This is a genomic window from Trichocoleus sp. FACHB-262 (assembly GCF_014696035.1).
Lineage (GTDB): Bacteria > Cyanobacteriota > Cyanobacteriia > FACHB-46 > FACHB-46 > Trichocoleus.
In genome coordinates, this window is record NZ_JACJPK010000108.1 from 57,672 (window position 1) to 112,651 (window position 54,980).

61 protein-coding genes and 1 tRNA gene (2 of these 62 cut by a window edge) are annotated in these 54,980 nt (G+C 49.8%); 32 read left to right on the top strand and 30 right to left on the bottom strand.

The genetic code is table 11. The features are described from left to right. Positions 1–1,173, top strand: partial view of a methyl-accepting chemotaxis protein gene (locus tag H6F68_RS25845; protein ID WP_190436556.1) — the 3' portion only. 243 nt of this gene lie to the left of the window's left edge; the window shows 1,173 of its 1,416 coding nt (coding positions 244–1,416); the start codon falls outside the window, past its left edge; it ends in the stop codon at positions 1,171–1,173. 134 nt (positions 1,174–1,307) lie between these two features. Here H6F68_RS25845 and H6F68_RS25850 read toward each other — a convergent pair whose 3' ends face one another. Together H6F68_RS25850 and H6F68_RS25855 are read right to left on the bottom strand one after the other, a co-directional pair. Then, entirely contained in the window at positions 1,308–3,350 is a 2,043-nt protein-coding gene (locus tag H6F68_RS25850) for a M48 family metalloprotease (protein WP_190563498.1), read from the bottom strand. Positions 3,351–3,556: 206 nt separating this feature from the next. After that, on the bottom strand, positions 3,557–4,576 hold the full coding sequence (locus H6F68_RS25855) for a histone deacetylase (protein WP_190563500.1): 1,020 nt from the start codon (positions 4,574–4,576) through the stop codon (positions 3,557–3,559). Positions 4,577–4,694: 118 nt separating this feature from the next. On the opposite strand from H6F68_RS25855, the gene H6F68_RS25860 reads away from it, so the two are divergent. Both H6F68_RS25860 and folB read left to right on the top strand, forming a co-directional pair. Further along, entirely contained in the window at positions 4,695–5,999 is a 1,305-nt protein-coding gene (locus tag H6F68_RS25860; protein ID WP_190563502.1) for a glutamate-5-semialdehyde dehydrogenase, read from the top strand. 23 nt (positions 6,000–6,022) lie between these two features. Then, complete coding sequence (gene folB / locus H6F68_RS25865) at positions 6,023–6,469, top strand: dihydroneopterin aldolase (RefSeq protein WP_399315195.1); 447 nt, start codon at positions 6,023–6,025, stop codon at positions 6,467–6,469. A gap of 213 nt (positions 6,470–6,682) precedes the next feature. On the opposite strand, the gene H6F68_RS25870 is transcribed toward folB, so the two are convergent. After that, positions 6,683–7,546 (bottom strand): prohibitin family protein, encoded by an 864-nt coding sequence (locus H6F68_RS25870; protein WP_242016938.1) that lies wholly within the window; start codon positions 7,544–7,546, stop codon positions 6,683–6,685. Positions 7,547–7,951: 405 nt separating this feature from the next. On the opposite strand from H6F68_RS25870, the gene H6F68_RS25875 reads away from it, so the two are divergent. Next, on the top strand, positions 7,952–8,359 hold the full coding sequence (locus H6F68_RS25875; RefSeq protein ID WP_190436570.1) for a DUF2294 domain-containing protein: 408 nt from the start codon (positions 7,952–7,954) through the stop codon (positions 8,357–8,359). On the opposite strand, the gene H6F68_RS25880 is transcribed toward H6F68_RS25875, so the two are convergent. Further along, positions 8,334–8,720 (bottom strand): response regulator, encoded by a 387-nt coding sequence (locus H6F68_RS25880; RefSeq protein WP_313930246.1) that lies wholly within the window; start codon positions 8,718–8,720, stop codon positions 8,334–8,336. The genes H6F68_RS25875 and H6F68_RS25880 overlap by 26 nt on opposite strands. A 690-nt stretch (positions 8,721–9,410) precedes the next feature. Further along, positions 9,411–9,845, bottom strand: coding sequence for a response regulator (locus tag H6F68_RS25885; protein WP_190563504.1), 435 nt, complete (start codon positions 9,843–9,845; stop codon positions 9,411–9,413). Between the two features lie 368 nt (positions 9,846–10,213). Between H6F68_RS25885 and H6F68_RS25890 the strand changes: the two genes are divergently transcribed. Together H6F68_RS25890 and H6F68_RS25895 are read left to right on the top strand one after the other, a co-directional pair. Continuing rightward, positions 10,214–10,534: a hypothetical protein gene (locus tag H6F68_RS25890; RefSeq protein WP_190563506.1), complete on the top strand. Its 321-nt coding sequence runs from the start codon at positions 10,214–10,216 to the stop codon at positions 10,532–10,534. Positions 10,535–10,592: 58 nt separating this feature from the next. After that, positions 10,593–10,952 carry a hypothetical protein gene (locus tag H6F68_RS25895; RefSeq protein WP_190551610.1) on the top strand — a complete coding sequence of 120 codons (360 nt, stop codon included), beginning with the start codon at positions 10,593–10,595 and terminating at the stop codon, positions 10,950–10,952. Positions 10,953–10,978: 26 nt separating this feature from the next. Here the strand turns inward: H6F68_RS25895 and H6F68_RS25900 are convergent, their stop codons facing one another. The 7 genes from H6F68_RS25900 to H6F68_RS25930 all read right to left on the bottom strand — a co-directional run bounded on the left by H6F68_RS25900 (position 10,979) and on the right by H6F68_RS25930 (position 13,912). Further along, positions 10,979–11,425: a hypothetical protein gene (locus H6F68_RS25900; protein ID WP_190563508.1), complete on the bottom strand. Its 447-nt coding sequence runs from the start codon at positions 11,423–11,425 to the stop codon at positions 10,979–10,981. Positions 11,426–11,508: 83 nt separating this feature from the next. After that, positions 11,509–12,219, bottom strand: coding sequence for a DUF4230 domain-containing protein (locus tag H6F68_RS25905; RefSeq protein ID WP_190563510.1), 711 nt, complete (start codon positions 12,217–12,219; stop codon positions 11,509–11,511). Between the two features lie 49 nt (positions 12,220–12,268). Continuing rightward, on the bottom strand, positions 12,269–12,652 hold the full coding sequence (locus H6F68_RS25910) for a hypothetical protein (RefSeq protein WP_190563512.1): 384 nt from the start codon (positions 12,650–12,652) through the stop codon (positions 12,269–12,271). Positions 12,653–12,664: 12 nt separating this feature from the next. After that, positions 12,665–12,859: a hypothetical protein gene (locus tag H6F68_RS25915; RefSeq protein ID WP_190563514.1), complete on the bottom strand. Its 195-nt coding sequence runs from the start codon at positions 12,857–12,859 to the stop codon at positions 12,665–12,667. Between the two features lie 49 nt (positions 12,860–12,908). Continuing rightward, a complete protein-coding gene (locus tag H6F68_RS25920; RefSeq protein WP_206755441.1) occupies positions 12,909–13,226 on the bottom strand; it encodes a hypothetical protein in 318 nt (105 codons plus the stop codon). Between the two features lie 191 nt (positions 13,227–13,417). After that, on the bottom strand, positions 13,418–13,636 hold the full coding sequence (locus tag H6F68_RS25925; RefSeq protein WP_190563516.1) for a hypothetical protein: 219 nt from the start codon (positions 13,634–13,636) through the stop codon (positions 13,418–13,420). A gap of 123 nt (positions 13,637–13,759) precedes the next feature. After that, the gene (locus H6F68_RS25930; RefSeq protein ID WP_190563518.1) at positions 13,760–13,912 is read right to left on the bottom strand and encodes a hypothetical protein; all 153 of its coding nucleotides are present in this window, start codon (positions 13,910–13,912) and stop codon (positions 13,760–13,762) included. Between H6F68_RS25930 and H6F68_RS25935 the strand changes: the two genes are divergently transcribed. The 5 genes from H6F68_RS25935 (at position 13,906) to H6F68_RS25955 (ending at position 20,686) form a co-directional block, all read left to right on the top strand. Further along, positions 13,906–14,952 (top strand): threo-3-hydroxy-L-aspartate ammonia-lyase, encoded by a 1,047-nt coding sequence (locus H6F68_RS25935; protein WP_190563520.1) that lies wholly within the window; start codon positions 13,906–13,908, stop codon positions 14,950–14,952. The genes H6F68_RS25930 and H6F68_RS25935 overlap by 7 nt on opposite strands. A gap of 435 nt (positions 14,953–15,387) precedes the next feature. After that, on the top strand, positions 15,388–15,720 hold the full coding sequence (locus H6F68_RS25940) for a hypothetical protein (RefSeq protein ID WP_190436596.1): 333 nt from the start codon (positions 15,388–15,390) through the stop codon (positions 15,718–15,720). Between the two features lie 110 nt (positions 15,721–15,830). Further along, positions 15,831–16,388 carry a hypothetical protein gene (locus H6F68_RS25945; protein WP_190436598.1) on the top strand — a complete coding sequence of 186 codons (558 nt, stop codon included), beginning with the start codon at positions 15,831–15,833 and terminating at the stop codon, positions 16,386–16,388. Between the two features lie 51 nt (positions 16,389–16,439). Next, the gene (locus H6F68_RS25950) at positions 16,440–18,515 is read left to right on the top strand and encodes a dynamin family protein (protein ID WP_190563522.1); all 2,076 of its coding nucleotides are present in this window, start codon (positions 16,440–16,442) and stop codon (positions 18,513–18,515) included. Between the two features lie 98 nt (positions 18,516–18,613). Further along, positions 18,614–20,686: a dynamin family protein gene (locus H6F68_RS25955; protein WP_190563524.1), complete on the top strand. Its 2,073-nt coding sequence runs from the start codon at positions 18,614–18,616 to the stop codon at positions 20,684–20,686. 29 nt (positions 20,687–20,715) lie between these two features. Here the strand turns inward: H6F68_RS25955 and H6F68_RS25960 are convergent, their stop codons facing one another. Next, entirely contained in the window at positions 20,716–21,411 is a 696-nt protein-coding gene (locus H6F68_RS25960; protein WP_190436608.1) for a manganese catalase family protein, read from the bottom strand. A 371-nt stretch (positions 21,412–21,782) separates the two neighbouring features. On the opposite strand from H6F68_RS25960, the gene H6F68_RS25965 reads away from it, so the two are divergent. Both H6F68_RS25965 and H6F68_RS25970 read left to right on the top strand, forming a co-directional pair. Beyond that, entirely contained in the window at positions 21,783–23,459 is a 1,677-nt protein-coding gene (locus tag H6F68_RS25965; RefSeq protein ID WP_190563526.1) for a dynamin family protein, read from the top strand. Positions 23,460–23,572: 113 nt separating this feature from the next. Beyond that, complete coding sequence (locus H6F68_RS25970) at positions 23,573–23,854, top strand: hypothetical protein (RefSeq protein WP_190563528.1); 282 nt, start codon at positions 23,573–23,575, stop codon at positions 23,852–23,854. Positions 23,855–23,861: 7 nt separating this feature from the next. Here H6F68_RS25970 and H6F68_RS25975 read toward each other — a convergent pair whose 3' ends face one another. Further along, entirely contained in the window at positions 23,862–24,344 is a 483-nt protein-coding gene (locus H6F68_RS25975; RefSeq protein ID WP_190563530.1) for a VOC family protein, read from the bottom strand. Positions 24,345–24,426: 82 nt separating this feature from the next. Here H6F68_RS25975 and H6F68_RS25980 point away from each other — a divergent pair, with 82 nt between their 5' ends. Together H6F68_RS25980 and H6F68_RS25985 are read left to right on the top strand one after the other, a co-directional pair. Next, positions 24,427–24,927, top strand: coding sequence for a DUF4385 domain-containing protein (locus H6F68_RS25980; RefSeq protein ID WP_190563532.1), 501 nt, complete (start codon positions 24,427–24,429; stop codon positions 24,925–24,927). 76 nt (positions 24,928–25,003) lie between these two features. Then, a complete protein-coding gene (locus tag H6F68_RS25985) occupies positions 25,004–25,348 on the top strand; it encodes a hypothetical protein (protein ID WP_190563534.1) in 345 nt (114 codons plus the stop codon). Between the two features lie 6 nt (positions 25,349–25,354). Here the strand turns inward: H6F68_RS25985 and H6F68_RS25990 are convergent, their stop codons facing one another. From H6F68_RS25990 to H6F68_RS29500, 3 genes are all read right to left on the bottom strand, one after another. After that, positions 25,355–27,691 (bottom strand): glycoside hydrolase family 31 protein, encoded by a 2,337-nt coding sequence (locus tag H6F68_RS25990; RefSeq protein ID WP_190563536.1) that lies wholly within the window; start codon positions 27,689–27,691, stop codon positions 25,355–25,357. Between the two features lie 216 nt (positions 27,692–27,907). Beyond that, a complete protein-coding gene (locus tag H6F68_RS25995; protein ID WP_190563539.1) occupies positions 27,908–28,690 on the bottom strand; it encodes an SDR family NAD(P)-dependent oxidoreductase in 783 nt (260 codons plus the stop codon). A 58-nt stretch (positions 28,691–28,748) separates the two neighbouring features. Continuing rightward, complete coding sequence (locus H6F68_RS29500; RefSeq protein ID WP_277876165.1) at positions 28,749–28,874, bottom strand: hypothetical protein; 126 nt, start codon at positions 28,872–28,874, stop codon at positions 28,749–28,751. A gap of 191 nt (positions 28,875–29,065) precedes the next feature. Between H6F68_RS29500 and H6F68_RS26005 the strand changes: the two genes are divergently transcribed. Beyond that, a complete protein-coding gene (locus tag H6F68_RS26005; protein ID WP_190436639.1) occupies positions 29,066–29,566 on the top strand; it encodes an orange carotenoid protein N-terminal domain-containing protein in 501 nt (166 codons plus the stop codon). A gap of 278 nt (positions 29,567–29,844) precedes the next feature. Beyond that, on the top strand, positions 29,845–30,399 hold the full coding sequence (locus H6F68_RS26010; protein ID WP_190563541.1) for a response regulator: 555 nt from the start codon (positions 29,845–29,847) through the stop codon (positions 30,397–30,399). A 26-nt stretch (positions 30,400–30,425) separates the two neighbouring features. Here H6F68_RS26010 and H6F68_RS26015 read toward each other — a convergent pair whose 3' ends face one another. Beyond that, on the bottom strand, positions 30,426–30,563 hold the full coding sequence (locus tag H6F68_RS26015) for a hypothetical protein (protein WP_190563543.1): 138 nt from the start codon (positions 30,561–30,563) through the stop codon (positions 30,426–30,428). 75 nt (positions 30,564–30,638) lie between these two features. On the opposite strand from H6F68_RS26015, the gene hemC reads away from it, so the two are divergent. Both hemC and glgA read left to right on the top strand, forming a co-directional pair. Beyond that, positions 30,639–31,604: a hydroxymethylbilane synthase gene (gene hemC / locus H6F68_RS26020; protein WP_190436649.1), complete on the top strand. Its 966-nt coding sequence runs from the start codon at positions 30,639–30,641 to the stop codon at positions 31,602–31,604. A gap of 202 nt (positions 31,605–31,806) precedes the next feature. Next, entirely contained in the window at positions 31,807–33,225 is a 1,419-nt protein-coding gene (glgA, locus tag H6F68_RS26025; protein ID WP_190563546.1) for a glycogen synthase GlgA, read from the top strand. Here the strand turns inward: glgA and H6F68_RS26030 are convergent, their stop codons facing one another. The 3 genes from H6F68_RS26030 to H6F68_RS26040 form a co-directional block, all read right to left on the bottom strand. Continuing rightward, complete coding sequence (locus H6F68_RS26030; RefSeq protein WP_199300357.1) at positions 33,226–33,792, bottom strand: thermonuclease family protein; 567 nt, start codon at positions 33,790–33,792, stop codon at positions 33,226–33,228. A gap of 43 nt (positions 33,793–33,835) precedes the next feature. Then, positions 33,836–34,204, bottom strand: coding sequence for a 2Fe-2S iron-sulfur cluster-binding protein (locus H6F68_RS26035; RefSeq protein WP_190563547.1), 369 nt, complete (start codon positions 34,202–34,204; stop codon positions 33,836–33,838). Positions 34,205–34,348: 144 nt separating this feature from the next. Beyond that, on the bottom strand, positions 34,349–34,975 hold the full coding sequence (locus tag H6F68_RS26040; RefSeq protein ID WP_190563549.1) for a LuxR C-terminal-related transcriptional regulator: 627 nt from the start codon (positions 34,973–34,975) through the stop codon (positions 34,349–34,351). Between the two features lie 396 nt (positions 34,976–35,371). Between H6F68_RS26040 and H6F68_RS26045 the strand changes: the two genes are divergently transcribed. Further along, positions 35,372–35,456: transfer RNA gene (locus tag H6F68_RS26045), tRNA-Ser, on the top strand. A gap of 130 nt (positions 35,457–35,586) precedes the next feature. Next, positions 35,587–36,237, top strand: coding sequence for a pentapeptide repeat-containing protein (locus H6F68_RS26050; protein WP_190563551.1), 651 nt, complete (start codon positions 35,587–35,589; stop codon positions 36,235–36,237). A gap of 20 nt (positions 36,238–36,257) precedes the next feature. Here the strand turns inward: H6F68_RS26050 and H6F68_RS26055 are convergent, their stop codons facing one another. The 6 genes from H6F68_RS26055 to H6F68_RS26080 form a co-directional block, all read right to left on the bottom strand. Beyond that, positions 36,258–36,812 carry a DUF421 domain-containing protein gene (locus H6F68_RS26055; protein ID WP_190563852.1) on the bottom strand — a complete coding sequence of 185 codons (555 nt, stop codon included), beginning with the start codon at positions 36,810–36,812 and terminating at the stop codon, positions 36,258–36,260. Continuing rightward, positions 36,790–37,611 (bottom strand): alpha/beta fold hydrolase, encoded by an 822-nt coding sequence (locus tag H6F68_RS26060; protein WP_190563553.1) that lies wholly within the window; start codon positions 37,609–37,611, stop codon positions 36,790–36,792. Before H6F68_RS26060 ends, H6F68_RS26055 begins: the two co-directional genes overlap by 23 nt. Before the next feature lie 34 nt (positions 37,612–37,645). Further along, a complete protein-coding gene (locus H6F68_RS26065) occupies positions 37,646–39,313 on the bottom strand; it encodes an ATP-dependent DNA helicase RecQ (protein ID WP_190563555.1) in 1,668 nt (555 codons plus the stop codon). 24 nt (positions 39,314–39,337) lie between these two features. Beyond that, positions 39,338–40,342, bottom strand: a complete 1,005-nt coding sequence (locus tag H6F68_RS26070) for an SDR family oxidoreductase (protein WP_190563557.1) — start codon at positions 40,340–40,342, stop codon at positions 39,338–39,340. A 189-nt stretch (positions 40,343–40,531) separates the two neighbouring features. Beyond that, positions 40,532–41,566, bottom strand: a complete 1,035-nt coding sequence (locus H6F68_RS26075; RefSeq protein ID WP_190563559.1) for an SDR family oxidoreductase — start codon at positions 41,564–41,566, stop codon at positions 40,532–40,534. 135 nt (positions 41,567–41,701) lie between these two features. Beyond that, positions 41,702–42,226, bottom strand: coding sequence for a DUF6335 family protein (locus H6F68_RS26080; protein ID WP_199300359.1), 525 nt, complete (start codon positions 42,224–42,226; stop codon positions 41,702–41,704). A gap of 257 nt (positions 42,227–42,483) precedes the next feature. Between H6F68_RS26080 and H6F68_RS26085 the strand changes: the two genes are divergently transcribed. Beyond that, positions 42,484–43,287, top strand: coding sequence for a class I SAM-dependent methyltransferase (locus H6F68_RS26085; RefSeq protein WP_190563561.1), 804 nt, complete (start codon positions 42,484–42,486; stop codon positions 43,285–43,287). Between the two features lie 100 nt (positions 43,288–43,387). On the opposite strand, the gene H6F68_RS26090 is transcribed toward H6F68_RS26085, so the two are convergent. Next, on the bottom strand, positions 43,388–43,873 hold the full coding sequence (locus tag H6F68_RS26090; protein WP_190563563.1) for a hypothetical protein: 486 nt from the start codon (positions 43,871–43,873) through the stop codon (positions 43,388–43,390). A 146-nt stretch (positions 43,874–44,019) separates the two neighbouring features. Further along, positions 44,020–44,532, bottom strand: a complete 513-nt coding sequence (locus H6F68_RS26095; RefSeq protein ID WP_190563565.1) for a hypothetical protein — start codon at positions 44,530–44,532, stop codon at positions 44,020–44,022. 475 nt (positions 44,533–45,007) lie between these two features. On the opposite strand from H6F68_RS26095, the gene H6F68_RS26100 reads away from it, so the two are divergent. The 8 genes from H6F68_RS26100 to H6F68_RS26135 all read left to right on the top strand — a co-directional run bounded on the left by H6F68_RS26100 (position 45,008) and on the right by H6F68_RS26135 (position 51,105). Next, on the top strand, positions 45,008–45,253 hold the full coding sequence (locus H6F68_RS26100; RefSeq protein ID WP_190551542.1) for a hypothetical protein: 246 nt from the start codon (positions 45,008–45,010) through the stop codon (positions 45,251–45,253). 180 nt (positions 45,254–45,433) lie between these two features. Beyond that, entirely contained in the window at positions 45,434–46,549 is a 1,116-nt protein-coding gene (locus H6F68_RS26105; RefSeq protein ID WP_190563567.1) for a DJ-1/PfpI/YhbO family deglycase/protease, read from the top strand. Positions 46,550–46,603: 54 nt separating this feature from the next. Beyond that, positions 46,604–47,287 carry a phosphoribosyltransferase gene (locus H6F68_RS26110; RefSeq protein ID WP_190563569.1) on the top strand — a complete coding sequence of 228 codons (684 nt, stop codon included), beginning with the start codon at positions 46,604–46,606 and terminating at the stop codon, positions 47,285–47,287. Positions 47,288–47,325: 38 nt separating this feature from the next. Beyond that, complete coding sequence (locus H6F68_RS26115; RefSeq protein WP_190563571.1) at positions 47,326–48,060, top strand: SRPBCC family protein; 735 nt, start codon at positions 47,326–47,328, stop codon at positions 48,058–48,060. A gap of 17 nt (positions 48,061–48,077) precedes the next feature. Next, complete coding sequence (locus tag H6F68_RS26120) at positions 48,078–49,247, top strand: zinc-dependent alcohol dehydrogenase (RefSeq protein ID WP_190563573.1); 1,170 nt, start codon at positions 48,078–48,080, stop codon at positions 49,245–49,247. A gap of 130 nt (positions 49,248–49,377) precedes the next feature. Next, positions 49,378–50,547 (top strand): zinc-dependent alcohol dehydrogenase, encoded by a 1,170-nt coding sequence (locus H6F68_RS26125; RefSeq protein WP_190563575.1) that lies wholly within the window; start codon positions 49,378–49,380, stop codon positions 50,545–50,547. Positions 50,548–50,556: 9 nt separating this feature from the next. Further along, on the top strand, positions 50,557–50,739 hold the full coding sequence (locus H6F68_RS26130; protein WP_190563577.1) for a hypothetical protein: 183 nt from the start codon (positions 50,557–50,559) through the stop codon (positions 50,737–50,739). A 24-nt stretch (positions 50,740–50,763) separates the two neighbouring features. Continuing rightward, a complete protein-coding gene (locus H6F68_RS26135; protein ID WP_190563579.1) occupies positions 50,764–51,105 on the top strand; it encodes a cupin domain-containing protein in 342 nt (113 codons plus the stop codon). Between the two features lies 1 nt (position 51,106). Here the strand turns inward: H6F68_RS26135 and H6F68_RS26140 are convergent, their stop codons facing one another. Continuing rightward, complete coding sequence (locus H6F68_RS26140) at positions 51,107–53,584, bottom strand: ATP-binding protein (RefSeq protein WP_190563581.1); 2,478 nt, start codon at positions 53,582–53,584, stop codon at positions 51,107–51,109. A 559-nt stretch (positions 53,585–54,143) separates the two neighbouring features. Between H6F68_RS26140 and H6F68_RS26145 the strand changes: the two genes are divergently transcribed. Both H6F68_RS26145 and H6F68_RS26150 read left to right on the top strand, forming a co-directional pair. After that, positions 54,144–54,425: a hypothetical protein gene (locus tag H6F68_RS26145; protein ID WP_190436709.1), complete on the top strand. Its 282-nt coding sequence runs from the start codon at positions 54,144–54,146 to the stop codon at positions 54,423–54,425. A gap of 181 nt (positions 54,426–54,606) precedes the next feature. After that, positions 54,607–54,980: the 5' portion of a hypothetical protein gene (locus H6F68_RS26150; RefSeq protein WP_190436712.1), read on the top strand. The gene runs 268 nt beyond the window's last position; the window shows 374 of its 642 coding nt (coding positions 1–374); the start codon lies at positions 54,607–54,609; its stop codon lies beyond the right edge, outside the window.

Consider the following 54,980-nt stretch of genomic DNA (forward strand, 5'->3'; position numbering starts at 1 on the left):
AAAGCCTATGAAGCCAGTGTTCAAGACTATGAGGAAAGAATAGCTACTTTAGAAAAAGTAATTGCTGTTTCGGGTGAGGAACAGGTTGAGCGTCTGCAAAGATTAAAGGTTTTAGGCAAAGAGATTTCAAAGATTAATAGAAGTCTGATTAGTCTGGTAGAGGCTGGCAAAGTTAAGGAAGCTGGTCAAGAGATGGTGAATGGTCGCATCTTAGGGTTAATTGACGAGGCTGGAGGCATACTAAACGCCCTAACTGAGCATGAAGATGAGTTGCAAGCCGAAAGAGTGAAAGCATCGGAGGAAGCCATGCGATCACTCATTGTGATGGCTGTGGTAGGTGCGATCGCAGCGAGTTTGCTGGCAATCGTGATGGGACTATTCATTTCATCCCGCATCACTCAAACGATTAATCAGATTGTCTCAGTGGTAGCTAGCTCCTCCACAGAAATTGCCGCAGCGGTAGAACAGCAAGAAAAAACAGTTTCTCAACAAGCGGTTTCTGTAAACCAAACCACAGCAGCAATGGATCAACTGAGCGTCGCTTCTCAGCAATCCGCCGAGCAGGCAGAGTCAGCCGCTACAGGAGCACGTCAAGTATTGGCTTTGGTCAATGGTCAGCAAGATAAGCAAGCCCGCAACAACGGCGACAGCCTGAGAGCGAAAGTGGGTCAAATTGCCGAACAGATTTTATATCTGAGTGAGCAAACCAACCAAATTGGCACAATTTCTACCTTGGTGAGTGATCTGGCGAATCAGACCAACATGCTAGCGCTGAATGCTGCTGTCGAAGCTTCACGTGCCGGAGACCAAGGAAAAGGATTTGCTGTAATTGCGACAGAAATCCGCAAACTTGCCGACCAAAGCCGCAAGTCAGCCGATCGCATTGGTACTCTTGTGACTGATATTCAAAACGCTACCAACTCTACAGTAATGGTGACGGATGAAGGCACAAAAACCGTTGAAAGCATTGTGGCTGCAGTCAATAATATTTCCTTGAGTAACCAACAGATTTTTTTGACTTCTAAGCAACAGGCGATCGCGATTCAGCAAGTAGTGGATGCCATGACTGCGATCAACCAAGGAGCTAGCCAAACCGCAAGTGGCATCGGACAAACGAGAGTGAGCACGCGGCAGTTGAGTGAAGCAACTCTGACGCTCAAAGCAGTGGTGTGATCGAGAGCGCTGCTTTGAGCAGTAAAAAGCAGGTAGCAAAAAGGGCGCAAGCGACGCGCCCCTCTATCAAGATTAATAATCAACAGAAATTTCAACAGAAACAGGAAACAGAAAAGGAGCGATCGCGCCACCCTTTAGAACACGACTGGCACGACAATGGCAGCAATAATGGCTCCAGCCCCCAAAATGCACTGCCAGAAACGATGGTAGCTATCAACCGTTTTGCCACCCACTGTCTTGAGTTGGGCTAAGTCTACCCAGGGCATAATGCTGCGGCGAAACCAACCTGTCGCGTTCACTTGCGAGCCTAGCAATCCTTGCACTTGATTGGCCCCAAACATGAAGTTGCCCAAAGGCCCAAAGCGAGAAGCGTAGTGGACATACATCATGCCTGTAGGGTCTTGCAGCTTCAGGTCAGAGCCAAACTTATAACCCGCATCACCCCGACCAATCAACTCGCCACTGAGTTTCACTGGACGGCCTCGCAGCGGGCTAGCATAAGGGTCAGACATTAGGCTCATCACATCACTCGCTTGAGCGCGGCTGAAATCTGGGAACGCCACCATCATCTTGACCAAGATACCCAGTCCCAAGCCCAGCAAGCTGAGAGATACTAAAACTTTCCAGCCAGCCAGCGACATCAGCGCCAAACCAATCACTAGACCGAGCGCCAAGCCAATGAACTCAGCACCGTACAACAAGAGGTCAAGCGCAAAGTTGCCGTAGAGCTTGTTCTTATTCAGGGTGCGACTTTCAGCGACCACCCGCGCCATATCGAACTCAGTTTCTAAACCCAACTGTTCGGCGTAGGTGCTCAAAGCTCGAACTCGTTTCCCGGTCAGAGGGTGGGTGGAACTTAATTCCATCAACCAGCCCCAGGGATTAAACATATCCCACAAAAAGACGCGGCCAATTTTTTCTGGTGAGGAGGCAACTCGGTAAGCTGTGCCGACTGAGCTAGCCGCTTTCGGGTCGTAAATTCCTAGCGCCCGCGTACCTTCGATTAACTTGCTGGGTTCCTTAGCTCTTTGGCCTTCTTCTAAAATCCCGTAAGCAATTTTGACCAAGGCGCGAGAGAGGGCATTAGGGTTGCCTGTCGTTTCAGCCGCGAAGTGGTCGGCAAAGTATTCTCTGGTACGAGAGAGATACAAAACTAGATAGGTGCCGATCAGGTAAAAGATGTAAGCGGCGATCGCGGCAGTTCCCATGGCATCTTTGAGCTTGTTGTCGCCACCGCCACGACTCATGCGACGAGCAAAGCTGTAGATCAGATAGGTGATCTGCACCAGGGTAGCGGCAACGGTCATAACGGCAAAGTCCCAGTGGACAATGTGCCCTAGCTCGTGGGCATACACTGTGGCAACTTCGTCATCGTCGAGGTAGGTGAATAAACCTTGGCTGACGACTAAGCGGGCACTGTTAGGCAAGGAGCCGTAGGTAAAAGCAGTGGGGTTTTCGTCGTTGATGATGCCGAGGCGGGGTTGCTTCAGTTTTTTCTGAGCACAAACTTGCTGAATCACCCGCGCTGCTTCTGGGCTATGCCTCGCTACTTCTGGCAGAGAAACCCAGCGAGTGCCGTAGAACCAACCTTGGATCAAGTCCATAAACCAAGGCGAAACAAAGAAGGCGATCGCATTAAAGACCAGGGTAAATCCCACGGCAATGCCAAAGCCAACTCCGGGTTGGTCGCTGCCGAGAATAAACACCAGGCTCAATGCCAGCACGAACACCATGCCAAACAGCAGGGAGATCGTTACACCCGAAGCGAGGGCTAGACTGCCACCAATCCCAGACATGGCTAGCTTGGCGCCTGTCTTGGCTGCTCGGCCCAACTTACTAGCGGATACAGGCTGAGTTTCTGGAGCCGCAGTTCGAGGAGGTGCCTTAGCAGGCTGATCGGGTGTTGCAGTGGAGAGTGTCTGGAGAGTTTGCTGCGCCCAAGTATGAACCTGGGGGTTTTCGTGTAGCGCTAACTGGCGACAAAGCGCGATCGCCTTCTCAGGCTGCCCTACACGTTGATATGCTTTCACTAACCACATCTGAGCTTGCAATAGTTCTTTCGATTCCGTGAAAGAACTATTGCGACAGAAAGTTTCTAATAAGTTGATAGCTTCCGAGTAGCGCCCTTGTTTTAGAGCGTCTATTCCAGCCTGGAGCGCTCCCGATTGGGATGACATAAGGATTCTCCGTAGAGAAAGAGGGGATTAGAGGGCACAAAAGCTTTGGGTCAATTCAGCAGCCTGTGCAGTTGATCTTTTGATACCCACAGATCCAATTTTTCTACGCAGAAATCCGCAAAAGTACATACAATCTTTAAGCAATTTGGCTGAGACGCATGACCCTTTTAGCATCCGTTCACAAAAGCAGGTTGGTAGGGGTGGGTTTAGCTATAGCTCGCTAAGGTTTTTACATGACTCACAGCTGAGGCGATCGTGATGGGTAACTTGTAGCCACCTCCGTGATTAGACAGCACTGGGCAGTTGGCTTTTTTTGCCACCTCTAAAACTGCTTCAGTCAGCGCTGCAAAATCTGCTTCAGTCCAGCCTGTGGTTTCTTTACCGCAGTCATCGCGGTGCGAGTCGTACCCGGAGAAAATCAAAATCAAATCGGGAGTCCAAGGAACTTGGTCCAGCGCAGACTGAAAGGCAGATAGGCTCTCGTTGACTCGGTAGAACTGACCCGTCAGCCCCATCTTGGGCGGGAAGTCATCGGCGAATCGGGCAGGTAGCAGAGGAATATTGCAATGCCCCACGGCTTCGGCAGCTGTCGTGGTGCCACGTTTCAAATCTGAAGCTTTGGCCATGTACAGGTCGATCGCGCTATGAATGCTGAGGCAATATACGCTGCGATCGCCACTAAAAATAGATTGCGTGCCATCGCCATGATGAATATCCCAATCCACAATCAGGATTTTCTCAAAGCTTTGCTCTTGCGCATATTTCGCCGCTGCGGCTAAAGGGTTGAGCAAGCAATAGCCATGCCCCCAGTTTGCATGAGCATGATGGCCAACCAAGCTAAAGCAGTAAGCCCGCTCTAAGTTGCCTTGTTTCATTTGGGCGATCGCCTCAAACAAGCCACCCAGCCCGTAAGCATATCCAGGTAGGCAATGCTCCAGTCCCCAACAGCCACCCAAGAGATGCGGCATCTCCAGGTTGAACTTCTCTAGTGGTTTTTCTGCCGCCAGCAACACTAACTTTTGCAAATACTCTCTTGTGTGAACTCGCAAGTATTCACTGTATTTCACTCGTCTGACTGGGAGCGATGGATAGTCAGAGAGGCTGTTTTCTAGCTCTTGCCGAACTTTGCTGTAGTGGGGAAACGAATAACCTTTGAACGGAATCAAATGACTCGGCTTAGATGTTTGACAAGTCTGCGGGTGAAGGTAGGTGGCGAATTTAGGCATAGAGGTTTAGGAGAAAAAGCGAGAGAAATGATGGATAGACAGCATTCACCGTTAGGATTTAAAGGACAAGTCGAGATTTGCTAAACTTTGGCTTGCTTGTGGCTTTCTATCTAAACCTATGATCGCGTCTCAAGTTGCTTCCCTGTCTCTTCCCGATCTGGCTCGGCAAACCCGTCAAGCTGCGCGTAAGTTAGCGACCTTGCCAGCCGAGGCGAAATATCAAGCGATTGAAGCGATCGCCCAAGCCTTAGAAGCTGCCGCTCCCGAAATATTGGCTGCCAACGCTGCTGACTGTGAAGCGGCCCAAACCGCAGGCATTAGCAATTCTCTCTATGCTCGCTTAAAGCTGGACGAAAGCAAACTAAAAGCCGCGATCGCCGGAGTCAGAGATGTGGGTCGTTTAGCCGATCCGGTAGGACAGGTGCAAATTCACCGCGAACTCGACCAAGGCTTGGTGATGAAGCGGGTTTCTTGCCCGTTGGGTGTGTTGGGCGTAATTTTTGAAGCTCGTCCCGATGCGGTGATGCAGATTTCCTCACTGGCGATCAAGTCTGGAAATGGCGTAATTCTCAAAGGTGGGCAAGAAGCGGTGCGTTCCTGCGAAGCCTTAGTGAAAGCGATTCACGCAGGTTTAGCTCAGACTGAAATTGACCCATCTGTGGTGCAACTCTTGACCACCCGTGAAGAAACCTTAGAGCTGCTCAAGCTCGATCAATATGTGGACTTGATTATCCCCAGAGGTTCCAATTCTTTTGTGCGTTTCGTCCAAGACAACACGCGGATTCCAGTCTTAGGACATGCCGATGGTATTTGCCACTTGTATGTGGATAAAGGCGCGGATATTCGTAAAGCTGTGGCGATCGCCGTTGACTCTAAAACTCAGTATCCTGCCGCTTGCAATGCGATCGAGACATTACTAGTTCACAAAGACATTGCTTCTGCGTTCTTGCTAGAAGCCACCTCTGTGCTCCAAGCCAAAAATGTAGAACTACGCGGAGACGATCGTACCAGAGAAATTTTGAATATTGCTGCTGCGACCGAAGCAGACTGGTCTACAGAGTACAGCGATTTAATTCTGTCGATTAAAGTCGTGGATGACTTAGCAGCTGCGATCGACCATATCAATACTTATGGTTCCCGTCATACGGAGGCGATCGTCACAGAAGACCCTAAAGCCGCAGCTCAGTTTCTAGCCGAAGTCGATGCGGCTGGGGTGTACCAAAACTGCTCGACTCGCTTTGCCGATGGCTTCCGCTACGGCTTTGGAGCTGAAGTGGGCATTAGCACCCAAAAAATGCCGCCTCGCGGTCCTGTCGGTCTGGAAGGATTGGTGACTTACAAGTACGAGATCACCGGAGATGGACACATTGCGGCTACATACTCTGGCTCCAACGCTAAACCTTTTACCCACCGGGATCTATAAGCAATACACCCCTCTAGCAACACATGAATGAGGGCGATCGCAATTCGTCCCTACAGACCACTTTGGTTTCAACTGCCTTACCGCTGAATCGACACATGGATTGCATTCAACTCACAGGAATTCGCGCTTACGGTTACACAGGCTTTTTGCCAGAAGAACAAGTTCTGGGCCAATGGTTTGAAGTAGATTTAACCTTGTGGCTGGACTTGTCTAAATCGGGGACTAGCGATCGCATTGAAGACACTCTGGACTACCGCAACGCCATCGAAACGGTGAAGCAACTGCTTAAAACCAGCAAATTCGCTTTGGTGGAAAGACTAGCCAGCGCGATCGCAGAAGCTTTGTTGGAACTACCTGCCCACCCCGATCAACCCGTCGTGGAGCAAGTCCGAGTGCAGTTGTCTAAACCTGCTGCCCCCATTCCCGATTTTGGTGGCAGAATTACCATCGATATTACCCGTACTCGTTAGCAATCCTCATCCAAACCCACTCAAAACAGAAACTCCACCTCCGTGCATGCCGCTACAAAAGGTGGAGCTATAAAACCCAGTTAGGAGGTATCTTAAAAACCAAGGTAGCCCTAGAAATCTAGACTTTTCCTGACTTTTAACAAGTTCTTAAGCTCTAGTGGCTCTTGAGGCAAGCTTTTGGTTAGATTCGCTACATTTAAGCTATTTATTGAGCTAACGGCGCTGATTTAAGGTTGCAGGATCAATATTGACTAGCGGCAGAGTGCCATTGCCACCCATGACAGTCGGAAAGCGGCCATCCCATTTTTCGATCGCCTGCTGCTGCAATAGCTCTGAGGTTAAAGTCAGTCGTTGCAATCGCTGAGCTTCAGCTTGGCCTTTAGCGCGGTTCACAGCGGCCTCTGCGTCTTGCTTGGCCCGAAGTGCGGTGAATTCTGCTTGTTTTGCCTCTTGTTCAGCAATTTGCTTCGCTTCGATCGCTTTGTTGAACTCTGGTGAGAATCCAAAGTTGACCAACGAGACATCATCTACCAGCAGCCCATAAGATGCTAAGCGCTTCTTCAGCTGGTCATCAATTTCGCCTTTTAGCTCGGTGCGCTTGGTAAGAATCTCTTCGACGTTCTTCTTAGCAGTCGCGGCTTTCACTACTTCAGAAACCGCAGGCGTAATAATGCCGCTGACAATTTGTTCTTTGTTACCAATTCGTTGATAGACCGTATTAACTTGCGCCGGGTCGATATGCCAGTTGATGGCTACTTCTGTGGTGACATCTTGTAAGTCCTTAGAAGCGGCACGGGCATTAATGTCGTCCTTCTGTACTCGGACACTCATTTTCTTTACCGAGGTTAGAACTGGCATTACTGGGTGGATGCCTTCATCTAACACTTGATTTTGGACTTTGCCAAAGTGCATCACCACGCCCCGCTCCCCAGCGTTGACGATGACAAAGGGGCGAAAAAGCACTGCTCCTAGGAGAAGGGTCACTCCCCCAGCAATGTAGAGAGCCGTATTAGCAGATGGCAGGGGTGGCATTCCACGTGAGTTGGGTAATGCAGACCGAGTTGACTTTCCAGTCATGAGAGTTGCTCTGAATTTTAAGTTCTTTAAGTAGAAGCGGGTCACTTCTTACCTAACAAAGTGCCCTTGTTTACTTCAACAGTTGCGATCGCTTTGATTCCGCAGAAACTTTGTACATCACAAATCCAACTTAAGGCGCTACTAGCTGCCCCTTAATGACTTAGAGCAAACTTTCATTCAGTGCTGAAGGTGCTGAAGGTTAAAAACCGCACTGCTGATTCGTAGGAAGTATCAAATAAAAAACAACTACCTAAGTAGGTAAATTTTATTGGGAATAAGAAAGGTAAAAACGCCCGTGTGGTAAATTAATGAAAAGAAATCATTCCTAATAAAGCTCCAACAAGGTTTGCACAGATTTACATCAATAAATCTCAAACCTTTCATTCCTTGGTCACCCCTTCGTCTATGACAGCTACCCCTACCCGTGGGCAACTAGAACGCACTCTCTCGCAGCGGATTCAAGCGCTCTATCGCGAGCAGCTTGGGCATCAGCCTAGTAAAGTAACCTGCCAACTGTTTGATGAGAAATTAGCGATCGTTCTAGAAGACTCCATCACCCCTCCCGAGCAGTTGTTGGCGAACAGTGGTCAAGAAGAACTCGCTAAACAAGTCCGGGCGGATCTATCTAAAGCCATTGAGCCGCAATTGAGGGAGTTGATTAAGGAGGTGCTGGGGGTTGAGGTGCTAGATTTACTCAGCGACGGCAAAATCGATACTGGACGAACTGGCACGATTGCCGTTTTAGGAGCAACGCCCACCGTTCGTGATCCAGCTTCTACCCCTAAAGCTAAAAGGCAGGGGGAGGAGAACTAAGATAGCGGTGAATCAGCTCTTCTAGGTCATCAACCATGTAGGGCTTACTGATGTAGTCGTTGCAACCTGCTTCTAGAAGGCGATCGCGATCTTCTTTTCTTGCCATTGCTGTGACTGCAATAACCGGAATCCTCAGGGTTTCGGGATTTCGTCTTAAGCAGCGTACGATTTCTGCACCGTCGAGATCAGGGAGCATTACATCTAATAAAATTAGATCTGGCAACTGCTCTTCAGCCATACTCAAAGCCATTAAGCCATTCGTTGCAGTAATGAACGAATAGTTTCCTAAACTTAGGACTTGGCTAATGAGCAACAAATTGTCCTCATCATCATCAACCGCCAAAATCAATGGTTGTTTCACACAATTTGGCTGATCGGTTTCCAGGAAACATTTCAAATCCATATCCTGCCTCTGGGACGAAACGAGCGCATCTACGATCCCTAACAGAAGCTTGGACGAGGCATTTCCGAAGCGGCAATTTGGCGCTTACTTGTGGCGAACTGGCTCGTAGCTATTTGGTCAGGTTGAACGCTCTAGATTTTCTCGATAAAGCATGAATCAACCATTTACAAGATTTCTTGGTTCTTGATTCTACAAGAGATTCGTAAATAAACCGAACTTTCTGAGACGAAATAATACTGAGTGTAACTGTCTTTAATGTAGTTTTGGACCTCACTGGATTCAAATGTTGCATTACTTTAAGACAGTCTTTCAATAAGAGCTGGCTCAGTTGATAAATCCAATGATGAAGCCAACTTTTATAGATGCCTTATAAAGTCATCGTCACCCCAAGCTGAGCAAACGAGGCATTCTCTCAGCGACTACGAGCAAATATTGAGAATGGCTCGGAATTAAAACCACAAGGTTGACCACTTACTTGAGCAGATTGAAGCAAGTTGTGAAGCTTCTGACAAAAACTACCAGCACTTAAACGGAGTCTAAGGTCAAATCTTAGTTGATTTCGCGAAAAAACTGAACAGTTTGCTTAAAAGCTTAGCTCTCAGCCTTTTTTCGGCTGAATTCTTTTGTTTCTACGACTTATCTGACAAACTAGCTAGCTTGGTAAAAACCAATCTGGTTTAGCGTGCGATAGATTAAACCTTCTAGGCCCTCTAGAGTATAGGGCTTGCTAATGTAGTCATCCCAGCCTAGCTGCAAGATTTGTTCTCGATCTTCTACTCTAGCCAAAGCTGTTACGGCAATGACGGGAATTGCCTGAGTTTGAGGATGTTGTTTGAGTTGTTGAATGACTTCAACGCCGCTGATATCTCGCAAGACAACATCCAACAAAATCAGATCGGGTTGATATCTCTTAGCTAAGTTGAGGACCGTTTGACCTTGCAAGGTGTTGATACAAGCAAAGCCGAACACCTTCAGAATCTGAGAGAGAAGCAACAAGCTATCCTCATCGTCATCCACTACCAAGATTAGAGGCTGTTTCACCCAAAGATGCTGGTGCTTATGGCGGAAGGACTCCACATTCATGGTCGATTCGTCAATGATTTGTCATGAGCTTAGTGATTCTGAGAGAAATTCAGGTACTGTCTGCACCCAAAGCGCCAAATTTCATCTCAGTCTAATACAAATCATCGGAAATCTAAATAATTTCTTAAGAATTTTTGTCTGAGCTGATCTATGCTGTACTCTAAGAAACTTTTTTTCAGAAGAGTAGATAAAATGTTTGGCTTGAGTCTGGCTCTAAGCCAATTGGCGGAATCATTCGAGGCGATCGCTTTCTAGCCAAAGGTGGAGGTTAGGTTTTATGAGGACGTGTTACATTCGTTAATAATACTTAATAAACACTAAGTAGTATTGCCCTTGCTCAAGTTCTTGATACCGTAACTTCTGCCCTTATGTTGCCAATAGTTGTTAACGAAGAGCTAGTCCACCGCTTCAATTTCTATCTTCATACTTCTGTCAAACAAGGGATGCGTCATCAAGACGAGCTGTATGCCCTTGCTCAGGAATTTAGCCAAACGGCTCGGCTAACGGCTTATCAAAAGGCTTGTGAACTGGTAGAGCAGGGAGTACCAGTTGTGGTTACTGCCTCCAGCGTAGGATATGCCGTTTGGGTCAGCTTGCGATCGCTAACCCAAGCCCCAGAAAAAGCGGCTCGCCAGCCTAAGCCCACTCTCTCTAGTTTGCCTTCAAGGCTGGAGCTTTGCTCAGCTTAACCCTTTAGCTGGCTGGCGCTCAGCTACCTCTACCCTTGCAACTACGGTTCCCTAAACAATGAAAATTCGGATTTCTTCAGAGTTGTCTGACGCAGACTTATATGCAATTTGCGAAGCTGCGGATGTGCTGGCTTGTGAGTGCCCTAGCTATTTAGTCCGTCTGGTGCAAGAGGTGAGAGCTTTTCGTCAATATACGACTGACTGTATCCAGCAGTTTCCAGAAGATGCTACGACTCATCACTGGCTAACGGGTCGAGCCAAGCAGGTGGAAAGTCTGCTGTGTCAAACGATTGTGGAACTGTTGCAGAAAGAAAATCTGATTGATGAACAGAATCAGGTTTGTCTAACTCAGCTTTCCGATCGCTCACGGTCTTTAGCATTAGCAGGGTATCAACCTGAAGTGCGCCTAGCAAGTTAACCTGAGCAGGCAGCCATAATTGAGACCTAACTCCACTGACTCAAGTACTGATTGAGCTGTTGCTCGATCTGCTGTAGGTGTGCCTCGCCGTTGATTAGACTTTGCTCGTAACATTGCGGGGGTGTTGGTTCTGGTTTGAACTGGATTAGCTTAAACTCAAACCCTTTGCCAGTCCCCAAACCGAGGATTAAAACTTCTTCCTCAGGTTGATTAGCATCAATAATTCCCAGAATTTCTTGAATTTGGTTGTCTACTTTGCGGTTGAGTTCGGCGATCGCGGCAACAGAGCAAAATACCAGATGGGGAGTCGGTTGAAAGTCAACTCCTAAAACTCCTGGCTCTGCCTCCGAGTGTTGCGCTAGTCCCCAAGCCAAGGTCGCTAATTCTGGTTTGTGCGATTCAACAAATAGTTCTAGCTGCTGCCGCCAACTTTGCTCAGTGGGGTCGAGTTTGGAGCTGAAAAATTCTGGCATCGTATTGGTTCCTTTCCAGGTGGTTGCACACAGCAAAAGCGGGACTGCCAATGATTTTAGATGGAAGTGGTACCCGTAGCATTTTAGGTTGCGGCACAGGCTGCTGGTAAAGGTGGCTGAGTTGTAATGACAACTTGCGAGTACCCAGTGGTGCGGAGGAGCTGGCTAACCACTTGCTGAGTGCGATCGCTAGCTTTTTGCAATACTCCTTCTTGGCAAGCAGTGGCCACAATTTTTTTCAGGGCTTGTTGCTCTGCTAAGGTTTGTAAATTTGGCGCGACATCTGGCCCTAACCCTAAAAGACCGCGATCGTAGTCGTACACTTGCGATCGCGTGACATCAATTTTGGCATCAAGGATACGCGGAGGAGGCAGGCGGATTTGGATGATGTCGCCATTAATAACCACGTCTTGGGGTTGTAGCTGTCCTAAATCAACCCCTGCTCGCACTTCACCGTAGGCAATGTACAGCAGCTTAGTAGTTCCGACCACAAACCCTGCCAACTCGCGATTTTGATGCGTCGGTACAATGGCTTCCATCGCAAAGACTGTGGTACTCAGCTCACTCACGCCTTGAATTTGCCGCAACGCTACCGATCGCACATCCACTTGGGGCGCAGTTTCAGTCGGTCGCCACAGGGCTTGTAAATCAAGCCAAAACTGCTGCCCAGAACGCCAAACTCCTAACAACATAATTAGGGCCATAAGGGCGATCGCGCCGGTTGACATCCAAACCAGTTGATACAGAAACCCATTTTTGTGAGTCGGCGATTGCTGAGGATGTGCGTCTCTCATGGTCCACAGTTGTAGGTTTGCCTAACTCGATCTTAGGTGGGAACTGCGGTCAGCGCGATCGTGGGGCAGGGTTAGCTTTTTCCAAACGAGTCATGCGAGCTTCTACATTCGTCACTCGCTCTTTTAACTCAATTAGCAAGGTTGCTAGGCGGTCCAAAATGGGTGTAGTTGCAGGAGTTGGATTAGGTGGTGTAATGGTAGGTGCCGCAGGACGGCTAGGCTCAGACAGGCGGGTACCAGAACGACTCAAACTGTAGATTTGAGCCTCTAAACGGCTGATCTCAGCTCGTATTTGATAGCCATCTGACTCTAACCGGGCCAAGCGAGATTCTAATAGGACTGTGGATTGAGCCGCCAAACGCCCTGGCAACAGCACTAACCCCACGATGACTAAACCAGTAAAACCTAGAATTTTCAGCCAGCGACGATTCATAAAAGTTGCCTCCTAAATAGATTCGGGATTGACCTCAGGAGGCAAGTCTGGAGCAGGAGATTCGGGTTCAGGGTCTGAGTTAGGCTCAGGCTGTGGTTCAGGAGTCGGAGCCGTCGTTTCAGGCTCCGATTCCGGCAGAGGTGTTAAATCAGGTCCACGCTCGGGGCTGGTTTGAATCTGTCTGAGGGACGTGAGGGAAGCAGCCATACAAGTACCTATCAGTCGTATGGTCAACAGGGGAAACCCTAGCGATCGCTTAGCTGCCAGATCGCTCTAGGGGAGCTTGATTCGTTTGGGGCGTAGGTGCTGTAAAAGCCAAATTCCATGTAGAAGTCACTCCTAGCATGCAAACACCCGCAACTAGCCACGCTAAGGCTACCTCAATACGATTAGGTTTAGAGGCCAGAGTGGTGGGCGAAGCCGCGATCGCCAGTTGCATAATGGGGGGCTTGTGGTCAGATAACTCTAAGGATTCAGGTTCGGTGTAAGGCTCTAGCGCTTGTCTGTAGGCGGGAGAAATGAGGGGACGGGGGCTAACTGCAAGCTTGTTTTCCGAAGGGGACACAGGGAACATATAAAACAGGGATTTAATAGAAGCTATTTTTAGATTTAACTTGAAGGCAAGTAGCCTAGCCTCCTTCAAGTGAGACAGGTTCAGCCTTACCCAGTCTCTATCACAGGCATAGTATGAGGTGTCAAAATAATGTTGTTAGCGACACTCTCGATAAAGACCCTGCAAGTGCTGCCTGAAAAACTTAGACCAACTCATTGGCCTGACTGCTGTTGTTGCTTTTCTGGGTCAATTTGCTCTCGCTCTGACGCTTTCTGCTGAGCATCTTGAGCGGCATTTTTAGCTTTATTCACTGGAGGTAAGCCTGGCGTTGTTGCTTGCGGCGGTTCACTCTCAGTTGCACACCCAATCGTCAATACCACGAACACTAAAGCGATCGCTCCGTGTCTCAATCTGTGTACAAGCTTGGGCATCCTGCTCCCCTAGAACCAGAACCTAGCTTTAGCATACCCATTAACTGGCCTTCAGTGGATCTATCTAGGTATCGAGGACAAATCACATCTACTTGTGATGATCTTAAGGCATCCTTATATGGGTCAGTCGTGCCCCAGTGGAGATGCCATTGCTAAGCTGTTTAGCTGAGCCTGATTAGCTGAACCTGAGGCGATCGCCACTAGCAGGTAACCTTCATTCAACTGGTTGTAGAAACTACCGCAATCCCGGTATAACTCATTCCGAACCGATGGCAACCCCTGACTCACCTACCCCGCTCGGGCCTTTGTTAGTCACCTATGACGACATTGCTAGCGCTGCTCAAAGGCTAATGGGCCAAGCAACACGGACTCCTGTAATCACTTCGCAAACTGTCAACCAACGCACTCAGAGCCAAGTTTTCTTTAAGTGCGAAAACTTTCAACGCACAGGCTCATTCAAGTTTCGAGGAGCCTATAACGCTCTGGCCCAACTGACAAAAACCCAGAAAAAGCAAGGTGTTTTGGCTTACTCCTCTGGGAACCATGCTCAAGCGATCGCCCTAGCGGGAAAAATCTTAGAGATTCCCACGACGATTGTGATGCCAGAAGATGCGCCAGCGGTGAAGCAAGCAGCCACGCGAGAGTATGGGGCAGAAGTAGTGCTTTACAACCGCCAAACCACTTCACGCGAAGAGTTGAGCCAAAGCTTAGTTCGCGATCGCGGCCTCACCTTAATTCCTCCGTTCGATCATCCTCAGGTTGTGGCAGGTCAGGGGACTACTGCCAAGGAACTGATTGAGGAAGTGGGACCACTGGACCTCCTGTTGGTGTGTTGTGGCGGTGGAGGATTGCTGTCTGGGTGCGCGATCGCAGCTCAAGCTCTTTCGCCTCAGTGCCAAGTGATGGGGGTAGAACCTGCCCGCGCCGACGATGCTACCCGCTCTTTTTATACCCGCACGCTGCAAACAGTTCACAACCCCGATACAGTAGCCGATGGAGCCAGGACTCCTGCTTTAGGCCAGGTGACGTTTCCCTTGGTTTTGCATTATGTCCATGACATGGTGACGGTTTCAGAAACAGCAATTTTACGAACCATGTTTTGGCTCTGGGAACGTCTCAAGATTGTGGTGGAACCCACAGGAGCGCTAGCGGCAGCGGCTTTACTAGAGGGAGTGGTTTCTGTCCCTAATGCTCGCATTGGTGTGATCATCAGTGGCGGCAATGTAGACCTGAGCCAAGTAGGGCAACTGATGGCTAAGGTGAGAAAAAAGCCCAAGTCAGAAAAACCCTTACCCCTAGCCAGAGAGCTGAGTTAGACGGAGCAGTGAGCGCTTCTCCATCTTCAGTCCAGCGATTTGTTCTATTAGTAGAGATCGGAAAAATCTCTGAACTGAAAGGCGATCGCGCGGATATAAATTAGGAGATCGAAACTAGGAGAAGTAATGCAGCGGTTTGTCCCTCGCTTCTTGTAACAGCAGAAGCATTATGGGTCTGGATAGAGCGCACCACCATGTGACCACATCTGATTCCAGAGGCATTGTTACAGGGTTTTCAAGAGCAAAGTGCGATCGCCTAAGTGCGCTTAAAGATTTGGTTAAGTAACATCCCCCTTTAGAATGAAAAATTTTTAATTTAGTCTAGGCAGTGCCAGGTCGGGAAGGCTAAGGTTGTGGAGCAGTTCCTTGCCTGCTTCAGATCCAAACCTGGGTTAGGCATCTATTCACTCCACTCCGTCAGGACTTTCACGACCCATGAACCCTAGCAGTAACCCAGAAGAAGAATTGCGACGGCGAGAAAAAGAGTTGCGAGAGCGAGAACATGCCTTGCGGCTCCGGGAGCTAGAAGCTGAAATCAATCAAACACATCAGCCCCCTCTTTATGAAACTGCGAAACACCAGCCATCTAAAAAGTCATTGCAGCAATGGTCCAAGCAGCTGGTGAATGTGGCTCAGTTTATGGGCATCGCAGTTGCGGTGATTATCACGATTCGGATTGCAACCTGGCTTACGGGGGTGGTGATTGTGGGAGGAGTGGCTTGGGTCGCGTACAAACTGTTTTTTGAAAGCGATCGCGCTAGACGTTGAAAATAGCTACGTTTCGAGCCAGCAGCGACTAGACAAGAATTAATCGAGACGTTCCCTCTCTAAAGCTACTTTTACAACGCCCTCTTCCCCCCTTCATAGGGGTTTTACCCATGAAAAACTGGCCTGCTTGGATTCCGGTACCGAGTGCATGGATGAGCGCTGTACTGTTGGTTTTGCTAACGGGTAGCCTTGCTTTTGCAGTGAAACTAATTTGGCAAATGGGCTATTTTATGGCTCGATTCCTGCCACCTGTGGCAATCTCCTTTGGCGTGTTGGCGCTGCTCTCTCCCATTGTGATTATTGCGATTTTTCATCATTTATTACACCTATTTCTCGATCGCTTCTTTCCCGAAACGCGATCGCCTGAAATGGAGCCCAATTTAGGGTTTTTTCCCAGCCTCATGAGTTGGTGGGAAGGCGTGATGGGATGGTCAGCCATTCTATTAGCGACTTTGGCAACCGTTGGGATTGTGGGCCCCTTCTTGCCCACTTGGCGATCGCTTTACCCCTTATATTCCATGTTTTTAGCTTGGGATAAAACTCACTATTTATTCACGATTCCGACAGTAGTTTGGGTGATTGCGGCTGCCTACATTTATCACTTCGAGCATGTAGTTCGTCATCATCTGATTGCAGTTGGGGCAGCAAATCGAGCAAATCGACGTTAAACCAAGATTCCATTTAGGAATTAAGTTATTTCCTTAATTGAGGCAGGATTCATGAGCGTCAAAGTTGAGGCGGAAGGTTTGTTACTCGATCTAGATCGAGTTGCCAGAGTGCGGCATCAAATGGCTCAGCATTTAGACAATATTTCGGGAGCCTTGAGTAGAGCTGAGGTGGAGAGTAGTCAAGCTTCTGGCAAGCTGGAGTTAGACGGAGAGATTCAGGATTTAAACCTCACGAGCCAGAACTTGCGCCAAGGTGTGTTCCGCCTGCTAGTTTTGGGAGATATCAAGCGGGGTAAAAGCACATTGCTCAACGCCTTGATTGGCGAGAACCTGCTACCCAGCGATGTCAGCCCTTGCACTGCTCTGCTGACTGTATTGCGCTATGGCCCGGAAAAGCAAGTTACAGTCTACTTCAAAGGCGATCGCCCGCCTGAGCGCTTAGACTTCACCAGCTTTAGGCAAAAGTACACAATAGATCCGAGCGAAGCCAAACAGCTAGAGGAAGTCAAGCAACTCGCTTTTCCCCAAGTTAGCCATGCTGTGGTGGAATATCCTTTACCCTTTCTAGAAAAGGGTGTGGAGATTGTTGATAGTCCTGGACTAAATGACACCGAAGCACGCAACGAATTGTCGCTTAGCTACATCAACAATTGCCATGCGGTTCTGTTTGTCTTCCGAGCTTCCCAGCCTTGCACCCTGGACGAACGCCGCTATTTAGAGAATTATCTCAAAGACCGAGGACTCACCGTTTTCTTCTTGATTAATGCTTGGGACGAAATTCGTAAAAGCTTAGTTGACTTGGATGATGCCGAAGAACTGCGAGAGGCAGAAGCCAAGCTACGGCAGGTGTTTCGCACGAACTTAGCGGAGTATTGCCGCGTCGACGGTCAAGATCTGTATAACCAGCGCGTCTTTGAACTGTCCTCACTTGATGCTCTGCGTCGCCGCCTCAAAGATGCTGCCGACCCGCTAACCGGAACAGGTTTCCCGGAATTTGAAGCCGCGCTTAGTCGCTTTCTGACTCAAGAACGTGCTGTGGCAGAACTGCGCCAATCGACGACCCTGGCTCGCCAAGCCTATAACCATGCTCACGAAGCGATCGCCCGTCGTATCCCGCTGCTCGATCAGGATGTACAGGAACTAAAGGAACGCCTGAAGTCTGTGGAGCCAGAATTTGCCAAACTGAATGAGATTCGCGATCAGTTCCAAGCGGAAATCCGAGAGCTGCGCGATCGCAAAGCCAAGGAGATTGCGACTGATTTCTGCTCCTACATTCTGAATTTAGGCACCACGTTCGACACTGATTTCTTGCGCTACCAACCAAACATTAGTTTTTGGGATTTTCTCTCTCAGGGACGGCGAGAGGAGTTTAATGCTGCTTGTCGGCAAGCGTTTGAGCGTTACATCAACGAAAAGATTGTAGTGTGGCAACGTACGGCTGAGCAGGAAATCAGCGCTGCCTTTGCTGAGCTGGGTAGAAGTGCTGCCAGCTATGGCACTGATTACAACCGCATCACCGACACCATCACTGAGAAGTTAATCGGGCAAACCATCTACACAGGCAACGCTTCATCAGAAAATAACTCTCCGACTTGGGCGAGATGGGCGATGGGATTCTTCTCCCTAACATCGGGCAATATTGCTGGGGTGTTTCTGGCGGGAGCAGGGTTTGATTGGAAAAACATCCTGGTCAACTATATTGCGGTGATTGGTATTACCAGCTTTCTAGCGCTGTTTACAGGTGCCTTTATTGGGCCGATTGGTATTATGTTGGTTGGTTTAGGGATTGGTGCTTTGCAACTGGACCAAGCTCGCCAAGAGTTTGTTAAAGCTACGAAAAAAGAGTTCGTCAAACATCTTCCTGATATCGCTCGTGATCAATGGAACCCAATCAATCAACTGATCAAAGATTGCTTTGATGCCTATGAGCGAGAAGTAATGAAGCGGATCAATGATGATATTCAAGCTCGCAGAGCTGAACTGGACAATTTAGTAGCGCAGAAGGAATCCCATGAGATTAATCGAGAAGCGGAAGCCAAGCGTTTACAAGCCTTAGACGCAGAAGTATTGTCTGAAATCCGTACCGTTGAATCAGTTTATAACTCCATGTTGCTTCTATCCGTTTAGCTGTGATCAACGATTAGGGATATGCCAATTCCTGGCTGGCTGGCGATCGCGTCTACTTTTAATTGCTCATTTCGCTCCACTAAAAAACATCAACAACCATGAGTGCCAAAATTGAAGCGACAGGATTTCTCAACGATTTAGATCGCGTGGCTCAAGTGCGATCGCAGGTCGCCAACTCTTTGGGCCGCATGGTCGATACCCTGAAACAATCCGAGTTAGAGGGAGCCACTAGTTCGGGGCAGCTCGGTCTAGAACGTGATATCGAGGATCTCGCTGTAGCCAGCAAAAACTTGCAGCAGGGCGTATTTCGGCTGTTGGTATTGGGTGACATGAAGCGGGGCAAGAGTACCTTCCTGAATGCGCTGATCGGAGAAAACCTGTTACCTAGTGATGTCAATCCTTGCACCGCTATCCTCACAGTGTTGCGCTACGGGCTGGAGAAGAAAGTGACAGTGCACTTCAATGACGGCACTCGTCCAGAACAGCTCGACTTCAAAACTTTTAAGCAGCGCTACACCATTGATCCAGGAGAAGCCAAAGAACTAGAACAACAGAAAAAACAAGCCTTTCTCAATATCGATTGCGCGATCGTGGAATACCCACTTCCCCTGCTGCAACGTGGGGTAGAAATTGTGGACAGTCCGGGGTTGAACGACACGGAAGCACGCAATGAGCTATCTCTCGGATACATCAACAACTGCCATGCGATTCTATTTGTCTTACGGGCTTCTCAACCTTGCACGTTAGGGGAACGCCGCTACCTAGAAAACTACATTAAGGGCCGAGGTCTGACGGTTTTCTTTTTGGTGAATGCTTGGGACCAGGTGCGGGAAAGCTTGATTGACCCTGATGATACTGAAGAATTAGAAGAGGCCGAAACCAAACTACGGCGTGTTTTCAAAGCCAACCTAGCAGAATATTGTGTGGCTGATGGCTACGACCTCTACGAAGAACGGGTATTTGAGTTATCTTCGCTCAAAGCTCTGCGCTTGAGAGTCAAGAATCCAGACGCTGCTCTCGCTGGCACAGGCTTCCCAGAGTTTATGGGCGCGCTGAACATCTTTTTAACCCAGGAGCGAGCCATCTCTGAATTGCGGCAAGCTAGAACCTTGGCAAGGCAGGCAGCTACTCATGTAGGAGAAGCGATCGCCCGGCGCATTCCCTTGCTGGATCAAGATGTGAATGAACTCAAACAACGAATCAACTCGGTAGAACCAGAGTTCGTCAAACTCACCGAGATTCGCGACCAATTTCAAGATGAGATCCGCAACTTGAGAGACCGTCGAGCTAGAGCGATCGCGGATTCCTTCCGTACTTATGTACTGAACCTGGAACACACCTTCGAGCAAGACTTTTTGCAGTATCAACCGAATCTGCAATTCATGGACTTTTTTAGCCAAGGCAAGCGAGAAGCATTTGCAGCACAGCTAGAGAAATCCTTTCAGCAATATGTCAATGACAAGTTCTGTGCCTGGAGCCTCACCGTCCAAAAGGATATGGAAGCTGCCTTTACCCAACTCTCCAGCAGGGCTGCGAACTATGGTGCCTCTTATACCCAAGTCACTGACCAAATCACGGCCAAGTTAACCGGACAGAAAATTCAAACTCGCACCAACGCCTCAACTGAAGATGATTCTCCGGCTTGGGCGAAGTGGGCAATGGGTTTAGTTTCTCTCGCCAGAGGCAATTTGGCGGGCGTGGCGATGGCAGGAGCAGGCTTCGATTGGCAAAATATTTTGCTCAACTTCCTGACTGTGACCAGCATTGCCGTGGTGGCGTCGTCTATGTTCGGTATTATGCTCGGTCCCTTGTGGCTGGGCTTAATTGGCTTAGGAATGGGAGTGGCGCAAGCCGATCAATCCCGCAAAGAATTGGTAAAAGCCACGAAAAAAGAGCTGGTGAAACATTTGCCGCAGGTGGCTCAAGAGCAGTGGCAACCCATTTACAGTGCGATTCAAGAATGTTTTGATTCCTACGAGCGCGAGGTGATTAAACGCATCAACGACGACATTCAATCGCGTAAAGCTGAGCTAGAAAATCTCTTGCAACAAAAAACGTCCCATGAAATTAATCGTGAGAATGAAATCAACCGCCTCAAAGGAATTGAAAAATCTGTCCTCTCTGACAGTCAAAACGTTGAGACGGCCTATCAAAACTTACTTAGAGTTTAAGCGCGATCGCGCTTTCCCGTTCTTCTGACTTATTTAGCAGAAGTATTCAGCGGATCAGCCACATATTCGAAGGTAGGCTCAGAGTTCCAGGGGCCACGTTCGTCTGGCTTATCTCCATCTGTCGATAAGTTGAAGTAGAGTGCTACCGTCTCATCTGGCTGGATGTTGCCAAACATCGGATCAGTGAGTTTGCCCATGGAATCTAGCGCTTTCATAAACATCTGCGTGTGCGAAATTTCGCGTGTCAACAGATGAACGAGGGTTTTTTTGGTTCCTTCATCGGTACATAACTTGATCAACTCTTCGTAGGTTTGGCGAGCACCCGCTTCTGCGGCAATATTTGCTCTCAAGTCACGCACCACATCTCCGCCTTCGTTCAAGTAGCTAGCAGTCCAGTTATTCCCTTGACTATCTAGAAAATGAGGCCCCTTACCGCGCACTGCAAAGAGCGTACTCTTGTAGGCTTCTGTTTGGTCCACATCTTTTGTATGAACTTCAATCAGTTTGCCTACCATTTCAAGGTGGCTAAATTCCTCGATCGCGATGTCTTGTAACATGTCTCGAATCCCGGCATTCTCCACATGGAAAGACTGCACCCAGTACTGCAAGGCGGCTGAGAGTTCTCCGGTGGCTCCACCAAACTGCTCTAGCATCAACTGAGCAAACCGAGGATCGGGCTCATTAACTTGAACTGTATGAATGGGTTCTTTTTTATGAAAAAACATAATCTTGGCCTCAGGCTCCTAATAAATTCGGTGCAATGAAATTAAGAGATATCTCAAAATTCACTGTGGATTTTCACAATCCTGCGTTCAGCTTAGGAGGCCTTACAGATTCATTCGTACCGCTGGAGGTATAGTTAATCGAAATAATTGATTTTCCTAAAGGGAGTATAAATACTCGCCTGAGCGCACTCTCTCTCCTTTTTTTAACAAAATTTTCAGCCAAAATTCCCTTCAAATTCTGAGCAAAAATATCACTTTAAGACAAGTATTGATGAGGCTCTTTGCGATCGCTTCCCCAGACGCTTCCACAGACATTTCTAGACAAAATTTTTGAGATTGATATCTTATAAACAGGCGTTCAAGTCAACCGTATGCAGTCACCCAACGCTTCCCAGAATTTACTAACGACGCTTAAGACAGCGGTAGGTCTGCTGGACTTAGAACCCAATTCACCCTTGAAGCAGGATGTCATAGCAGTTTGCGATCGCCTGACCAGTTCTGATTTTCGCATCGCAGTATTCGGCCCCTTCAACTACGGTAAATCCACGCTGCTGAATGCCTTACTCGGTGAAAAAGCGCTACCGATTGACCTGATTCCTACTACAGGCGCAGCGATTCGAGTCAAGTACGGCTCTGACTTATCCACTCGGATTTTGTTGAGCAGTGGCGCTGAGATCTGCGAAACGGGCACCGATGTTTTGAAGCGATTTGCCATCTTAGATGATCAGCGGCGGATGCGAGAGGATGTGGCTGCTGTTGAGGTGTACTGTCCCCATCCTTTTTTGCAAACAGGCGTAGAGCTGCTAGATTTACCCGGAACTAACGATCGCGAGGCTCAAGATGCCTTAGTGAAAGACCAACTCTTAACTGCAGATTTGGTCGTGCAAGTGCTAGATGGTCGCAAACTGATGACCTTGGGAGAACGAGAAAACCTGCGAGATTGGTTGCTCGATCGCGGCATTACCACGGTGGTATTTGTCGTCAATTTCCTCAACTTAATGGAACCAGACGACCAAAAAGAAGTGTACCGCCGCATGCGCTTCGTTGCTGAAAGCTTCCGCTCTCAACTACCTCCGGGTGTTAGCAATCTATATCGTGTCGATGCCTTACCTGCACTGAGATCCCGCCTAAAAGGAGATATGGCAGCGGCTCAGACGGCAGGACTCCCTATGTTTGAATCTGCTTTGCAGAGCATTGTCCAAGCACAGCGTGGTCAGAGCGAACCTCGTTTACCGCGTGTAGTCGTGTTAGCGAACCAAGTACAACAAGCTTTGCAATCTAAGCGAGAAGCGATCGCCCATGAAATCGCCACAGCAGAACAAACCCGCAACAAAAAAGTAGAAATCCGCCAAAAAGTCCAAAAACTGATCAAAGATGGGTTTCTCGCCAGTGCTACTCAATGCCGCGATTGGCTATCTCTCCCTAACCTGCTCGATCGCTACCAAGCCGATGCTGCCGACGCTCTCCAGAGATTTGACTTCGCCACCTGGGAAACCAACACACTGAAACCTGCCTGGAACGAGCAAAAGCGAGCACTCGCCGAATGGGTTTACAAAGCTTGTGATTTTCTCAACTGTCCTCGACCTACAGATCCGTGGTTTGCTTTCCCTGAAGCGCCTCAAGTCTTCCTGCCACAAGACCCACCCACAACCAAAAACTTTAGTTCATCGAGTGATTCTACACCTGTCGCGATCGCCACTGGGCTAGGCTGGGTGTTAGGAGGCCCATTAGGAGCCGCAGTTTTAGGAGGAGCCAGCTATCTGCTCAATCAAACCACTGATACTCCTGCCTCGGCACCGCCCACTTCTGCCGCAGCTTACACAGCCCAAACTCAGCAAGCTTGTTCGGAGGCTGCGAAAGATTATTTAATTCGCTTCAGCACTCTGGCTTTGGCAGCACTGCGCGACTACGAACTCACAGCCGAGCAAATCTTCAATTTCTCTGTACCCGCCGAACCCCTAGAACTTTCCCACCAACGCCATCAACTGCGATTGCTAGAAGCTACTTTAGAGAACCTAACCCAAGCCTTAGCATCAGTTCCCCATTAGAGCTACAGGATTAGCGCCTTTGCCAGCGTAGGCTATAAGTATGCTTAAGAATGATGCGGTAACGAGAATTACTTGGATAGGCTAGAAGGTAAAACCTCCTATAGAAACCTTTTATGCATACCACCCAAGATCCGTTTCAGAAGGCCAACTATTTCTTTAGAAAAGCCGACTATGTGAAATGGCATCGGCAGCAAAGTAAGCAACAAATTCTGCGATCGCAAGTTGGGTTTATTGAGACTGCACCCTCTCGCCCGAAAGCTTGCCAGGGTTGCGCTCACTACCACGGCGTGGCTTACGGCACTGCTTACGAGAGCCGACGTATGTTGATTTGTGGGTTCCATCCCTATGGTTGGGGCAACCAAGGGACTTGCCCTGACTGGGAAGGCGGCTTCTAAAGGCAGTTTAAGCGCTGGTATCTGGATTTGTATCTGGGTCGCAGCGAATCTCAACCAAAAAGCCATCGGGGTCATAAAAGTAGATGCCGCGTCCGGTGGGGCGGGTGACTGGGCCTTCTGCGATCGCGACTTGATTTTGGTGCAGTACTGCCACAGCTTGATTAAATAATTGCGGCTCGATATCAAAGGCTAAATGATTGGCACGGGTAAAGCCTCGACTAGGATCTGGATCGGGTGGTGTGAGATCTGGCTCCCAAAACAAATCGAGCACAGTACCATCAGGCATGACAAAATTAGCAACTTTCCCTGCTTCTACAAGCGATCGCAATGTACTTGGAATCGCATCTCCGGTTAGCTCTTGTAGCCCTAACAAAGTGCCATAGAACTGTCGCGAGGCTTGCAGATCTTGCACATTTAACGCGATGTGATGCATGCGACGCAGCATACCAAGAGCCAAAGTGGAGTTGCAGGTGGAGAAACTAGATTGCATAACGAGCACCATTCCATTCAGAACATATTGCCAGAACGATCACCAGCACTTCTATTCAATCTAAATCAGACCTAGAGTAGCCATGTCATTTGATTATTCTTTGGACTTCAAAACCATTGATTTCCGCCAGCACCCAGAACTGTACCGCGTTGGAAAAGGTGAACAGGGTGTGCTGATGGTAGAGCCGTACAAGGCAGAAATTTTGCCTCACTGGCGTTTCAAAACTCCTGCGATCGCTAAACAGTCTAGCGAAACGATTTACCAGATGTTTCTGGACTATCTGGAACAGGGAGATTTTGTCGGAGCAGATATGGCTCGAAAATTTCTGCAAATGGGTTACACGCGATCGCGTCGTTATGCCAACCACAAAAACGGCAGAAAATACCAAGCCAATCCGCAAAAAGCGGGTTCTGAAGCTGACCAGCAGGCAGCACGACAGCAAGTTTTGCCTTACGACGTAGATCCGATCAAGGCAGAATCGGCGGCTATCTTTAAGGAGAAATGGGTCCAAGCCAAGACGAACCCGCACTATCTGCAACTCTTAGCCGCGCATCGCCAAAAGTACGAAGCAAAGCCTCTGTGATCTCGCTACTTGGGGTGGGCATACTGACACGGTTACGTGCAGCAATTCAGCCCTAGCCCCTTGTCGGAAAAACAGCATGAGGCACCCTGACGACCAACCCCAACCCTTAGGCCCAACTGATTGGATGCTAGCGAAAGAATTGGGAACTGTGATTAGCACTCAGCAACGCTTTTACCAATCCTGCGATGGAGCCTTGAGGGCTTTGCTCAGTCTCTCAGAGTGGGGCATTGTACAAGAAGCAAATGATGTCACTGTGTTGTTGGTGATGTGTCCCACGATCGCTGTTACCGATCGGTTGCTGAAGCGCTGCACGAGCCTAGCTAACAAACTATTGAAGGTTGCCGATACGCCTGCTCATCTGCATATCCAAGGGCCAGACTGCTGGTTTCGCTGTCCAGCAGATATTCTTCGGGGGCAATAGCTCGATTTAAAAAGTGAGGCGGCGGGCTGTACCATCATCCTTAAAGCGCTGTTCACCGATGCCCACGAGTTCCACAATAATTTCGCGATCGCTCGGTGTCCAGTTGCCTTGCCGCGCTGCAATCTCTACCACGGTTTGCTGGCCTTCTTGCAATACTCGATAGTGAGTCGTAGCCCAAGCACCATCCCGATACTCAAAGGTATGACCATCATCTTCATAATGAGTCCACTCGCCAGTTCCGGGCCAAACTCTTAGTCTGAGTTCGTCTAGCGATCGCTCATTCACATACTGCATCACAGGAGACATGGGAATGATGCTCCCGGCGGCGACATAAAGTGGCATCCGTTCTAGCGGTGCGTCAGCCAGGATGTGTGTTGGGCCTTCAAACTGCTCTCCACTCCACCAGTTGTACCAAGTTCCTGCGGGTAAATAAACAGCTCGACACTCTACACCCGGACGATAAACTGGCGCGGCCATCAAGGATGGACCAAGCAACACTTGGTCGTACAAGCTGTAAGTTTTGGGGTCGTTTGGGTACTGGTAGAGCAGCGGTCGCAGAATCGGTTCTCCTGCGGTTGCGGCTGACCAGAACAAGCTGTAGAGATAAGGCAGCAATCGATAGCGTAGCTCGATGTATTCGCGGCAGATGGCTTCCACGCGATCGCCAAATACCCAGGGTTCATGCTGAGCTGTACCCATCGAGGAGTGACCCCGCATTAAGGGGTACAGCATCCCTACCTGCATCCAGCGGGCAAACAGCTCAGCGGTGGCATTGCCTGCAAACCCTCCAATATCACACCCCACAAAGGCCACGCCCGACAATCCCATATTGCAGAGCATCGGCAGGGACATTTCCAAATGCTCCCACAGCGATTGGTTATCCCCCATCCAGACGGAAGACCAACGCTGCACGCCTGCATAACCCGATCGCGTCAGGACAAAGGAGCGTTCTGTGGGACGGAGTTTCTTTAGGGCTTCAGCCGAGGCTTGCGCCATGTTTAAGCCATAGAGGTTGTGGGTTTCGGCGTGAGTAGCCTGCTCACCCTTCGGTCCTTGCGGTGCATCAAGGGGAAACCAAATTTTGTTTCCGTTGTCTCCAAAGGGGCGATCGTCTAAAGCAGGCTCGTTCATGTCGTTCCAGATCCCTGCTACACCTGCTTCGGTCAGATTTTTGTGCCAGTCAGCCCACCAACTGCGAACTTCTGAGCGCAAGAAGTCAGGAAATACAGCTTTGCTGGGCCAGACGTAACCGTGAACTAGTTGTCCATCAGCTTTCCGGACAAAGTAGTCTTTTTCTAGTCCTTGGTCGAACACAGCATAGTCGGCTTCTGGCTCGTATTTCACCCCAGGATCAACGATGGTTACAGTCTTAAATCCATCTTCAGCCAAGTTGCGAATCAGTTTGTCGGGTTGGGGAAAGCGTTTGGGACTCCAAGTGAAGACCCGATAACCGTTCATGTAGTCGATGTCGAGGTGGATGACATCGCAGGGAATGCGGCGTTCTCGAAACTCATGGGCAATTGTTTGCACCACATCTTCAGATTCATAGCTCCAGCGGCATTGGTGATAGCCGATCGCCCACTGAGGTGGCAGAGACATCCGTCCGGTTAGCTCGGTGTAGGTGTGGATGATTTGCGCTGAGGTGGGGCCGTAGATGATGTAGTAGTCGAGTTCGGGGCCACGGGTTTCCATGCGCCAGACCCCAGGTTGATCTGCGCCAATGTCAAACTGGCTCCAGTAGGTGCTGTTGAAGAAAATGCCATAGCCTACTTCGGGCCGTAGCGCCATAAAGACAGGAATGGCTTGGTACATCTCATCGCTGAGAGAACCGTAGTCGAGGGCGTCTGTAGTCCAGTTGGTTTTGACTTCGGCGAGTTTGTCGAGGAACCCAGTGCGCTCTCCAAACCCGTAGAAGTGTTCGTTGGCTTCAATCTGCTTCCAAGCGGCGATCGCACCTGTCCGCCAAGCCATACTAGGGGCTACATCTTGGGCGAAGGGACGATTTTGGGAGTCAAAGCAAGTAATTTGGGCGGTGTCCCGCTGGATGGAGAGACGGATCTGCTCGGTTTTGATTTCGAGGGTGTTGGGGGTTTCTTCGAGGTCGAAGGAGACGGCGGACCAGTCGTGGTCGTCTTTGGTGACGGCCCAGGAGCGACGAGGTTGAAAGGTGCCTGTGGGGGCAAGGCGGACGCGAATCAGGTTGGGAGCCAGGATGGCGATCGCGAATTTGGGGCCACCACAATCGAGATAAAGGGTGCGATCGTCTTTTTGAATGGATTGAATTGCACCAATGGTAGACCAGGGTTGGGTAGTAGTAGGGAGTTTTCCAAATACTTGTGGCATGTGGGTTCAACCTGATTTTTATCGGTTTAAGTCTGGGAAATCCAAGTCCTTGGGGGCGCTTGCCCCCAAACCCCCGCTGAGGGACGGCTGCGTCCCCCAGACCCCCTCCAGAGGTAACTTCTGTGAGGTGGCTATGTTTTAATTCTGGCTTCTCTGGCTCCCCTTCCCTGCCAGGGAAGGGGCTGGGGGTTAGGTCTCAAAGCAAGGAGATCCACACTATCCTTGCAACAAGGATTGAGCGCCATCGATCCAGACTTCTGTACCTGTGATGTGGCTGGAGTTGTCGGAGGCAAGGAAGAGGACGAGTTGGGCAACTTGTTCGGAGGTGCCTGGTTTGCCGTCGGTGAGGGGGATTTTGCCTTCCGGAAATTCGACGGGTTCTTGGATTTCCTCTAGGGCGCGGCGTTCGGTGTTTTCGTCGATGTTGGTAGTGATAGCTCCGGGGCAGATGACGTTGACGCGAATCCGATGCTCAGCGAGTTCCAAGGCAGCCATTTTGGTGAAGGCGACTTGTCCTGCTTTGGAGCAGGCATAGGCGGTGGCGCCGGTGTTGCTGAACATGCGGGTGCCGTTGACGGAGGAGGTAACGATCACGGAGCCGCCTTGTTTCTTCAGTAGTGGGATGGCGTATTTGACGGTGAGAAAGGTGCCTTTGAGATTAATGTTAAGGGTTTTGTCCCACTCGTCTGGGTCTAGTTCCTCTAAGGCAGTCCAGACGCCGTTGATGCCAGCGTTGGCGAAGACAATATCTAATCTGCCCCATTTATCTGCGATCGCCTGAATTGCTTGCTGCATCGCCTCAGGTTGGGAGATGTCAGCTAGTACTGGGATGGCTTCTCCACCCGATTTTTGAATCTCTTCTAGGGTCTGTTGCACATCGTCGTCAGTACGGCCTAAAGCTGCTACTTTGGCTCCTTCTTTAGCCAGGAGTTGAGCGGCGGCTTTACCGATTCCAGATCCGGCTCCTGTGACTAGTGCCACTCTCCCTGCCAGTTGCATACGATCTGTTCTCCTCAAATGAATGGTGGCGATCGCTTACTTCACGAAATGAATCTCTTTATTTCTCTTTATTTTTTAAGCCGTCTTTGGCTCCTGCTTGGCAAAACTGGTGGGCGATCGCTTCGCCAATTCCTGTGCCTGCTCCGGTGGTAATGGCGATCTTGCCTGCTAAACGTCCGCTCACAAGCGACTCTCCTAGTTGAGATGACCAGCAATTGCTAGGCGCAGACAAAGTGCGACCCACTACCCCTCATACTCTGCTTCCTTTAAGACTTTTCCTCTGTCTGTAGTAAGGTTTGGCTACCTCTATCTTCAGTGGGTTTAAGAGATGTAAATGCCCTGTTACCTTGCAGGAGTTGTATGAGTGAGATCCCGATGACATTCACGAAAGACGAAACGATTAGAAGCAATGTAGAAGCCTTCCAAAGCTTAGATGTAGATCAGCAATTGGCGCTGTTCTATTTCATTTACAAAGAGATGGGTGGAGCCATTACGCCTGCTGCTCCTGGCGCTAGCACCGTTTCTCCTGAAATCGCTGAGGGCCTGTTCAACCAAGTTAAGGACATGTCCCATGAAGAGCAGCTACAACTGCAACGTGATTTAATCACACACAAAAACGGTTTGCTGGCTCGTGAGTATGGCTCCATAGGCGACACTACCAAGTTGTTGTTCTGGTATCGCTTAGCTCAGGGCATGGATGCTGGCATTATCAGCCCATTGCCTGCTGATTATCAACTCGCGCCTGAAGCTCAAAGTCTGCTAGAGCAAATCAAAGGTCTACAATTCCAGCAGCAAATTACCCTCTTCCGTGACCTAGTTTCCCCAATGGGTGTTGACTCCGCAACTGCTGAGCACGATAGCGAAACAGGTTTGTAAGTTAGCCTCAGAGCTTTCAAATCAAAAATTTTGATGGCAAGCTAAATCTCTTAGCCCTCTCAAATATTTCAATCACTCTTTAAATCACATTTCCATCCAGAGTTAGATAACTGCATTCATGTTGCTCCGTATTTGAGGCTCATGAATGCAGTTTTTTATAGTTTAAATCACTAAAAATTGTTTCAATCTGCTAATTAATTCTTGAGCAACGTGAAAACTGAAGCAGACTCAATCTCCACGTAGCCCTAGGGGCGACCCTCAACTCTTAGTAATCAGTCATGGCAAATCAAAAAATTTTAGTCATCGATGATGGAAAAACCATTCGCATGCAAGTGCGAGACATGTTGCCACAAGGCAGCTTTGAGTTTTTAGAAGCCAAAGACGGAGTTGAGGGCCTAGATTTAATTCGCAAAATTCGTCCCAACATCGTATTACTCGACTTCTTCATGCCGCGAATGAATGGTTGGGAAGTCCTAGAGCAAATGCAAGCTCAACCAGAACTCCAAAGCATCCCGCTCGTATTGATGTCAGGGCGCAAAGAAGAAGTCGTCGAGAAAGTGCCAGACTTATTCGATCGCTTCGAGTTCATCGAGAAACCCTTCGGCCAAAAAGCCTTAATTGGAGCCTTACGCGCCGCGATCGCCAAATCCAGAACTCCAAAGCCAGCCGCGATCGCCACTCCCAAACCCACTACCCCTGCCCCTGCTGCTACCACCTCCAACTCAGCCATCCCAGCCCTCAACGCCAAGCTCGATCAGATGCAAACAGACATCGACAGCTTGAAAAAACAACTCGTCCAAATCACTGGATTCATCAAGCAAAAACTCAAATAACCCAATCTCGCACACCCCATAAAAATTCACTTCTGGAGGGGGTCTGGGGGACGCAGCCGTCCCTCAGCGGGGGTTTGGGGGCAAGCGCCCCCAAGGGTTCGGATTTTCCCAAAACCAACAACACCTACCAACTTAATCATCTGTAACCATTCAACAGCAGTCATTCAAGCCCCTGCTGTCCATCGCTGCGGTAATCTGGAAAGAGTGACTTTAAGAAAACCCTTTCACTGCACTGCCTTATGTCCTCCGCTGTTTCCAGTCCTGCTCGCACAATCCGCATCGGTTCGCGTAAAAGTCAGTTGGCTTTAGTTCAGACCTACTGGGTTCAGGAACAGTTACAAAAAGCCTTCCCGGATCGGACATTTGAAGTGCACACCATGAGCACTCAAGGCGACAAAATTCTTGATGTTGCGCTCGCCAAAATTGGTGACAAAGGGCTGTTCACCAAAGAACTAGAGCTAGGCATGATCAACAACGAGATTGACTTTGCCGTCCACTCGCTCAAAGATTTGCCCACTCGCCTACCCGAAGGACTGATGCTAGGTTGCGTCACCGAGCGCGAAAACCCCGCCGACGCTCTAGTGGTTCACGAAAAGCATAAAGACAAACAGCTCGCTACCCTACCCGCTGGAGCCGTCATCGGTACTTCCTCCCTGCGGCGACTGGCTCAACTGCGTCACCACTACCCCCACCTCAGCTTCAAAGACGTGCGCGGCAACCTCAACACCCGCCTCGCCAAACTGGATGCGGGCGAGTACGATGCTTTGATCTTGGCAGTTGCGGGTTTGCACCGCTTAGGGATGGGCGATCGCATTCACCAAGCTATTCCTTCTGAGGTATCTCTCCATGCCGTAGGCCAGGGTGCCTTGGGGATTGAGTGTCGTGAAGGCGACGCAGAAGTGCTGAACGTGATCAAAGCTCTAGAGCACACTCCTACCGCGCAACGCTGCTATGCCGAACGCGCTTTCCTGCGCGAACTCGAAGGGGGTTGCCAAGTACCCATCGGCGTGAACACCGAGATTAACGGCGATGCCCTCACCCTCACCGGACTAGTTGCCAGCTTAGACGGCCAAACCATCATCAAAGAGAGCATTACAGGCCCTGCCACTGAAGCCGAACGCTTAGGTACAGAGCTAGCCAACCAGGCCAAGCAGCAAGGGGCCCAAGAAATCTTGAATCAGATTACTGCCGAAATGCGTAGCTAACTTAGTTTTGCCTTGTACTGTAGGGGCACCTCTCGTGGGTGCCTTTTTTGTGAAGTTTGCAGAGAAATAGGGCATGGAGTGCGATCGCCAGCCAGCCAGCTAGAGAGAAAGTGGCAGGAGTCGGTATGATGACGTTACTAGTTCGGCCAATTTGCCAATCTGACCTGTTCAGCTAACCATTTCAGGGGATACAGGAATTAACATGCGAATTCTGTTTGTTGCCGCAGAAGCAGCCCCAGTTGCCAAAGTGGGTGGAATGGGAGATGTCGTCGGTGCCCTACCACAAGTGTTGCGCCAGATGGGCCACGATGTCCGCATCTTTATGCCCTACTACGGCTTCCTGCCAGATAAGATGTCAATTCCAGCCGAGCCTGTTTGGTCGGGCAGCGCTATGTTCCAGTCATTTTCTGTCTACGAAAGTGTGCTTCCTGGGACTGATGTACCCCTGTATTTGTTTAGCCACCCAGCCTTCCTACCCCGGCATATTTACTCCGGTGAAGACGAGGATTGGCGGTTCACCCTGTTTTCCAATGGAGCGGCTGAGTTTGCTTGGAACTATTGGAAGCCAAATATTATTCACTGCCACGATTGGCACACAGGCATGATCCCTGTCTGGATGCACCAAACGTCTGATATTGGCACTGTATTCACCATTCACAACCTGGCTTACCAAGGGCCGTGGCGCTGGAAATTAGAGCAAATGACCTGGTGCCCCTGGTACATGCAAGGCCACAACACGATGGCCGCAGCGGTACAGTATGCCGACCGAGTCACCACCGTTTCGCCCACCTACGCGCAACAAATCCAAACCGCTGCTTACGGGGAAACGCTGGAGGGGTTGCTATCTTTCATCAGTGGCAAGCTGAGCGGCATTGTCAATGGCATTGACATGGATTCTTACAATCCAGAAACGGATAAGCGCCTGACGCAAACTTTTAATGCTGATACGCTCGATCGCCGTCCTGCTAACAAGATTGCGATCCAAGAAGAAGTGGGGTTAGAGGTCAACTCTAAAGCCTTCTTGATTGGCATTGTGACGCGATTGGTGGAGCAGAAGGGCATCGACTTAATTATTCAAGTGCTCGATCGCTTTATGTCTTACACAGATTCCCAGTTCATTTTGCTGGGAACGGGCGATCGCTACTATGAGACCCAAATGTGGCAAATTGCTTCTCGCTATCCCGGTCGGATGGCGGCTTATTTGCTCTACAACGATGCTTTGGCCCGTCGCATTTACGCAGGATCAGATGCTTTCTTAATGCCTTCCCGGTTTGAGCCTTGTGGTATTAGCCAAATGCTGGCGATGCGGTATGGTTGTGTCCCGATTGTGCGCCGCACAGGTGGCCTGGTAGATACCGTCAGCCACCACGACCCGATGAATCATACAGGTACGGGCTACTGCTTCGATCGCTACGAACCGCTGGATCTCTATACCTGTATGGTGCGCGCTTGGGAAGGCTTCCGCTTCAAGCCCCAATGGCAAGAAATGCAGCAGCGCGGCATGCACACCGACTTTAGCTGGGATAAATCTGCTAGAGAGTACTCCAATCTCTATAACGACATCCTAGGCATCCCCAACGAGGCTCCAGAACCAGAGAAGCAACTCGAAGGTGTGCATTAACTAGCGATTTTGGGCGCGAAATTCCGCCGGAGTCAGGCGCATGGGTTCGTTAGGGTTCCAAATGCCCACCCCCATGAGTCTGGCTTTTTCTTGGGCACGCTTTAAGCGTTGGTCGTACTTGGTATTTGGCGATCGCGGTACTGCCAGCGCATAGCCCGCTTCTACCAGCTTCTCGTTCAGCAGCTTGCCATCCAGCCAAACGTAGCCCAGTGTTCGTTCGTAGCGGTCACGGGATTCTAGCCCAGGTTCTAGTAGCACAGGCTTACTGCCGATCAGACGCTCTAGTTGTTGCTTAGCGGCGGGTCCCCAAGGTTGCTGGGCTAAATCTGGTGCATCAATGCCAATCAGCCGGACTCGTTCCGGCGTACCAGGGGAGTTATTAGCAGGACTGATCTCAATCACCTGCCCATTGGCGATCTGCTCCACTTTTACTAAGGTGCCTTGAGCTGACATCGGGCTTTGGCAAGCTGTCAGCGAGGCTACTAGCAACCAGAGGCCACAGCCAATTCCCAACCTTTGCCACCACCGCCAGCTCTGGAAACGCGATCGCTCCTTGTCTCGGCTCACTCTCAATCTCAAATCTAAAACCTCAAATCCTCAAGCGGCAATTCTAGTCTTCGTCCAAAGGCAGACCTACTTTGATCTTGCCCTTGCCAAAATAGCGACCAAATTGCAGCTCATAGACTTCATCTTCGTCTTGAGTTTCTACCTCTAAATCAGAGCGGGGGTAGCTGACACAGAGCAAGGCATAGCCGCGATCGCGCAAATGGGGCGAGAGACCCACTGCTTCCGGCTGATCGAGTTCGCCAGAGACAACGCGCACCGCACAGCTCGTGCAAGCCCCATTGCGACAAGCGAAGGGCAGTTCTATCCCTTGATTTTCGGCGCTATGCAAGATATAGCGATCTTCTGGTACCTGAACCGTGTGGTGGGTACCTTTCTGGCGGTAATGGATGCGAACAGAATAGGAACGGGTCATGAATCTCAAAGCGCGCAAGCACTGCAATCAGGGATTTGTCCATTCAGTAGCAGAGAATTTCCGCAGAAAGCTCAGTACCACAATGACAATGGACTATCTATAACTGTGCCAGCTTTTGACCATCCCTGAGACAAATCTAGGCGCTTAGCACTGATAAATCCGTTTTTTCGAGTAAAGATTTTTGATATGAGTTTTGACGGTGTTGAGGCTAACTTGTAAGGTTTGAGCGATTTCTTGGTAGCTATACTCCTGTTTCAGCAACAGCCAAATCTCCGCTTCTCGCTTGGTTAGTTCCAGTTGTGTCTGCACTAACTGCAATTCTTCTTCTAAGATGGCTTGGCGATCTTGCAGCACAATTAAGATTGCCTGCTCTAGGTCAGCCGCCGCAGTCGGTTCGCCAGAGTTGGGCAGACCTTTGAGCCAGCGGGCCGAAACTTGTAGTCTCATCGTCGGCTCAATTTGGTAATCCGCTAAGACCACCTGGCTCTCTGGGCAATTGCGTCGCAGAAAGAGGCGACAAAAGGTTTCCAGCTCCTCTGGCAAAGTTGAACGCGAGGGGGGGAACCAACGACACAGTTCTACCGCCCGCTGATTCCAATAAATCAGCTGGAGGGTGGGGGACACCACCACAAACCCTTGACCTAATGAATTCAGGACAGCCTGTAACAGCGCCAAATCTAACCTGGCAACCTGCTGTTCTAAGATAGGGGCAGGCGATCGCTCTGAGTCCAGCGCTACAGGAGAGGTAGAGAGTGGAAATAAGTTGCTCATCTGAGCCTCCGAGTTCAAAGCTTTTCCTCCAAGCCGAAATAGGGGTTGAACTCAACTCCTAGAGAAGACATAGAGCAATAGATGGGTGAATAATTTTAGAGAAAAGTCGGTGGTGTTACTAGCGACAGTCAGTCTAGTGCCGTTAGTAACAGCGGCAGCGATAGGCAATTGGCTAGATGCCTTACGAGACGTAGCTTCTCAAGCGGGTGATATAAGTTACAGTAGCTGATGCAGATTTTTGTTTATAGCGGTAAAAGTCAGATAAAAGTCAGATCTAGGTCAGTAAAAATAAATGATGGAAGCTTATTTAGAAATAACTCGCCAAAACCTAGCCACTTCTGGTAGTATTTGCTAAGATAGAAATCCTGTGCTGAAATAAGCAGTGCAGACCCCCCAGGAGAGATGGCCGAGTGGTTGAAGGCGCAGCACTGGAAATGCTGTTTAGGGCAACTTAACGAGGGTTCGAATCCCTCTCTCTCCGTTCCCCAAAGATATTTTGCAAATATTAGGTTAAGGCGATCGCCTTGCCCTTGTATCACACTACGCACTTCCACCCTAGAGAGGTTGGGCTATGATCCCCATAGCTTCTTAGGGATAAGGTGTGAGTCAGAATGAATGTGAATGAGCTGCTAAAGCGTTATACAGCGGGTGAAAAGGATTTTGGTGCCATAGAACTACCAAAAGCACCGCTACAGGCAGTCATTCTAAGGGGAATTAGCCTGAAAGGAGCTGATTTAGTAGGCGCAAACCTGAGTGGCGCTGACCTGAGTGGCGCTGACCTGAGTGGCGCTAACCTAACGGGCGCTAATTTAACGGGTGTCATTCTGAGCCGAGCCCGTTTGGTAGACGCAATCTTGAGAGTTGCTAATTTGACCCGAGCTGATTTAGTCAAAGCTGATCTTAGTCGAGCTAATTTAGTGGGAGCGAAACTAAAAGCAGCAAACTTAGTTCAAGCCAATCTCAGCCGCGCTAGTTTAGGGGAAGCCGACTTGCACGGAGCGAATCTGTATCAGGCTAATTTGCGGCGGGCTCACTTATATGAAGCAGATCTGATTGGAGCGACGTTGCAAGGCGTAGATTTGAGCAGTGCTGACCTGTTAGGTGCCAGTTTAATCCGGGCCGACCTAACGGATGCTATTTTGACTGCCGCAGATTTAAGCCATACTCAATGGACAGGCATCAATCTGACAGGGGCGAAGTTGCATGGGGCTACGTTGCCAGAAGGAATGCTGGCTCTGGTGCAGTCCTACTCGCTGAGCTAGCGCCTCTCTTGCCCCCTGGTCTATTCAGCTCCTTTGGTCACAACGTCACGCTTCAAAGTCCGATAAGCCACAGCTCGAGGCTTCTCTGGGATGACACTAACACTGCCATCCGCTTCCATATAAGCAGCCTTGACATCTGCAAGTTCTTCAATCCCTTGTTGGCGAAATTGACTCATTAATTCATCTTCGGTGATCAGTTCTCGCCGTAGGTTACGCCGTAACAGTTTACCTTTCTCAACTAAGAGCAAGGGTGGGGGATTGAGGAATTGCTGCACCGCTGGAAAACGAAAGCCTAACCAATTGAGAGCGTAGCTCCAAAAAATGACGGTGCCAATCAGAACCGCCCCTTCTGTAATGGAAGTGTAGTCCCGCGCCATTGCATTCTGAGCAGCCTCAGCAAATAAAACTACGACTAACAAATCTGTAATTGCCAAGCTGCCTAATTGCCGACTGGGGAGCGATCGCAGAACCCCAAACAACACTAGATAAACAATTGAACCTCGAATAAAAAGCTCAACCAAAGAGAGGTTGGGGATAAAAAGTTCTCGCCAATTAATGCTGAATAACGAACTCATCAAGGTTCACGCCTACCTGTGGTTTTGCTTCAATCCCATCCAGAAAATTCAAGATAATGCTGCTAGATTTTTCCACCAGAAATAAATTCCATTCATGAAATCCTTCGTCAACGACAACGAGCTGAGAGTTAGGGATATGACCTAAAAACTCTTGAGCCACGCTTAGAGGGGTTGTTAAATCCTGACCACCCCAAAGTAAAAGACAAGGCGCTTGGATCTGGGGAAGTAACGGTTTCAGGTCTCCTTCCAAAGCTACCTTCAGGGTTGCAGCGACATTCTGGAGATGAAAGAAACAGTTGTATGTAAAAGCCTGAAAAATCTGCTGAAGCTGCGGCAACCGAGCTTGAGGCATCTGACCTAACATTTCCACCAAGCGACGCGGCAACACAGTTGGAATGGTGCCAGAAGGAATCCCTGTGCTATCAATCAGCACTAGGCTGCTTACGACACCAGGCAGCGTGGCGGAGAGTTGGGCCGAAATACCACCGCCCAAAGAGTGCCCCATCAAATGCACTTTTTCTAAATTAAGGATGTTAATAAAGTCGATTAAGAATTGGGTGTAATCGTCGTAATTCCAGACAGATTTTGGTCCCGTTGTTTTGCCCAGATTGGGTAAGTAGGGAGCGATCACCCGATACCGTTGGGCCAAGAGGCTCAGCATCTCTTGATAGGGTTCTACCGAAACGCCCCAGCCATGCACAAACAAGATTGGTGGTGTAGCGGTGATCGGTCCTCCAATTAAATAGGAAACATTGCATCCAGCGAAGTGAATTTGCTTTTCAATTAACTGTGTTTTCATCCCATCCCCTTTGTGGTTTGTAACTCCTTAAGGATTAGCTCCTCATGGTTGAATCTGCGACAGATGTATCCATCCGCTTGAGGAGGCCACGTAGTAGCACCATCCCCACGCCTAACGTCTTGTATCCAACGGTTTCAAATAGCACAGTAATCTTGTCGCCTTCGTAGCGCATGACTGTGCCTATGCCCCAGCTTTTATGCACCACCTGACTGTTGATCGGGAAAGGCTGATGACCTGTTTCTGGCTCATTCGTGATTCCAGCTTTGCAGTTATCACAGAAACCACAAGATTCTGAAAGGCCTTCACCGAAGTAGTTGAGGACAAAACGGCGGCGGCAGTCCCGTACTTCGGCATAGCCCCGCATCATTTCAATTCGCGATCGCACATATTGTTGGCGATGTTCTTGCAGGCGCACTGCTTCCTCGACGGCCTCTTCTAGGTCAGGGAGTGATTCGTTGGGTACGACTTCCCCGTTAGGCAAAGTCTCTAGGACTCCCACTTCGCTTAAACGGTTGAGGGTATTTTTGAGTTTAGAGCGTGAAAGATTAGTGGTTTCTTTCAGGGCGCGCGGGTTCATCGGCTCCTCCCGTTGCAACGCCTGCACCACTTGCTCCACATCCTCAGTCTCAATTTTGCCGCCACTGGCAAAAAAGCGGCGCAAGTTAAAGTCTTCGGGGTTATAGAACAAAACTGCCTGAGCCGATTCTCCATCGCGTCCTGCTCGACCGATCTCCTGATAGTAGGAATCGATGGAGTCGCTAATGTCGTAATGGAAAACGAAGCGCACATTTGGTTTATCCACACCCATCCCAAAAGCAGTCGTCGCCACAATCACTTCTGCTTCATCATCCATAAAAGCGTGATAAGCAGCTTCACGAACTTGAGGAGATTTCCCAGCGTGGTAGACCACGGCTTTCACCTCCTGCTCTTCGAGTGCTTCCGCTAGCTCCTCGGCTCGTTTGCGAGTGGCTACATAGATAATGCCTGGTTTCTCAGCCCGCACCACGCGATCGAGTAGAGCTTCCTGTTTCTCACGAGTGTCTTCGTAGCGCTCGACTGCTAACCAAATGTTGGGGCGATCGAACCCTTGCACTACAACCTTGGCCTTTTGCATGCCTAGGCGATCGACAATTTCTTCCCGTACGGGCGGAGCAGCGGTAGCAGTCAAAGCCAAAACCAATGGATGACCCAAAGCTTCAATTACCGTACCCAAGCGGAGATAATCGGGTCGAAAATCATGGCCCCATTCACTGATGCAATGGGCTTCATCGACCACAAACAGCGAAGGTGCGGCTGCTTGGAGTTGCTCTAGCACTTCCTCGTTGTTGAATTGCTCAGGAGCTAAAAACAGAAACTCTAGGTTCGACTCGACTAACTGTGCAAAGGCAGCGGCTCGCTCAGACTCAGCGATCGTGGAGTTGACCACGCCAACCTCTGCTAACTTCTGTGCTTCAATGGCTGCTTTTTGATCTTGTTGCAACGCGAGTAACGGTGAAACGACCACAGTAGCGCCTGGAATCAGCAACCCAGCAAGTTGATAAATGGCAGATTTACCCGAACCCGTGGGCATCACAGCTAGCGTGTCCTGCCCTTTTAGGAGAGCGGCGATCGCGTCAGCTTGGCCAGGGCGGAGTTGCTCGTAGCCAAGTTGCGCTTGCGCTATTTGCTGAATCTGCTGTTTGGTTTTGCGCTGTTTTGCCATCGTCGTTTCTCCGTCCTCACCTATCTAAACTTCGTTGCCCCAACCCAAGAGTGCGGCTGCTCCTAAAGCGGCTGTGGCTGCGATCGCCCCCCAAGTGACGGTGGGGTGAGTATCGAGCCAAGTGGTCAGACTGGGCTGAGTGGGAAATTCTCCATTCACTTGGTCGTAGCCAGAGATCGGCTCATACAAGTTGTCAGGAGCATTTTCAGATTTGGGTTTATCAGTGCGCTGAGCCTCAAACCCACTCTGGCGCATGAAGGCATCCACGAGTTGGGGTGACAACCGCTGGAGTAGAGCGATCGCCTTACCTGCATCTCCCACCACAATGTCGCGCGTGGGATGTTCGGCCACATAAAGAATGACTTTCGCCACATCAGCGGGCGCATAGAGCGGAGGCACCCCCATAGGCTTTACCCCTAACTTGGTGCGAGCTTTGTCAAAGACGGGTGTATTGATCGAGGCAGGCTGCACTTCAGTAACGCTGACAGGCACTTTGTCGTGCATCAACTCCACCCGCAGCGATTCAAGAAATCCGTTAATGCCATGTTTAGAAGAAGCATAGGCACTTTGCAACGGTAGGGCTCGGATCGCTTCCACGGAAGAGACATGAATCAGGGCACCACGTCCTTCTCGCTTTAGATGGGGCAACGCCACCATCGCGCCAAACACTTGCCCCATTAAGTTGATATCAATGATTTGCTTAAACTCTTCCGGGGTGGTTTGCTCAAAGGAAGCATAGAGTTCTACTGCAGCGAGATGCACCCAGGTGTCGAGGCGGCCATATTGCTGAATTGCTTTGTCTGCGATCGCCTGGACTTGCTTAAACTCACGCACATCTGCCGCGATCGCGGTGGCATCTCCGCCCGCTTGCCGAATTTCCTCAACTAAGGAATCTAATCCTGCTTGGTTCCGGGCGGAAACAATGACTTTGGCTCCTTCGCGAGCAAATTGCAACGCGGTCTCTCGGCCAATGCCACTAGAAGCGCCGACGATCGCAACCACTTGTTGGTTGATCGGCTTAAGTTGCATGATATAGAACTCCTTGAGTGGGTTTTTTAACTGGGCTAAAGATGAAGAGGTAGAAATTTCCGGTTGTTAAATTAGATGAACTTTCCCCCAACCCCGCTCTGCGTCGGAGAGGGGCTATGAAAAAGGGTTATGGCTCTGGCTCCTGGCTTTCCTTCCCTACGAGGGAAGGGGCTGGGGGTTAGGTTCTTATTAAGGTTGTTTGGAATTGTTGAGCATTCCGTTGGCTAGCAAAGCCAATGCTCCCACTGCCACGGTTCCCGCCACAGCACCCCAAGCTAAGGGCGATCGCATGGCGAACCAGTCGGAAACGCTGGGAATGACTAAGTTGCCAAAATCACCATCTACGCGATCGAGTCCCTGGTCGGCGGCGATCGGAGCGAAAACGTTATCAGGCGAAGCTTCGGATTCTGGCTCAGTGGTGTGCTGCCCTGGAATTCCCACGACTGTTAAAACGGCATCAATTAGAGGCGGAGAGATCCGCTGCGCCACATCCAACACTCGACCGACATCTCCCACAATAAAGTCGCGGGTGGGATGCTCCGCCACATACAGAATCGCATCTACAACTAAACGCGGATCATAGTAGGGTGGAATCCCTGTAGGCTTGACACCCAACTTGGTCTTTACCTTGTTGTAATACGGCGTATTAATCACAGAGGGCAGAACACTGGTGACGCTAATCGGTATCCCTTCATGTTGCAGTTCTACGCGCAGAGACTCCAACATTCCTTGCAGTGCATGTTTGGAGGCACAATAAGGGCTTTGTAAGGGCAGACTCCGCCGACCCTCCATGGAGGAGATATGAATCAGGGCACCCCGACCTTCTCGCCTTAAGTAAGGTAATGCTGCCTTCGCACCGTAAACTTGCCCCATCAGGTTGACATCAATCACCCGCTGAAATTCTTCTGGGGTAATATGTTCAAAGCGAGCCAACACGCCTGTGGCAGCGGCATGTACCCAAGTATCCAGGCGACCGTAACGTTCTACTGCTTTGTCAGCGATCGCCTGCACTTGCTGCATATCAGCGACATCGGCAACCACAGCGATCGCGTCACCTCCCGCTCGTTGGATCTCCTCCACCAGAGAATCCAGCCCAGGTTGGCTCCGAGCCGCTACGACTACCTTGGCCCCTCGCTGAGCAAATTGCAGCGCTGCTTCGCGACCGATGCCACTAGAGGCGCCCACAATCGCGACCACCTGCTGATTAATTGGCTTAAGTTGCATCACCTCTGTATCCTTATAACTACAAATCTCTCAGGGGCAAATCTCTCAGGGGATTAATCTGTCACCTAGTTAACTTTACTTAGTTGGACAGGTGAACCCTGCCCAACGTAACTGCAAATCTAATTTGGTGAATCCCTACTCTTCTTGATGTCGATTCTGGTAATCCTCAGCAGAGGCAGGATCTAAGTCCCAACGATGCTCATCTCGCTGAGTAAATTTGTCGTTACCGTAGAAGTCTTCGCGATCGCGCATTTCTGTGCCCATCGCTGCACCCAAGTCATCCACAATATCTTGGTCTGGGGTGGCGACGGTGCCGCCTACCATTTCTTCGCCTTCCATGTGCATGGTCCAGGCTGCATCAACATCTCCACCACTCAGCTCTGGGCTGGTCTCGTTATAGGCCTGTCTACGGTTGTACATGGTACGTCCACCAGTGGTCCAACCTGGTTGATCTTTCACTCCTGTGCCATAGGATTCTGTGACTTCCTGAGGCACGTCATCATCCGCAATCTCTTCTGGAGCTTCCGCTTCGTCACTAAATAATGCGGGATTGGTATCGGTATATTCATTCAGTTCTGGTGCGTCCACATGTTGGCTCGCGTTCAGTCCTGGTTCTGAACCTGGTCCTGACTTGGCACCAGATGAGGTTTGGTTAGCCATTGCCCTGCCTCTCTGTTTTGCAGTTCTATAGTTTGTAGTTCTATAGTTGCCAAGGTAACGAAGATAAATCTGAACTCACTCCACAAATAGGCAGAAACGCAGGGGTAAGGATGGGGCGTGTCCTTGGGAGTGCAACTATTTCGCTCGGTTGGCCCTCTGCAATTAGATAGATAACGGCTTGAGAGGTAAGGAAAATTAGAGTGATTATTTGGATAGGGTGATATGCGATCGCTTAGAAACACCTAGTTCTAAAGTTCATGAATCAATACAAGCAACAGGTGATTGATTTCTTTAATCAGAGAATTGCCTATGACCAAGAAGGTTCTCGGCACCCTCAAGAAGCAGCCCAGCTCTTAAGTTTTGTACCCTTGCAAAAGCAGCAAAGAGTGCTTGATATTGCTACAGGTACCGGATTAGTGGCAATTTTGGCGGCACAGAAAGTTGGAGTGCAGGGTTACGTGGTGGGAGTCGATTTTTCTCCTGGGATGCTGGCTCAGGCTAAGCGGAAGGTTGAATCTCTAGGATTAACAAACATTGAGTTCGTTGAAGCAGATGCAGAAGCTGTAGACTTTATGCCCGAAAGCTTTGACGTAATTTTCTGTTGCTCTGCGATCACATATTTGCCTGATATTCCTAAAACCTTAGAGAAGTGGTATCGGTTTCTGAGACCAGGAGGATTTGTGGCTTTCACCTGTCCTGCTGACACTGCTTACTTGGCCCCACTTCAAGGCAAAGTTTACACAGAGCTATTCAATCTTTCATTACCTCACATTAACGAACCGCTTAACACGCCTGAGAAGTGTCGTAATTTGTTGCTTCAATCGGGTTTCAGAGAGATTGAGGTTGTAATCGAGCCGTCTGGATGCTATTTGAGCTTAGATGACAGTAGATTAAGCTGGAGCGAAAGTAGTTTTTACCCAAGAGGTAACCCCTTATCTCTATTATCTGTTCAACAACTGGAGCAACTTCAGAGGAAATATCGAGCAGAAATTGAGCAGTTGGCAACGGATGCAGGAATATGGCAAGACATGACGACCTTCTTTGTGAAAGCTCGAAAGTAAGGGCGATCGCGTCTCATCAGGCTCTTACAAGTAACTAAAAACTCCGCCCAGTTTTTGCCTAGGCGGAGTTTTTCTAATTACAACATCAATCTAAATTGCTTTACCAGCCTTGGTCAGCGGGGTCACCGTAGGGATCTTCACTGGCGGGGCGCACGTTTCTCCGGTAGCGGGGGTCATCCGCGGGGTCACCGTAGGGGTCTTCGCTGGCGGGGCGGATATTTCTAAATGGGTCCGTGCCATAGCCAGCTTGGTCAGCAGGGTCACCGTAGGGGTCTTCGCTAGCCGGGCGGACATTGCCGTAGGGGTCTTGATAGCCAACGCCATAGCCACGTTGATCCGCGGGGTCACCATAGGGGTCTTCGCTGGCGGGACGAACATTACCATAAGGATCGTAACCGTAGCCAGCTTGGTTAGCTGGGTCACCGTAAGGATCTTCGCTGGCGGGGCGAACATTACCGTAAGGAGGTTGGTCCGCTGGATCGCCGTAGGGATCTTCACTAGCCGGGCGGACCCGGCGGTCATAGTTCACATCTGGGTCATCTCCCAGTAGGGCATCCTGCATTCTCCGGAAAAAATCATCAACCATGATGGATCTCCTATTTCAGTTTGGTTATCAAGCTGCTCACGGAGGCTCAATCTATATCAGCCTGTATCCACAACCGCTGAGCAGCAGTTTTTCAATGTGTCCTGTAGCAACTATCCTGTAGCAACTAATCACTACCTAAACCTAATTTAATAAGCGGGAGCGGGCTCACCACTTGCGGCTAAATCGCGGAGGTCACGACCTGTTTCTCGACCGTTGTAGCCTTGGAACTCTTGATAGCGTCGAGCTTCTGCTTCGGGTACTCGAATGCCTTCTCGTGGTGGTGTCACCCAATGCACCTTACGCTGAGCATCCCGGTAGTAAACTCGACCATTTTTGGAGAGGTAATACTGTCCTTCTGGCCCTTGCGCCTGTTTGTTACGATGCTGGTTGTAAAGATAGTAAAGCGCGGCTGCTCCAGCCAAAATGGCAACTTTCTGCTTGTTGTTCAAGCCTTGGTTTACCTGTGTATCGTTACGGGGAGGCGCATATTGCCTGTCATTACGAGTGTCGTAAGTAGGCGGTTGTTGGGGCGAGGTGACTTGAGAATCGCCACAGGCAGCAAATAAGGGGAAAGTTAAAATCAGAGTTAATACAAGTGCAAACCAACGAGTCGATTTGTGGGTGGTCGATTTGTCAGTGGTGGATAGGCTCTGGCTCATAACAAAAGGATTTGCTAAATGGACAGGATGCTGTTTCTCACTAATTGAACGAGTCAGGAATATCGCTTTGGAAGATCTCGTAAATAGCAGCCCAGCTGGGGGAGAAGCAAGGCGATCGCTGGAGTTTTGGAATGCACCCCAACACAACTTTGAATGCAAATGATCAAGGCGCTCTATAGGCACTCATTAACGCCAAATTTTGGCAAAGTTCCATGCTGCTTGAGGCAGAAGTTAGCCATCAACTTCCCCCCTTGAGGAGTAGGTAATTTAGAAGAGTTCGGCGAAGTGCAGTCCAAAAGCTTGAAATTAGATTTTCTAGCTTTGGTAGCTTTGAGAGCCGTTGAGTGAGGTCTACTGAGATTTGGTTGAGATCTGTCTGTAGGGCGAGGAGAGGTTGTCCTTGACGGACGTACGCTGAGACGTGCTTACACAGCATAAGCGTCCAATTAATGTGCCAACCCTTAGGAGGATCACCATGTCTCATCACGGCGAACATACGACTGGCACTAGCGACGAGCAGTACGACCTAGTCAGTGTGCTCTACCATGCCTTAGAAGGGGCTGCCACTTGCGAAGTCTACATTCAGGACGCGGAGGAAGCAGGTGACAGCGAGTTGACGCAATTCTTCCAGGAATTACAGGAAGAAGAGAACAGACGAGCAGAACGGGCGAAAGCGCTACTTGCAGCCAGACTGACTCAATCAACGGCTGCGGCTCGGTAAGCATCTATACCTTTGCACTTAATAAGCCAGGTGATGAGTCACAAGACGAGTTAATTCTGGATTTAGTTTATTTCTCTATCTACTGACAAGAATTCAAGAATTAGTTTCGGCTACAACCATTGATGCTTGAGTGTTTCATTGCAGCATTAATGCCCGCAATCAGAGGTACGGAATTCAATTATGGTATCCAATTACGCTCAGAATGGAACTCCCGCCTCTTCGAGACGAGTTGCCATTTTAATTGAAAACGGTGTTGAAGATTCAGAGTTTCACGTTCCTTACACAGCTCTGAAAAAAGCTGGAGCCGAAGTCGTCGTCCTCGGTTCCCGGATGAATGAGCAGTACAAAGGCAAGCAAGGCAGAGTGTCGCAGGAACCCGATGGCACCACCACAGAAGCCCGTGCCGCTGACTTTGATGCAGTGATTATTCCGGGTGGCATGGCTCCCGACAAAATGCGGACCAATATGAAGACGGTGCGCTTTGTCCAAGATGCGATCGCCCAAAACAAGTTGGTAGCAGCGGTTTGTCACGGTCCTCAGGTTTTGATTGAGGGAGACTTACTTCAAGGTCGCACTGCCACAGGTTTCCGAGCCATTCGCAAAGATATGCAGAATGCGGGAGCCAACTATGTGGATGAGCCGTTGGTAGAGGATGGCAATCTGCTCACCTCACGCCGTCCGGGTGACTTGCCGATGTTTACCACTGCGATCTTGACTCGCTTGGGCCTGAGCATTCCTGACACCACGCTGCCTGATGTCAGCGATCGCGATGCAGGTTGGTGGAAGTTGGGCGAAGAGTGGGGGGGCTCTAGTAAGCAGGAGATCGTTAGCGCCATTAATACAGCGATCGCCGGAGAACGTTACGGTTTAGAAGCTTTCCAGCAATATTCCGAGAAAACAGATGACGGGGAATTGCGGTCTGTCTTTCAGCATGTCTGCGCGGCTAAGAAACAACATATCCAGAAGCTAGAAGCAAGGTTGCGGCTGTTCGGGGAGCAAGAATCTCTTCAAGCGGTTGCCAGCGGTACCTTGGCGACTCTTAAAGGTTGGCTGCAAACCCGTACCGATGATATTTCGATCTTGCGGCGAGCCTTGGGCGACTTGCAAACCGGAGTCGTTGATACCTATGCCCTGCGTAATAAGCTGACCGACCCCACCACTACTCTAATTTTTGATGACATGGAGATCGACATTGCCAAGCATGAGCAGCAAGTCGCCGATCTTTACCATGCTCGCATTAGTGTCGGCCCTGTCAGCCCCCCTCAACCTACCTCTGGTGCCGCAGCCAAGATTTGAGGTGGCAGGCTATTGCAGATCACTAGCTCTCTAGGCTGGTCAGGAGATTGAATCATGAAGCGATTTCAAAACCGAACCGAAGCAGGTCAATTTCTAGCATCTTTGCTGACGCAGTATAGCGATCGCGCTGATGTGCTGGTTTTAGGGCTGCCTCGCGGTGGGGTGCCGATCGCCTTTGAAATCGCTGCTGCCCTCCATGTGCCGCTAGACATTTTTCTAGTACGGAAGCTTGGGGTTCCGGGCCACGAAGAACTGGCGATGGGAGCGATCGCCTCAGGTGATGTGAGGGTGCTGAATCAAGATGTGGTGGAGATGCAACAGATTTCCGATACCGCGCTAGAACAGGTGACGCAGCGCGAACAACAAGAGCTGCAACGCCGCGAGCATTTGTATCGAGGCGATCGCCCTATCCTGCCGATCACAGATCGAATTGTGATTCTGGTAGATGACGGTTTAGCCACAGGAGCCACGATGCGAGCCGCAGTCATGGCAGTGCGGCAACACCAACCCCAAGAAGTTGTGGTAGCGGTTCCGGTCGGAGCGCGTCAAGCCTACGAGCAGCTCAGTCCACAAGTAGAGGCGATCATCTGTGCTGTGCTGCCAGAGCGCTTTAACTCGGTCGGAGCCTGGTACGAAGCGTTCCCTCAAACCAGCGATCGCGAGGTCTGTGAGTTGCTGCAACGTACACAAGAACGGACACAAGATGGTGCTTCGCTCTCATCTCGGCTAGGTGTTTAGTTAACAAACTCAAATTTGAAACTCTAAAGGAAAAACAAATGGAACAAAGTAGTAATCAGCCAATTGTGCCTAACCAGTCTGGTAGCAGCGAGGCTAGTGATGCTGAGCGTTGGGCCTCTCTCATCGGGGGAGGTGCCTTGGTGCTTGCAGGTTTACAACAGCGATCGCTCCGGGGCGTTCTGACCGCAGTCGCAGGCGGGGGATTGCTCTACCAAGGTGTGACTAAGCAAAGCACTGTGCAAAAAGCTCAGGGAGTGCTCCAGCAAGCTCAAGACGCTGTGGGTCTCAACAAAGGCATCAAAGTCGAAAAAACGGTCACCATCAACAAGTCTGCCGAAGAGCTATACCGCTTCTGGCGTAACTTTGAGAACCTCCCCCGGTTCATGAAGCACCTCAAATCTGTCACCGTCTACAACGACACGCGATCGCACTGGATTGCCAGCGCTCCTTTGGGCACCAGCGTCGAGTGGGATGCTGACATCATTCAAGAAGAAGAAAATCGCTTCATTGCTTGGGCTTCTGCCGAAAACGCCGATGTTGACAACTCTGGCTTTGTCCGCTTCCAACCTGCCACGGGCGGTCGGGGTACCGAAGTCAAAGTCGTGATGGAATACAACATTCCCGGTGGGGCCGTCTCCGCTGCGATCGCCAAACTGCTCGGAGAAGAACCCGAACAGCAAATTGGCGACGAACTACGCCGCTTCAAGATGCTGATGGAAGCAGGTGAAATTGCTACCACCGAAGGACAAACATCCTGTCGTGCATCTCATTAGGCAGGAGTAATCATTCGATGAGAGCAGTTTGCTGGCATGGGGCCAATGATGTCCGTGTGGACACCGTTCCCGACCCCAAAATTCTCAATCCGCGCGACGCCATTATTAAGGTGACAGCAGCAGCCATCTGTGGCTCTGATCTGCACATCTATGACGGCTACATTCCCACCATGCAGCCCGGTGACATTATTGGTCACGAGTTTATGGGGGAAGTAGTCGAGATTGGCAGCGAAGTGCGGAAATTGCAGCGAGGCGATCGCGTGGTCGTTTCCTCAATTATCGGTTGTGGTCAGTGCTCCTACTGCAACTTGCAACAGTGGTCTCTGTGCGACAACTCCAACCCTGGAGGTTGGCTTCAAGAGCAAGTCACAGGTTACTCCACCGCTGGAATTTTCGGCTACTCCCATGCTTTTGGCGGTTACGCGGGTGCCCATGCTGAATATATTCGCGTGCCCTTTGCTGACCACGGAGCAATCAAAGTTCCCCAAGGTATCCCAGATGAGAAACTACTCTTTCTCTCCGATGCCTTCCCCACCGGATATATGGGCGCAGAAATGTGCGACATCCAACCCGGAGATACCGTTGCGGTTTGGGGAGCAGGTGCCGTAGGTCTCTTCGCCATGCATAGTGCCTATATGCTCGGTGCCGAACGAGTGATTGCGATCGACCGCTTTCCTGAAAGACTCCGCATGGCAAGAGAGTTGGTCAAAGCCGAAGTGATCAACTACGAAGAAGTCGATGCAGGCGAAGCACTCAAAGAGATGACCGGAGGACGCGGCCCAGATAGCTGCATCGACGCGGTGGGTCTAGAAGCCCACGGCATGGGCGTGGAAGGCTTTTATGACAAAGCCAAGCAAGCTGTCCGTATGGAGACCGATCGCCCCAACGTGCTGCGACAAATGATGGTTGCCTGTCGTAAAGGCGGCACCCTCTCCATCATGGGAGTCTACTCAGGCTTCGTAGACAAAATGCCCTTTGGTGCTGCCTTCAACAAGAGTCTCACCTTCAAAATGGGGCAAATGCATGGCCAGCGCTACATCCCCATATTGCTAGAACACGTCCTCAACGGCGGCATCGACCCCTCCGCTGTCCTCACCCACACCCTACCGCTAGAAGAAGCCAAACGCGGCTTCGAAATGTTCAAAAACAAACAAGACAACTGCATGCGGGTTATGTTCAAACCGTGACCTAACCCCCTAGCCCCCTTCCCTGGTAGGGAAGGGGGAAAGAAGAGTTGATCTCTATTCCATATGTCAGTGCATTACTTCTTGGTTTTATATCAAAACCTAATTCAAAAGCGTAAAGGAGCAAGATTAAATGAAAGCACTTTGCTGGCATGGAGCCAATGATGTTCGGATCGGTAACGTCCCCGATCCCACCATCCTCAATCCTCGCGACGCCATCATCAAAATCACCTCCACCGCCATCTGCGGCTCCGATCTACATATCCTTGACGGCTATATCCCCACCATGAAAGAGGGAGATATCCTCGGGCATGAATTTATGGGAGAAGTCGTAGAACTCGGTAGCGCCGTCAAGAACGTGAAAATCGGCGATCGCGTTGTCGTCCCCTTTACCATCTCCTGCGGTGGTTGCTTCTTCTGTCAGCGGGATTTGTGGTCTCTGTGCGACAACTCCAACCCCAACGGCTGGATGGCGGAAGCAGCAATGGGACATTCTCCATCTGGGCTGTTTGGCTACTCTCACATGTTTGGCGGCTACGCAGGCGGTCAAGCGGAATATGCTCGTGTTCCGTTTGCCGATGTAGGTTTGTTCAAAGTGCCTGACGGGCTCAGTGACGATCAAGTTTTGTTCCTGACGGATATTTTCCCCACGGGTTATATGGCGGCAGAAAACTGCAACATTGAGCCAGGAGATACCGTAGCAGTTTGGGGTTGTGGTCCTGTAGGTCAGTTTGCCATCAAGAGTGCTTTCATGCTAGGGGCTGAACGAGTCATCGCGATCGATCGCATTCCCGAACGCTTAAAGATGGCGAAAGAACAATGTGGAGCCGAAATCATCAACTACGAAGAGATTGATGCTGGAGAAGCCGTCAAAGAGATGACGGGCGGACGTGGCCCCGATAGCTGTATTGATGCCGTAGGTATGGAAGCGCATGGCACAGGCCCAATGGCGATGTACGACCAAGTCAAGCAAGCGGTACGCCTAGAAACCGATCGCCCTACTGCCCTGCGCCAGGTCATCCTCTCTTGTCGCAAAGGAGGCCATGTCTCCCTAGCAGGTGTGTATGGTGGCTTCCTAGATAAAGTGCCTTTTGGGGCTGCTTTCAACAAAGGCTTGACCTTCAAAATGGGCCAAACTCACATGCACCGCTACATTAAACCCTTGATGGAAGCGGTACAGCAAGGCAAGATTGACCCCTCCTTTGTCATTACCCATAAACTGCCTCTAGACCAAGCCCCTCATGGCTACGAGATCTTTAGAGACAAAAAAGAGAACTGCATCAAAGTTGTCCTCAAGCCGTAGGCCGTAGTCATGGAGATTGATCCTGCTCCGCAACTTGAAAAGACAGCTTTAATCAATCAGTTGCTCTCGGAGCTGAATAACTTGGTTGAAATTCTAGAAGCTGAGCATATCAAGCCTGACTCTTTGCGGCTCCACTCGCCTAGTCAGGCTGATGGGCTGGAGCCTGCCCCATTGCGATCGCCAATTGTTTAACTTGTCGTTATTGGTCGAAAAATCATGAGTGATACCACAGTCATCAAAGTTCAATCCGCCCAATCTCCTCATGGTGAGTTGGGGCAGAAGTACCTGGCTGGAGGGGTGACCCTTGCCATGCGGATGTGGGAAAACGAGCAACCGGGCGAATCCAAGCCTGAAACCCGCCGTGAATACGAAACTGTCGGTTATGTGATCCAAGGTCGTGCTGAGTTGCACCTAGAAGGCCAAATGGTGCTTCTAGAAACGGGTGATTCTTGGGTGGTGCCGAAAGGAGCCTTGCATACTTACAAGGTGTTAGAGCCATTTACGGCAGTTGAGGCAACTTCACCTCCCGCCTTTGCTCACGGACGCGACGAGCAATAGCTTACTCGGTGAGGGAAGCGATCGCAGGCTTTTCAGCGGCAGATTGATTAGCGATCGGTTTGTGCACAAGGGGGATCTCAATTAAAAAGTGAGTACCTTGACTAGAGGTGGAAAGACAGCGCAATTGACCGTGATGTTTTTCCACCACAATTTGATAGCTAATCGCCAAGCCCAAGCCAGTCCCTTCCCCCACCTTCTTGGTCGTGAAGAAGGGATTAAACAATTGGTGCTTGACGGTTTCGCTCATACCAGGACCATTATCCCCAATGTCGATCAACACTGTACCTTTTTTGGCGGTGGTGCGGATGGTGATGCTCGGTGTGATGGTAGGATCGGTTGGCGATCGCTGCTCATAATCTTCCTCTAGAGCATCAATAGCGTTGCAGAGGATATTCATGAATACTTGGTTGAGCTGTCCGGCGTAACACTCCACCAGTGGCAGTTCACCATATTCCTTCACTACAGCAATTTCTGGCCGATGGGGCTGCACCTTTAAACGATTCTGTAAAATCAGCAGCGTACTGTCGATGCCTTCATGAATATCCACAGGCTTCATTTCGGCTTCGTCGAGGCGGGAGAAGTTGCGGAGGGATAGGACAATTTGGCGAATGCGTTCGGCCCCAACTTTCATTGAGGCTAAGAGTTTTGGCAGATCTTCGACTAAAAAAGGCAGCTCAATCGCTTCAATTTGGGCTTCGATAGCAGGAATTTTTTGGCTGGTATGTTGCTGATAAAGTTGCACCAAATCCAGCAAATCCTGAGCGTAGCGGTCGATATAGGTGAGGTTGCCGTAGATAAAGTTGACTGGGTTGTTGATTTCATGGGCTACCCCAGCGACAAGCTGCCCTAAACCAGACATCTTCTCTGTTTGAATTAGTTGGGCTTGTGTGCTTTGGAGATCTTGCAGCGCTTGCTGGAGCTGTAGGGCCTGCTCTTTGAGTTGCGTTTCTGAATCACGCAGAGCTGATTCTACTTCCCGCCGCTCGGTAATTTCGTCTTCTAGTTGAGTGATCACCTGGCTCAACTCGGTGGTGCGCTCTAGCACCCGCTGTTCTAGTTCTTCGTTGTTGCGCCGCAGTTTCTCACGGGCTTGCTCTAGGCTTTGTTCTCGGCTGTGGACTTGCTCAGCCATTGAGTTAAACAAGCGCCCCAAATGTCCCAACTCATCTCGGCGTGACTCATCTAGCTGCATGTTGAAATCGCCCGCAGCCACCAGTTCTGTAGCCTGCATGAAGCTGGTTAAGGGTTTGGCGATCTGTTGGCGCAGGACAAAAAACAGCACCAAAATTTCTAGCAATAAAGACAAGAAGCCCAAGAGCAAGATGATGCGAGCCGTTTGGAAAGCGGGCTGCGCCAAGATCGACTTAGGATAGACCGTAACAAAATACCAATCGGGTCCTTTGATCTTGGCGACAGCTAAATATTCGTCATGCTGCGCGTTGTCAATAATCACCTGCCCCGATCGCAGGGTCTGAATTTTCTGGAAGATTTGCTTTAGATGGCGATCGCCCGACTGCTGAATGTCAAACTCTCCTTTCTTGGCTTGAATCTCCGCTGTACGCTGGGGATGGGCAATCAGGCGACCATCGGAGCGCACAATCATGTTGTAAGCGCCAGGTAAGCGATCGTGGATGGTGCGGTTGAGTAGCTCATCTAAGGTGATGTCTTGGCCCAAAGTGACAATGGGCTTCCCGTTGCGGCTGACTGGGGTGGCACAAGTCACCAACCAAGTTTTACCTACAATGTCGTAGTACAAGCCTGTCCAGACTGTTTCTTGCGCTGGGTTATGTTTTGGGTTAGCCGCCCAGTAATACTCCTGGTCGGGCATGGATAGATCTGAGGTAGCATCAGCGGCCCAAGTTGGCACTTGGGGCCAGTAGAGCACCATAATGTTCTCTGGCAATGTGAAATAGGTGTTTTGCAGCTGATGATGCCACGCCGCACCATACATATTCGCGAGTTGATAGAAGGTGAGGACGCGCTGCCGAATATCTGCATTGAGCTGCACTCGCTTGTCGATGTATACGCCTGCTTCACGAGTGCCATCAAAGATTTCTGGGCGATTGCGAATGGCTCCATCAGGCGATCGCGCAAACAAGCGATCGAATTCAGTTTTGGGATCTTGATCCCCTAATTCTGCCAATCGTTTCAGCAATTCCGTTTTCAAAACTGCTTGGTTAGCTTCTGCCAACGCAAAGATCGTATTTTCTCGCTCCACCCGCTCTTCTACATACTTTTCCAGCTGTCCCAGCGTTTGGGACTTGAAGCTAGAAATCATGTGGAAATAACTGATCGTGGTTGACACCACAATTACACCCGCAATCCTTACTGCCAGCTTGATCAGCGTGCGACGAGTCAGAGAACCCGTAGTCCCAGGCAATAAAACTTTTGCTGGAGGTTGAGCTTCGAGTTCTGAGTTGTCCTCCTCCGGGCGTCCTCGCCAGCGCTGAGTCAAGACGTTAGGTAGTAGTGGCTTCATGTAAGGAGGCTCTTGAATAAATTGCTACAGGGCAAATGAATCAACTGACATGAAAGCTGTTTCAAGAACGGGTTAATTGTATAGTCTGCTGCCGCTATGAAATTTAGGGTGATCAGGCTCACGGTTGAGCAATTGTATAAAATGTTTCTTTTTTAGATTAGCTAGTTATTCTCTTTGAAAAACTTATAGCTTTTTCCCCTAGAAAACAGGAGGCGATCCGGAAATTCTCAAAGTTTTTTATTATTTAGGGAGTTAATATTAGCCAAAGTTATGCAGATTATTGATGTGTCTATTATTACAAATAATGCTTCAGGTAAATTGCTTAGATTGATGCCGCCAAATGGCTTAATCTAGATGAGCTAAAAGCAGCCTCTGACCAAGCTCGTCTTATTAAGGGAAACCAGGAAGTGTGGCAATGCTTACTGTCGTTTTTTTAACAAACCTATTAGTTATTTATTACAGTGTAAAGATTTAAATTGATTTTCCTTTAAGTAAGAGAGAATACATTTTTGTTGATAGAGCATTAAGGAAGATGAAGTAGCTCCTCCCTCGAAGTTTTATGTTGCCTTTGGTGTTGTCTCACGAACTGGTCCACCCCTTTAAGTTTTTGTATGACCATGAGATTCGCGAAGGGATGTGTTCTGGCAAAGAGCTGTACTGCCTCTGGAGAAGGTTTCCTGCTGATAGCAGACAAGAAGCGTTTGCCCTAGCAATGGACTTGGCCGAGCAAGACAGTCAAGTATGTATTACCTGTATGAGAGTGGAGTACAAGATCTGGGTCAGCTTGAGAACCTTACCTTCAGATTTTGCTGCTGCTCGACCCATATCAGCAGTTGCTTGAACTGTGAGTTGTGATTGCTGCTCGAATAATTGGGTTGAAAGTGGTGGTACCTCAAGCGTGCCTGAGGGATCTTTCTGACCCCCATGGCAAGTCATCTCTGCGGAACCATAGCCGGATGGCACAATAGCTGAGATACTTTTACCCGTACACTGAGCAAATTGGTCTGTACTGAGTTTTAACCTTGGGCATAGAACTACGCAGCTACGTTTATCTGGACAATATTCAACCGCAGCATGCGGCATTTTTGGGAACCGTGGTGCCTGGTTTTTTGCCACTCCCAGGTGATACTTCGCTCTGGGTTGAAATTTCCCCCGGCATTGAAATCAACCGGATCACAGATGTTGCCCTCAAAGCCACCTCGGTGCGACCAGGCTTGCAAATCGTTGAGCGTCTGTACGGCTTGTTAGAAGTGCATTCCCGCAACCAAGGAGATACCCGGACTGCTGGGATGGCGATTCTAGAAGCATTGGGAGCGAAAGAGCGCGATCGCCTGAAGCCACGGGTGGTTTCTAGCCAAATTATCCGCAACATTGATGCGCACCAAACTCAGTTAAT

Excerpts from the sequence above, each read along its gene's own strand:
- H6F68_RS26125 (WP_190563575.1), top strand. The coding sequence starts at position 49,378 with ATGAAAGCACTTTGCTGGCATGGAGCCAATGATGTTCGGATCGGTAAC.
- folB (WP_399315195.1), top strand. The coding sequence starts at position 6,023 with ATGAATGAGGGCGATCGCAATTCGTCCCTACAGACCACTTTGGTTTCA.
- H6F68_RS26135 (WP_190563579.1), top strand. The coding sequence starts at position 50,764 with ATGAGTGATACCACAGTCATCAAAGTTCAATCCGCCCAATCTCCTCAT.
- hemC (WP_190436649.1), top strand. The coding sequence starts at position 30,639 with ATGTCCTCCGCTGTTTCCAGTCCTGCTCGCACAATCCGCATCGGTTCG.
- H6F68_RS26120 (WP_190563573.1), top strand. The coding sequence starts at position 48,078 with ATGAGAGCAGTTTGCTGGCATGGGGCCAATGATGTCCGTGTGGACACC.
- H6F68_RS26080 (WP_199300359.1), bottom strand. The coding sequence starts at position 42,226 with ATGGCTAACCAAACCTCATCTGGTGCCAAGTCAGGACCAGGTTCAGAA.
- H6F68_RS26055 (WP_190563852.1), bottom strand. The coding sequence starts at position 36,812 with ATGAGTTCGTTATTCAGCATTAATTGGCGAGAACTTTTTATCCCCAAC.
- H6F68_RS26095 (WP_190563565.1), bottom strand. The coding sequence starts at position 44,532 with ATGAGCCAGAGCCTATCCACCACTGACAAATCGACCACCCACAAATCG.
- H6F68_RS25995 (WP_190563539.1), bottom strand. The coding sequence starts at position 28,690 with ATGCAACTGGCAGGGAGAGTGGCACTAGTCACAGGAGCCGGATCTGGA.
- H6F68_RS26075 (WP_190563559.1), bottom strand. The coding sequence starts at position 41,566 with ATGCAACTTAAGCCAATTAATCAGCAGGTGGTCGCGATTGTGGGCGCC.
- H6F68_RS26015 (WP_190563543.1), bottom strand. The coding sequence starts at position 30,563 with ATGACTGCTGTTGAATGGTTACAGATGATTAAGTTGGTAGGTGTTGTT.
- H6F68_RS26090 (WP_190563563.1), bottom strand. The coding sequence starts at position 43,873 with ATGGTTGATGATTTTTTCCGGAGAATGCAGGATGCCCTACTGGGAGAT.
- H6F68_RS25950 (WP_190563522.1), top strand. The coding sequence starts at position 16,440 with ATGAGCGTCAAAGTTGAGGCGGAAGGTTTGTTACTCGATCTAGATCGA.
- H6F68_RS26130 (WP_190563577.1), top strand. The coding sequence starts at position 50,557 with ATGGAGATTGATCCTGCTCCGCAACTTGAAAAGACAGCTTTAATCAAT.
- H6F68_RS25885 (WP_190563504.1), bottom strand. The coding sequence starts at position 9,845 with ATGAATGTGGAGTCCTTCCGCCATAAGCACCAGCATCTTTGGGTGAAA.
- H6F68_RS25900 (WP_190563508.1), bottom strand. The coding sequence starts at position 11,425 with ATGCCAGAATTTTTCAGCTCCAAACTCGACCCCACTGAGCAAAGTTGG.
- H6F68_RS26035 (WP_190563547.1), bottom strand. The coding sequence starts at position 34,204 with ATGACCCGTTCCTATTCTGTTCGCATCCATTACCGCCAGAAAGGTACC.
- H6F68_RS25850 (WP_190563498.1), bottom strand. The coding sequence starts at position 3,350 with ATGTCATCCCAATCGGGAGCGCTCCAGGCTGGAATAGACGCTCTAAAA.
- H6F68_RS26100 (WP_190551542.1), top strand. The coding sequence starts at position 45,008 with ATGTCTCATCACGGCGAACATACGACTGGCACTAGCGACGAGCAGTAC.
- H6F68_RS26060 (WP_190563553.1), bottom strand. The coding sequence starts at position 37,611 with ATGAAAACACAGTTAATTGAAAAGCAAATTCACTTCGCTGGATGCAAT.
- H6F68_RS25990 (WP_190563536.1), bottom strand. The coding sequence starts at position 27,691 with ATGCCACAAGTATTTGGAAAACTCCCTACTACTACCCAACCCTGGTCT.
- H6F68_RS26145 (WP_190436709.1), top strand. The coding sequence starts at position 54,144 with ATGTTGCCTTTGGTGTTGTCTCACGAACTGGTCCACCCCTTTAAGTTT.
- H6F68_RS25890 (WP_190563506.1), top strand. The coding sequence starts at position 10,214 with ATGTTGCCAATAGTTGTTAACGAAGAGCTAGTCCACCGCTTCAATTTC.
- H6F68_RS26005 (WP_190436639.1), top strand. The coding sequence starts at position 29,066 with ATGACATTCACGAAAGACGAAACGATTAGAAGCAATGTAGAAGCCTTC.
- H6F68_RS26110 (WP_190563569.1), top strand. The coding sequence starts at position 46,604 with ATGAAGCGATTTCAAAACCGAACCGAAGCAGGTCAATTTCTAGCATCT.
- H6F68_RS25875 (WP_190436570.1), top strand. The coding sequence starts at position 7,952 with ATGACAGCTACCCCTACCCGTGGGCAACTAGAACGCACTCTCTCGCAG.
- H6F68_RS25980 (WP_190563532.1), top strand. The coding sequence starts at position 24,427 with ATGTCATTTGATTATTCTTTGGACTTCAAAACCATTGATTTCCGCCAG.
- H6F68_RS25895 (WP_190551610.1), top strand. The coding sequence starts at position 10,593 with ATGAAAATTCGGATTTCTTCAGAGTTGTCTGACGCAGACTTATATGCA.
- H6F68_RS26085 (WP_190563561.1), top strand. The coding sequence starts at position 42,484 with ATGAATCAATACAAGCAACAGGTGATTGATTTCTTTAATCAGAGAATT.
- H6F68_RS25925 (WP_190563516.1), bottom strand. The coding sequence starts at position 13,636 with ATGCCCAAGCTTGTACACAGATTGAGACACGGAGCGATCGCTTTAGTG.
- H6F68_RS26050 (WP_190563551.1), top strand. The coding sequence starts at position 35,587 with ATGAATGTGAATGAGCTGCTAAAGCGTTATACAGCGGGTGAAAAGGAT.
- H6F68_RS25920 (WP_206755441.1), bottom strand. The coding sequence starts at position 13,226 with ATGTTCCCTGTGTCCCCTTCGGAAAACAAGCTTGCAGTTAGCCCCCGT.
- H6F68_RS25870 (WP_242016938.1), bottom strand. The coding sequence starts at position 7,546 with ATGACTGGAAAGTCAACTCGGTCTGCATTACCCAACTCACGTGGAATG.
- H6F68_RS25855 (WP_190563500.1), bottom strand. The coding sequence starts at position 4,576 with ATGCCTAAATTCGCCACCTACCTTCACCCGCAGACTTGTCAAACATCT.
- H6F68_RS25905 (WP_190563510.1), bottom strand. The coding sequence starts at position 12,219 with ATGAGAGACGCACATCCTCAGCAATCGCCGACTCACAAAAATGGGTTT.
- H6F68_RS25915 (WP_190563514.1), bottom strand. The coding sequence starts at position 12,859 with ATGGCTGCTTCCCTCACGTCCCTCAGACAGATTCAAACCAGCCCCGAG.
- H6F68_RS25960 (WP_190436608.1), bottom strand. The coding sequence starts at position 21,411 with ATGTTTTTTCATAAAAAAGAACCCATTCATACAGTTCAAGTTAATGAG.
- H6F68_RS26010 (WP_190563541.1), top strand. The coding sequence starts at position 29,845 with ATGGCAAATCAAAAAATTTTAGTCATCGATGATGGAAAAACCATTCGC.
- H6F68_RS25860 (WP_190563502.1), top strand. The coding sequence starts at position 4,695 with ATGATCGCGTCTCAAGTTGCTTCCCTGTCTCTTCCCGATCTGGCTCGG.
- H6F68_RS25940 (WP_190436596.1), top strand. The coding sequence starts at position 15,388 with ATGAACCCTAGCAGTAACCCAGAAGAAGAATTGCGACGGCGAGAAAAA.
- H6F68_RS26065 (WP_190563555.1), bottom strand. The coding sequence starts at position 39,313 with ATGGCAAAACAGCGCAAAACCAAACAGCAGATTCAGCAAATAGCGCAA.
- H6F68_RS25955 (WP_190563524.1), top strand. The coding sequence starts at position 18,614 with ATGAGTGCCAAAATTGAAGCGACAGGATTTCTCAACGATTTAGATCGC.
- H6F68_RS25945 (WP_190436598.1), top strand. The coding sequence starts at position 15,831 with ATGAAAAACTGGCCTGCTTGGATTCCGGTACCGAGTGCATGGATGAGC.
- H6F68_RS25965 (WP_190563526.1), top strand. The coding sequence starts at position 21,783 with ATGCAGTCACCCAACGCTTCCCAGAATTTACTAACGACGCTTAAGACA.
- H6F68_RS26070 (WP_190563557.1), bottom strand. The coding sequence starts at position 40,342 with ATGCAACTTAAGCCGATCAACCAACAAGTGGTTGCGATCGTCGGCGCT.
- H6F68_RS25935 (WP_190563520.1), top strand. The coding sequence starts at position 13,906 with ATGGCAACCCCTGACTCACCTACCCCGCTCGGGCCTTTGTTAGTCACC.
- H6F68_RS25975 (WP_190563530.1), bottom strand. The coding sequence starts at position 24,344 with ATGCAATCTAGTTTCTCCACCTGCAACTCCACTTTGGCTCTTGGTATG.
- H6F68_RS25985 (WP_190563534.1), top strand. The coding sequence starts at position 25,004 with ATGAGGCACCCTGACGACCAACCCCAACCCTTAGGCCCAACTGATTGG.
- H6F68_RS25970 (WP_190563528.1), top strand. The coding sequence starts at position 23,573 with ATGCATACCACCCAAGATCCGTTTCAGAAGGCCAACTATTTCTTTAGA.
- H6F68_RS26040 (WP_190563549.1), bottom strand. The coding sequence starts at position 34,975 with ATGAGCAACTTATTTCCACTCTCTACCTCTCCTGTAGCGCTGGACTCA.
- H6F68_RS26140 (WP_190563581.1), bottom strand. The coding sequence starts at position 53,584 with ATGAAGCCACTACTACCTAACGTCTTGACTCAGCGCTGGCGAGGACGC.
- H6F68_RS26105 (WP_190563567.1), top strand. The coding sequence starts at position 45,434 with ATGGTATCCAATTACGCTCAGAATGGAACTCCCGCCTCTTCGAGACGA.
- H6F68_RS25910 (WP_190563512.1), bottom strand. The coding sequence starts at position 12,652 with ATGAATCGTCGCTGGCTGAAAATTCTAGGTTTTACTGGTTTAGTCATC.
- H6F68_RS26115 (WP_190563571.1), top strand. The coding sequence starts at position 47,326 with ATGGAACAAAGTAGTAATCAGCCAATTGTGCCTAACCAGTCTGGTAGC.
- glgA (WP_190563546.1), top strand. The coding sequence starts at position 31,807 with ATGCGAATTCTGTTTGTTGCCGCAGAAGCAGCCCCAGTTGCCAAAGTG.